Genomic DNA, 57,671 nt, shown 5'->3' with positions numbered 1-57,671 from the left:
ATCCTCCGGGCAACGTCACTCCCAATGGCTTTGGTGATACCTCCACCAGCTTCATTCCGCCTTTGTCGGCGATTGAACGTATCGAAGTAATCCGCGGGCCCATGTCAACGCTATACGGTTCCGATGCCATTGGTGGCGTGGTGAATATCATTACCAAGAAGGTGTCCGATGAGTGGATTGGCTCGGTCACGCTCGAGCACACCTTCCAGCAACACCGGGAATACGGCGATAACGGTAAAGCCAGTTTCTACACCAGTGGACCGCTGATCGACAATATGCTCGGGCTTGCAGTACGCGGCAACGTGTTTGATCGATCGGCGGCGGATCTGAGTTTCGACGACGGTAGCGAGGCGCCCAAGCGGGGTGTTGCACCGGTGGATGGTCGTAACCATAACCTTGGTGCAAGGTTGACGCTGGTGCCGGTTCAGGGCCATGAGTTCTATCTGGATGCCGAACAGGGGCGCCAGGTGTACAACAATGACAGTTGCCAACTGGGTACCCTGGATGGGCAGAATCGGGCCTGCAACGCTGACACCAACACCGCCAATGGCTATCGGGACGAGCTACGGTTCAACCGTGACCAGATTGCCCTGGGCCATGCCAGCCAGCTGGGCTTTGGCACCTGGAGCAGTGATCTGACGTACAACGTGACCGAAACCAAAGGCCGGACCATTCCGGGTACCATCGGCACGCCTTACGATGCGCCCTATCAGAATCTGATTGGTGGCCAGGATCGCAAGCTGGAATCGGAAGATACCGTGTTTGATACCCGGTTGGTTGCGCCCGTCACCGCCAACCACATCGTGACGCTGGGGGCACAGTACCGTGATACCCGACTGGAAGACAGCGTTGCCAACACCACCTTCAAACAGGAATCCTGGGCGGTGTTTGCCGAGGATGAATGGTATCTGAGAGACGATCTGGCCCTGACGCTGGGAGGGCGTTACGAAGATCATGACGCTTTCTCCGGCCATTTTACGCCCCGGGCTTATCTGGTGTGGAACACGTCACCCAGCTGGACCCTCAAGGGTGGTGTCAGTCAGGGTTATAAAACCCCTGACATCAATGATTTGCACAATGGCATCAACGGTGTCACCAGCCAGGGTGAGGTGCTGACCATAGGCACACCGGACCTGGAACCGGAAAAAAGCACCAACTACGAGGTAGGCGCCTACTTTGACAACCTGCAAGGTTTCAAAGCCAACGCCACGGTATTCTTCACCCAGTTCAAGGACAAGATCGACAGCGGAGCGCCGGTGACCATCAGTGGTGACCCTAGGATTCCGGACGGCACCTACGACCAGCTGGATAACATCGGCAAGGCTGAGACCCGGGGTATCGAGCTGGCGTCCAGCTGGCGCTTTGCTCCGGACTGGAGTATTCGCGGCAACTATACCTATACCGACACTGAGCAGAAGAGTGGTGACAACAAAGGGGCACCTTTGACCAACACGCCGGAGCATGTGGTGCATGCGCGCCTGAACTGGCAGGCGTCTCCGCAGCTGGATCTATGGTTGTCCGGCGAATACCGGGGTGAGCGTACCCGCTACCTGAAGAACCGTGAGAATTTCACCGCAGAAGAAGCAGCGGTGTTTGACCAGGTGGGTGACCTGAGCGCCTATGCGCTCTTCCACCTGGGTGGCGCTTATCAGGCCAGCGAGCGGGTAAAACTCACCGCCACCGTTTACAACCTGTTCGACAAGGAGTTCCTGTCTGGCAGTGAGTACTCGTATGTGGATAACAATGGCAACCAGGTGGATGCCTGGGCTTCGGATTATGTGTATATCTTCCGTGGCATGGCCAGCGGCGGAACGGTCGAAGAAGGTCGCCGTTTGTGGCTCTCCGCAACCGTCGATTTCTGAGTTATCCACAGTTATCCACAACCCCAGGCCGCCGGCATTTGCCCGGCGGCCTGACGAATTCCCTTACGAAAACAAACAGTTTAGTTGTAAAACAACGTCAAAGCGTCGGGTAAACTCCGCCTACGTCTATTGGTGCCGCCAGTTTGGCGGTTTCATGCCATTCGAGTTAAAGGAGATAACCTGTGCGTAACCTGCTGTGCGTTACTGCGGTCGTTTTTGCCCTGTTTACGGCACCATTGCCGGCCGTGGCGTCTGAGCGCATCTATATCTATACCGAGAACTTCCCTCCCTACAACATGAGTGCCACGGGGCGTGCCTTCGAGCATAACGAAGATGGCATTGATGGTCTGTGCACAGAAATGGTCAAGGCCATTCTCGAGCACTCCGGGCTGGATTACGTGATCAAGCTGCGCAACTGGGATTTTGGCTATAACCGTGCGCTGAACAAGAAGAATCATGGCATCTACTGCACCACCTACACGGAAAACCGGGCTTCCCAGTTCAAATGGGTAGGGCCACTGACCACCAACCTGTGGACCATTTTTGCACCCCCCGGTACGGACTTGCAGATTGACAGCCTGGAAGATACCCGAGGCATGCTGTACGCCGGATACCGTGGTGATGTGATGACCGAGTACCTGCTGGAGCGGGATTTCCGGGTATCGGCCATGGACAGCGATGACCTTAACCCCAAACGTCTGGAACTGGGCCAGGTTGACCTGTGGATAGCGGACCGGCTGGCAGGACCTTACTTCGCCTCCCAACAGGACGTTGAAGGCCTGGAACCGGTGTTTTCGTTCAATAACACCGAACTGTACCTGGCGATGAACCTCGAGACTTCAGAGGAAGTGATTCGCAAGCTACGCCAGGGACTGGAGACCATTCGCAACAACGGGATGTACGAGGCCATAGAGACCAAGTGGGGCCTCTGACACCCTCGGCGAATCTATCGAGACAGGGGGGAGCCACACGCTCCCCTTTTTGCGGATATAGCCTCAACCGGTTCTTCGCAAATCCGGAGTCGCCAGTGGCTTGAGGGCCCGGGTGTTGGTGCGATTACCCAGAAATTCCGGTCTGGGCTTGTTGCCACAGAAGGGCTGTTGCAATTGGTTTTCCACACTGTTGTATACGAAGAACAGATTACTGCGCGGCCAAGGCGACATATTGGCGTTGGATGCGTGCAAGGTGTTGCACTCAAAAATGATCAACGAGCCGGCGGGACCCGTGGGTGCCTGGATACCGTATTGGTCCGCCATTTCCTGCAGATCCTGGTGATTGGGCACGCCCAGTTCCTGCCTCTTCAGCGACGACTGGTAGTTGTCTTCCGGGGTTCGGCCGACACAGGGCACAAAGGTTTTGTGGGAACCCGGGATCAGCATCAGCGGGCCGTTGAACGGTGTATTGTCGGTCAGGGCGATGGAGAAGCTGACCGCCCGCATGCGAGGCATGCCATCTTCGGCGTGCCAGGTTTCGAAGTCGGAATGCCAGTCGAACCCCTTGCCGTGAAAACCGGGTTTGAAGTTGATCCGGGACTGGTGGATATACGCCTCGCTACCCAATAATTGATGCACCATATCGAGAATGCGAGGGTCCCGTGTCAGCCGGTCAAAACGGTCTGACAGTTCGTGAATACCAAAGACCGATCGAATTTCCTGTTTTCCCGGTTCGGTAATGGTGCCCTCGGAACGGAGAATGCTGTCGTCGTTTTCATAGGCGCGCAGATCGTCACGGAAACGTTTGACCGTGTCTGCATCGAGAAAGTTGTTGAACACCAGGAACCCGTCCCGTTCATAACGCGCCAGTTCGGTCTCACTCAGCGGACCTTCAGTACGGGCGTTTCCGGAGCTGTGGATAACCGGGTCTCTCCGGTCAAAAGCCGGAACAGGGCGTTCCAGGCGGGTGGGATAAAAGTCGTCAGCACGAGTCTCCATATTCGAACCTCCTTCTTTTATGCACAGTACCGATATGGTCAGGCCTTGCCCGGCTGTGGGAAAGCCTGAAAATACTATATTCCTCAGAAAGTTATTGGATTGATGCAAAGACTTGCACCAGAGAGGGTAAGGGCAGGAACCGGGATTTCAAGGCCCCGGTTCCGGAATAAAAAAGTCCCGGCAGGCCCGGGACGGTAAGTTACCGGGTAATCACCCGGTAAAGGCCATATTGTCCGGCTCCACCTGCATCAGGTTGCGAGTCGGGCTGAGCATGCTGGTGGCGTGGGCCTGGGCCCGTGGCAGCAGACGCTCGTAGTAGAACTCGGCGGTTGCCAACTTGGTCTGGTAGAAGGCGTCGGATTCGTCGCCGCCATTTTCCAGCTTGTCGGCGGCCACCGCAGACTGGCGCAACCACATGTAGGCCATGGTCACGTAACCGCTGTACATCAGGAAGTCGTGGGCCGCAGCACTGACCACGTCGCGGTCTTTGCGGGCCGCCAGCATCACCCGGACAGTCAGCAGGTTCCACTGGGCCGTCAGTTTCAGCAGCTCGATGGCCATCGGGCGCAGCTGCTTGTTGGTCAGGTGCTTGCGGGCGAAGTTTGCAATCTTCAGGGTGAATTCCCTGACTGCGCCGCCCTGGGTCATCAGCAACACCTTCCGGCCCAGCAGGTCCAGTGCCTGGATGCCGGTTGTTCCCTCGTAAAGCGTGGCAATGCGGGTATCACGAACGATCTGTTCCATGCCGTGCTCGCGGATGTATCCGTGGCCACCGAACACCTGCACACCCAGATTGGCGGCTTCGTTGCCCAGCTCGGTCAGGAAACCTTTCAGGATCGGGGTCAGGAAACCCAGTTTGTCGTCGTATTTTTCGGCCTTTTCGGCGTCGCCCACGGTGTGTGCCTCAACCATGTGGTCGGCCAGCCTGGCAGAGTAATACAGCATGGCGCGTCCACCTTCGGCGATGGCTTTCTGTGTCAGCAGCATGCGCCTTACATCCGCGTGGTGAATCAGGCTGTCGGCCACCTGGTCTGGTTCTTTCTTGCCAGACAGCGCGCGCATGGAACGGCGCTCTTTGGCGTAGTCCAGCGCCCACTGGTACGAAAGTTCAGCCGGGCCAACGCCCTGAATGGCGGTACCGATACGGGCCGTGTTCATAAAGGTGAACATGCACTCCAGGCCCTCATTTTCCGGGCCGATCAGGTAGCCGGTGGCGCCGTCGAAGTTCATCACGCAGGTGGCCGAGGCCTTGATGCCCATTTTCTTTTCCAGGCTGCCGCAGTTCACGCCATTGCGTTCGCCCACGCTGCCATCCGCAGCCGGCAGGAACTTGGGCACGATAAACAGGCTGATGCCCCGGGTACCCTTGGGCGCATCCGGCAGGCGCGCCAACACAATGTGGACAATATTCTCGGTCAGATCGTGCTCACCGGAGGAGATGAAAATCTTGGTACCGGTCAGCTTGTAGCTGCCGTCCGCCTGTGGTTCGGCCTTGGTCTTCACCTGGCCCAGATCGGTACCGCACTGGGGCTCGGTCAGGCACATGGTGCCGCCCCAGCGGCCCTCGGTCAGAGGCACCAGGTAGGTTTGCTTTTGGTCTTCGGAGCCGTGCAGGAAAATGGTGTTCATGGCGCCGAGCGACAGCCCCGGATACATGGAGAACGACCAGTTGGCGGTACCCATCATTTCCTGTTTGAACAGGCCCATGGACGCCGGCAGGCCCTGGCCGCCATATTCTTCCGGGGCTGACAACCCCTGCCAGCCGCCCATCACGTACTGGTTGTAGGCATCTTTGTAGCCTTTGGGCGTGGTGACTTCGCCGTTTTCCAGGCGGCAGCCTTCTTCATCACCGCTCTGGTAGATTGGGCTCAGCACTTCCTCACAGAAGCGCCCGCACTCGGTCAGAATGGCGTCTACAATATCCGGTGTTGCGTTCTCTCCAGAGGCCAGGGTCTGGTAGTGGCCCGGGTAGTCGAATACGTCGTTGAGCAGAAATTTCATGTCACGCAATGGCGCTTTGTACACTGGCATAACCCTTCCTCACAGTCTGTTATCGCAATCCGGTCGGGCCCGAGGCCCGTTATGACTGCTGTTTTACGGCATTCACTTGCGGCTGCCATTGACGGAAAGCGCTTGTCTGCATGTCAGAATGGACAATTGGCTCAAATGACGCATTTCATATCTGCCTGATCGGATCTTGCTCCTGGCCCGTAAATCACAACTCGACGACGCCTTAGCCAAGGCCATCTAGCGGAGTGTAAAAGTCATGCAAAACAGGGAAATTCGACTTAAAGCCGGTGGTGTCTGGTCAGTTGCTCTTATACTGTTGATGGTATCTGTGCTGGCAGGCTGTGCTGGCCCTTCACTGGACGATTATCGCGACGCACAACCGGAGCTGATCCCCCGGGAATTTTTCCAGGGCGAACTTTCTGCCCGTGGAGTAGTCAAGAACTTCTCCGGTAAGGTCATTCGTAGCTTTGACGCCGATATTGTGGCCACCTGGAGCGATGAGGGCGTTGGCACCCTGGATGAAGTATTCCGGTTCGACGACGGAGAGGTTCAAACCCGGGTCTGGACACTGACCCCGGCCGGCGACAGCTACCATGCCGAGGCTGGCGACGTAGTCAAACCCGGCACCATGCGCTGGCAGGGCAACGCCATCCATATGAATTATGTACTAAGGGTGTCATACGGCGATGGCACCATAGACGTCCGGATGGACGACTGGATGTACCTGATCACACCAGACACCCTGATCAACCAGACCACTATGAGCAAATGGGGCGTCGAGGTTGGTGAGGTGGTACTGGTTATCCAGAAACTGGGGTACGGGGACGACTCGTAACATTTATATCTGAAAGGTTAGCAAAACCCATGTGGAAACAATGGCTGATCGCTGTGGTTCTGGTTGCGGTGGTAGCTGCAGGGGCTGGTATTTACCTGAACCTGGAGTCAGGAGACAGTGGCCAGAGCGGTGGCGAGGCTCAGGCCAGTGCCGTCAATGTGGTAACACCGGAACGGCAACGGGTTCGTGACACCGTTGGCGCCGTGGCAAATCTGCGAGCCCTGAACTCGGTAGAGTTGACCACTGAGGTGAGCGGTCGAGTGATGGAACTGAATCTGCAGCCAGGCGCTGCGGTAGCCCAAGGGGCTGTTCTGCTCCGGTTGGATGATCGCCAGGCCCGGGCTGACCTTGCCGTTATTGAGGCACAGTTGGCTGATGCCCGGCGCCAGTATGAACGGGCCCAGAGGCTGCGAGCCAATAACAGTATCTCTCAGTCCCAGGTCGATGAACTCAGAACCGCCGTCGACGTTGCCATTGCTCAGCGAGAGGCTGCGAGGGTCCGGTTACAGAACCATCGGATCGAAGCGCCGTTCGCCGGTGTGGTCGGGCTTTCGGATATCAGCGTTGGGGCATTTCTCCAGGCAGGCACCACCATCACCACCCTGGATACCAATGACAAGATGGAACTGAACTTCGCTGTTCCCGAGCGATTCATTGGTCAGGTCAGGATTGGGCAACGAGTTCGGGCTACCTCCCCTGCGTTTCCGGGCGAAGTTTTTGAGGGGGAGCTGATAGAACTGGCTACCCGGATCAATGAGCTGAGCCGGACACTGTCTGTTCGGGCATTGATCGACAACTCTGAGGGCCGCCTGCGACCCGGCCAATTTATGTCCGCGTCTCTGACGTTGCAGGAACGAGAAGGCCTGGTCATACCGGAACAGGCGGTCATGATCCGGGGTGATCAGAAATATGTATTTGTGGCAGAAGATGGTGTTGCCCGCCGGGTGTCGGTGCGCACGGGCTCGCGAATGCCTGGCCTGGTTGAGGTGGTGGAAGGCCTGGAGGTCGAGGACCAGGTGGTGGTCACCGGCCAGGATCGCCTGAGTACCGGTGACCGGCTCAGGCTGCTGGAGTCTGATCTGGCAATACCGGATAACCGGTTTATTTCCAGCCGGGAGTCCTGATCTATGGTCCTCTCCGATATTTCCATCAAGCGCCCGGTATTCGCTACGGTTCTCAGCCTGCTGATTGTGGTGTTCGGGGTGGCGGCACTGATGGAACTGCCCGTTCGGGAGTATCCTGACATTGACCCACCCATTGTGTCGGTGTCCACCGACTACACTGGTGCTGCGGCTGAAGTGGTCGATACCCAGATCACCCAGGTGATTGAAGGTGCGATCAGTGGCATTGAGGGTATTCGTTCCATCGAGTCATCCACTGAGCAAGGTGAATCCCGAACGTCCATCGAATTCAACACTTCTCGCGATATCGATGTTGCAGCGAACGATGTCCGCGATGCAGTTGCCCGTGTGGCCAACCAGTTACCCGATGAAGCAGATGCCCCCAGGGTTCGTAAGGCGGACTCCGATGCCCGGCCGATGATGTGGGTAACGCTGCTCAGTGATGTATGGGACAGCGCAGAACTCAGCGATTTCGCCGATCGGGTGCTGGTCGACCGGTTGTCGGTGCTCGATGGTGTAGCCGATGTTCGAATTGGTGGCGAGCGCCGATACGCCATTCGGGTGTGGCTCGACCGGGAGCGCCTGGCAGCAAGAAACATCACGGTGGCGGAGGTAGAGCGCGCACTCCGGGACAACAACGTTGAATTACCGGCGGGGCAGGTGGATTCGTCTACCCGCAACTTCACCGTAAGGGCGGAAGGTCGCTTGTCCAGTGTTGAAGAGTTCCGCAACCTGGTGGTGCGCCGTGACGGCAATGATTTGCTGCGGTTGGGCGAAGTCGCCAATATCCAGATGGGTGTGGAATCTGACATCAGTCGGTTGCGGGCCAACGGGAAAACCGCCATTGGCCTGGGCATTATCCGGCAATCCAAAGCCAATACCGTGGCGGTATCGGATGCGGTGCGTGCCGAACTTGAGCGGATTCGGGACACGCTGCCACCGGAAGTCTCACTTGCGGAAAGCTACGACGAATCCATCTTTATCCGTGCCTCCATCAAAGAGGTGTTGATCACTCTGGGCATCGCCGTGTCTCTGGTGATTCTGGTGATTTTCCTGTTCCTGAGATCCTGGCGGGCCACGTTGATACCGGCCGTGACCATACCGGTGGCGGTGATCGGGGCGTTTATCGGCCTGGGTTTCCTGGGGTTTTCCATCAACGTGCTTACGTTGCTGGCGATTATCCTTGCCATCGGCCTGGTGGTGGATGATGCCATCGTGATGCTGGAAAACATCCAGCGGCGCATTGATGAAGGAGAACCACCGCTGTTGGCGGCCTATCGCGGTGCCAAGCAGGTGGCTTTCGCGATCATTGCCACCACACTGACACTGATTGCTGTGTTCGTGCCCATTTCGTTTATGGGCGGCAACGTTGGCCGGCTGTTCGCCGAGTTTGGCTTCACCCTGGCGGCTGCCGTGATCTTTTCAAGCCTGGTTGCGCTGACGCTGGCCCCGATGCTGTGCTCGAAATGGCTCCAGCACAGCCCGGAATCCGAAGAAGGCCACCGCCTGTGGGCATTCAGCGAGAAAGTGCTCAATGGCCTGACCAATGGCTATAAAAAACTGCTGACATTCTCCCTGAATCAGCCGGGTTTGTTGTTGGGCCTGGGTGTGGCTGGCCTGATCATAGCCACCGTCATTTTCCCGCGCCTGCCGCAGGAGCTTGCGCCTACGGAAGACCGGGGGGTAATCATCATGCCCACCAGCGCCCCGAGGGGGTCGACCGTTGAATACACCGACCACTTTGTCCGCCAGGCGGAGACGCAATTACTGCCGTACCTGGACGAAGGGATTGCGGCCCGCTTCCTGTCGATTGTCGGTTTCCGGGAGGAAGAAGATAACGCCTTTATGATCATGGGCCTGACCCATTGGGATAACCGCGACATCAAACAGCAGCAGGTAACCAGTGACATCCGGCAGAAGCTGGCGGATATTTCCGGTGTACGGATTAACGTGATCAACCCGCCGGGCCTTGGCCAGCGAGGCTTCAATCAGCCTGTTGAATTTGTGGTGGCCGGGCCGGATTACGAATCGGTACAGGCCTGGAGTGAAGAGATCGTCGAACGGGCGAAAGAGAACCCGAACCTGATCAATGTGGATACGGATTTTGAGCTGACCCGGCCGGAGCTGCGGTTGAATATTGATCGGGACAGGGCGGCGGACCTGGACATTACCGTTCAGGATGTTGGTCTGACCCTGCAAACCATGCTGGCTTCCCGCAACGTGACCACCTATGTGGACCGGGGCCGGGAGTACGACGTGATTATCCAGGCTGACGATGCCGATCGTGCCACACCGGGTGATCTTGAGCAGATCTTTCTGCGGCCGCGAGAGGGCGGCGAACTGATTCCAATCAAGGCTCTGGTATCGGTGGAAGAAATCGGCGCCAATCCGGATCTGCGGCGTATTGATAGACTTCCGGCGGTGGTTATCAGTGCTTCCCTGGCGGATGGTTACGATCTGGGCTCGGCGCTGACCTACTTGAATAATCTGGCTGTGGATAACCTGCCGCCGGAGGCCCGGCTCAGCTACAAGGGCCTGTCCCGGGAGTTTCAGGATTCGTCCGCCGCCATCTATCTGACCTTCGGCCTGGCGTTTATCATCGTGTTCCTGGTGCTGGCGGCCCAGTTCGAGAGCTGGATTCACCCGTTGATCATCATGTTGTCCGTGCCGCTGGCCGTGACCGGGGCGCTCATTGCGTTGGCCTGGTCTGGGATCAGTCTGAACATTTACAGCCAGATCGGCATTATCATGTTGCTTGGGTTGATGGCCAAGAACGGCATATTGATTGTGGAGTTTGCCAACCAGTTGCGGGACAAGGGTTACGAGGTGCGAGACGCGATTCTTGAGGGTGCCACCCTGCGTTTCCGTCCTGTTTTGATGACCACTATTTCCACAGTGTTCGGCGCCGTACCACTGGTCATTGCTACCGGCGCCGGTGCGGAAAGCCGGGCGGCCATCGGTATGGTGATTCTCGGTGGGCTGGTGTTCGCCACGACGCTGACGCTGTTCATCATTCCGGTGTTGTACAACCTCCTGGCGCGATTCGCCAAGTCGTCCAACGCGGTGGAAAAGGAGCTGGAGCGCCTGGCGTCCGGTTCGGCTGGCGGCTCCAGCCCCAAAGGCTCACCCGCAAGCAAGGCTGATGACTTCTGATCAGAGCGCTGGTGGTTACAGCACTGTCGGGAATACCAGATGTCCGTCCAGAACCTCGTCCGGGTGGATATCAATACAGAAAATGTGTTGGCCCGTCGAACCGGCAAGGCCTGTGGATAACGTGACGGTTCGCCGTGCATCCGGAAGCGCAACGTAAGGGCGGCAACTGTTGATTTGTTGCGGCCTTTCCAGGGCATTCCGGAAGTATTCCCGGTGGCTCCAGCGGGCACCCGCCGAGTAGTAAAGCGGGTTGAAGCGGTCGCCACTGACCATATCCACCTGCGCCAGCCGGCCCTGCTGGACGCCATGGCTATCCAGAATGAAACAGCGTTTGACGCCTTCCATGAGCAGCAGGTTTCTGCACACGCGTTCAAAGGGCTCGCCCCGGGCGATTTGATGGCAGACATCCATGATTTCAAAGCGGAGCAGTTTCAGGTAAGTTTCCTGGCTGTGATAATCCCTCAGGCTCCACTGCTGGGACCGGGACATCACCTGCTGCAGGGCGTTTTCGGCATTGATCGTGCACTCCCGGGTACTGTGTTTGGGCCGGGCAAACAGAAATCCCTGCAAAAGATCCGCTTCGGTATCCAGCGCAATCCGTGCCTGGTTCTCGCTCTCGATACCCTCCAACAATACCAGGCTGCCGCTTTCTCGGATCATTCTGACCAGGCTGTGCAGCAATACCCGGGCACGCTGGTGTGTTTCCGCATTGGCTAGCAGGCTGCGATCAATTTTCACGATCAGTGGATTGATTCGCCACAGTCGCTCAAAGTTGGAATCGCCCATGCCGAAGTCGTCGATGGCAATCTGAAAACCGAAATCTTTGGCTTCCTGGATGAATTCCAGCAGAGCATTGGTGTCTCGTGTGGCGGTTTCCACAAGCTCCAGAACAATCCTCTCCGGTGGAACCCCGGCACTGTGGCAATGGTCCGCAAGCTGGCCAAGATAACCCGCGTGGTGCAGCAAGGTGTCCGGATTGATGTTGATAAACAGCCAGACCGGTTCCTGTTTAAGACCGAAGTTGGTCAGATGCAGGTTGAGCAGGTGCTGGTCGACACCGGTGGTGACGCCCAAGATTGATGCTTGCTCAAATAACTCGGGTGGGGCAATTGGCCGGTTATCCCGATGAACCCGCACCAGCGCCTCGTAACCAACCAGTTTCTGGTGGGTCGGGCTGAGAATGGGTTGATACACAGACTGGAAATCATGATGCTTTATAAATCTGGCACATTTACCAGGTACATTGCCTCGGTGGTCTGCAAGGCTTAACACACTTTTCATGGTCAGGAGCCCTATACTGCTATGGCGTAGCCGTCCTGGCCGCTGATGGAGTTACCGGGAAAAACTGAAGCCAATTCCGTGCCATCGGTATCTGGTTCTAAAAAAGCGAGGCAGGCCTGGGGTTGAACGGCACGATGGCACCCAAGGCCCAGACGGTTTGCACCAGAACGGTGCCCAGACATCACCAAACGGCGTTTAACCGCACCAGGAAACAACAGCCTATGAGTCAACACAGTCAGTTCCGGTTATTGGGCCAACGGCGGTTTTTGCCGTTCTACCTGACCCAGTTCTCCGGCGCCTTCAACGATAACCTCTATAAGAACGCTCTGTTGCTGCTGATCACCTTCCAGGCCGGTGGCCTGATGGGGTTGTCGGTGAATGTGGTGGTCAACATTGCCGCGTTCCTGTTCATCCTGCCGTTCTTCCTGTTTTCCGGTATCGCCGGCCAGATGGCCGACCGCTATGAGAAGGCGGTGATTATCCGCAATGTCAAAGCGGCAGAAATCGGCATCATGCTGGTGGCGGCCACGGGTCTCTGGTTTGGCTGGTACGAGTTGCTACTGGTGTTGTTGTTCCTGATGGGGGTGCAGTCCACCTTCTTCGGTCCGGTCAAGTATTCGATTCTGCCCAGGGTGCTGACCGACGACGAGCTGGTCGGCGGCAATGGCCTGGTCAGCATGGGCACCTTTGTCGCGATCTTGCTGGGTACCATTGCCGCGGGCTTGATCATGGGGGCGGAACAGGCCGCCAGGGTGACCGCGGTTGGTGTGGTGGTGATGGCGGTGCTGGGCTATCTGGCCGCCCGGCAAGTACCCAATACCCGGGATGAATCCCCGGGGGTACGGGTGCGGTTCCGGCCGTTGCTGGAAACCTGGCGGCTGATGTCGGTGGCGGCGGAACGGCGCCAGGTACTCTGGGCGATTCTGGCCATCTCCTGGTTCTGGTTTCTGGGCGCCGCCTACCTGACCCAGTTTCCCAACTTCGCCAAAACCTGGCTGGCCGGGGATGAAACCGTGGTCACCCTGTTGCTGGCGATGTTTATCGTGGGTATCTCCATTGGCTCCATGCTGTGTGAGCGGCTGACCAAGCATCGGATCACCCTGTCGCCGGTACCCTGGGGGGCGCTGGGCCTGACACTGCTGGGGATCGATCTGTTTTTCGCAGTACCGGCAGATCCCAGCCCGTCTACCTGGCTGAGTCTGATCACCGAGCCTGTGTATATCCGGGTATTGCTGGATCTGGTGGGGATTGGCATCTGTGGCGGGCTGTTTATCGTGCCCCTGTACGCCTTTATCCAGCACGAAACCCCGGATCACAAGCGGGCGCGCATCATCGCTGCCCTGAACGTGATCAACTCCCTGTTCATGGTGTGCAGTGCCCTGGCAGGCATCGTGGTTCTGGGTGTGTTTGAGCTGGGAATCCCCGGGTTTTTCCTGATGTTGTCACTGACTAACGGGTTGGTGTGGGTGAGTGTGTTGGGGCTGAGGCGCCGGGCCGAAAAATCTGTGGATAATTAATTGGAAAACCTACGGATAAGCCCGGAATAAAACTTTTTATTGCTATAAAAAACAGATAGTTGCCATCATTTTTAAGCGTTGAAAAAGTGATCAGAGATGTGGATAACTTTCTTGAAAACTTTTCTGAGAAGCTGCTGACAACTGACTGAAAAGCAAAAAGTTTCGGTTTTTACCTAGCCTAAGCCCCCGGTTTATCCACTGGATTTCCTGGCACCCGCCGCCGGAATGCTTTTCGCTGGGGTGATATCTGGTTAAAATTTGCACATTCGGACTGCAATTTCGCCGGCGAGGCGTTATACTCGCCGCCCTGTTTTCATACCCTTTTTTAAAGCCCGATTTCCGAGGTGTAGTGTGGAGTTTCCGACCCGTTTCGATGTCATTGTCATTGGTGGTGGCCATGCCGGTACTGAAGCCGCCCTGGCAGCCGCGCGCATGGGTTCGCAAACCCTGCTGCTGACCCACAACATTGAGACTCTGGGGCAGATGTCCTGTAACCCCGCCATCGGGGGGATCGGCAAGAGCCACCTGGTGAAGGAAATCGACGCTCTGGGCGGCGCCATGGCCCGGGCTACCGATCAGGCGGGTATCCAGTTCCGGGTACTGAACAGCCGTAAGGGCCCGGCGGTGCGTGCCACCCGCGCCCAGGCTGACCGGATTCTGTACAAGGCGGCGATTCGCCATACCCTGGAAAACCAGCCCAACCTGACCCTGTTCCAGCAGGCCGCCGATGACCTGATTGTGGAAAACGACCAGGTGGTGGGCGTGGTTACCCAGACCGGTATTCGCTTCAACGCCAAAACCGTCGTGCTGACCACCGGTACCTTCCTCGGCGGCGTTATCCACATCGGTATGCAGCACCACGCCGGTGGCCGCGCCGGCGATGCGCCGGCCAATGCCCTGGCCAAGCGCCTGCGGGAGTTGCCGTTCAACGTTGGCCGCCTGAAAACCGGTACCCCGCCGCGCATCGATGCCCGTACCGTGGATTTTTCAGTGATGCAGCAGCAGTGGGGCGACGACCCGACACCGGTGATGTCTTTCATCGGCAGCCGTGACGAGCACCCGGAGCAGATCTGTTGCTACGTCACCCGCACCACCGAAGAAACCCACGACATTATCCGCAGTGGTTTTGACCGCTCGCCCATGTTCGCCGGTAATATCGAGGGCGTGGGCCCGCGCTACTGCCCGTCCATTGAAGACAAGGTCAACCGCTTCGCTGACAAGGATTCGCACCAGATTTTTGTCGAGCCAGAAGGGCTGACCACCAACGAGCTTTACCCGAACGGCATTTCCACCAGCCTGCCGTTTGATATCCAGCTCAAGGCCGTGCGTTCCATTCCCGGCTTCGAGAACGCCCACATCCTGCGCCCGGGTTACGCCATCGAATACGATTACCTGAACCCCCAGGACCTGCGCCATACCCTGGAAACCAAGTTCATCGAGGGCCTGTACTTTGCCGGCCAGATCAACGGCACCACCGGCTATGAAGAAGCCGGCGCCCAGGGCTTGCTGGCGGGCATCAACGCCGCCTTGCGAGCTCAGGAGAAAGCCGAATGGTATCCGCGCCGGGACGAAGCCTACCTCGGCGTACTGGTGGACGACCTGATCACCATGGGGACCAGCGAGCCCTACCGCATGTTCACCAGCCGTGCCGAATACCGGCTGATCCTGCGGGAAGACAACGCCGACCTGCGCCTGACTGAAACCGGCCGCAAGCTGGGGCTGGTGGACGACGAACGCTGGCAGAAGTTCAGTGACAAGTGCGAAGGCATCGCCAAAGAGCGCAGCCGCCTGGAAAGCACCCGTATTCATCCCAACACCGAGGCCGGCGAACGTGCCAATGGCTACCTGAAACAGCCGATGACCCGGGACCAGTCCCTGGCCGAACTGCTGCGCCGCCCGGAAATCGCCTATCAGCACATTGCCGAGATCGGTGCCGATCAGGCAGACGATCCGAACGTGGCTGAGCAGGTGGAAATCGAGATCAAGTACGAAGGTTACATCTCCCGCCAGGCCGATGAAATCGAGCGCCTGCGCCGGAATGAGAACACCGCACTGCCGGTGGATCTGGACTATGAGGTGATTGGGGGCTTGTCGAACGAGATCAAGCAGAAGCTGCAAACCGTCAGACCGGAAACCGTCGCCCAGGCCTCACGCATCCAGGGTGTCACGCCGGCCGCGGTGAGCCAGATTCTGGTGCACCTGAAAAAGCGGGACCTGCTGAGAAAGCAGAGCGCCTGAGATGACTTATCCACAATGGCCAGGCCAGCTGAGCGACGGCCTGGCGGCGATGAATCTGTCCCTCAGCGAAAGCCAGCAGCAACAGTTGCTGGCTTTTCTCGCATTGCTGAATAAATGGAACAAGGCCTACAACCTGACCGCCGTGCGGGATGAGCAGGTGATGGTGTCACGGCAGTTGCTCGACAGCCTGAGTATCCTGCCCTGGATAACCACCGATCATCTGCTGGATGTTGGCGCCGGGGGTGGCCTACCCGGTATCCCTCTGGCCATTGTGTTCCCGGAAAAACGCTTTACCCTGCTTGACAGCAATGGCAAGAAAACCCGGTTTCTGAACCAGTGTGTTCTGGAACTGGGGCTAAGCAATGTTGAGGTTATTCATGGCCGGGCGGAAGACTGCCAGCCTGACCAGCCATTCACCCAGATCAGCAGCCGGGCCTTTACCGCCCTGGAGAACCTGGTGACCTGGTGCGGCCAGTTGCTCTCCAGTGAGGGCGAGTTCCTTGCCATGAAAGGCCAGTATCCGGATGATGAAGTAGCTGCCCTTCCGGCCGGCTGGCAGGTAGAATCCAGCCATTCCCTGAAGGTGCCCGGTGCAGATGGCGAGAGGCACTTGCTGATCGTCACCCGGGCTGAGTAAACCCGCTAACCCCAAGAGCAGGAGGCAAAGCATGGCGCGCGTGATTGCTGTGACCAATCAGAAAGGCGGTGTGGGCAAAACCACCACCTGCGTCAATCTTGCCGCGTCTCTTGCCGCCACCAAACGCCGGGTGCTGCTGGTGGATATGGACCCCCAGGGCAACGCCACCATGGGCAGCGGTGTCGACAAGAATAGCCTGCAGTTGTCTGGTTACGACGTGCTCACCAAACGTGCCAGCGCTGCCGAAGTGATTGTCAGGGCTGAGGCCTCCGGTTTTGACATACTGCCCGCCAACGGCGACCTGACCGCGGCGGAAGTGGAACTAATGAACGAAATCGGTCGGGAGCACCGGCTGCGCCTGACCCTTAACACCGTTCGCGAGAATTACGATTACATCCTCATTGATTGCCCGCCGTCCCTGAACCTGCTGACCGTCAATGCCCTGTCGGCGTCGGATTCAGTGCTCATCCCCATGCAATGCGAATACTACGCACTGGAAGGCCTGGCTGCGTTGATGAACACCGTGGAGCAGATAAAGGAAACGGTGAACCCGAATCTTGAGGTCGAAGGCATCCTGCGCACCATGTACGACCCGCGCAACAGCCTGACCCTGGATGTCTCCGGTCAGCTTAACGAGTATTTTGGTGACAAGGTCTACCGGGCGGTTATCCCACGCAACGTGCGCCTGGCCGAAGCACCGAGTTACGGTATGCCGGCGCTGGCCTACGACCGGGCCTCCAAAGGCGCCATTGCCTATCTGGCCCTGGCCGGAGAAATGGTGCGCCGGCACGGATCGAAAAAGACATCCGCCGCGGTTGCGGTGTAACATAGATCGCCGTCAGGCGACCATGCATCCACCATTTCAACAGGAAGAATGACAACCACCATGGCGGCGAAGAAACGAGGTTTGGGCGAACGCGGTTTGGGGGCACTGCTTCAGGGTTCCAAAGTAAACCTGAACCAGGAACCCGGTAATCACGATGGAGAACTGCGGGACATTCCCGTGGATCTGATCCAGCGCGGGCGTTATCAGCCCCGCCGTGACATGGACCCGGCCGCCCTGCAGGAACTGGCCGACTCCATTCGCCAACAGGGCGTGATGCAGCCGGTGGTGGTTCGCCCCATCGCGGAAGGCCGTTATGAACTGATTGCCGGTGAACGCCGCTGGCGCGCTACCCAGATAGCCGAACTGGACCGTATTCCCGCCATTATCCGCGATGTGCCCGATGAGGCCGCCATTGCCATGGCGCTGATCGAGAACATCCAGCGGGAAAACCTCAATCCGATCGAAGAAGCCTTCGCCCTGCAACGCCTGCAGGAAGAATTCGGCCTGACCCAGGCCCAGGTGGCAGAAGCGGTGGGTAAATCCCGCACCACCATCACCAACCTGTTGCGCCTGATTGGCCTGACCGAAGATGTCCGGACCATGCTGGAACACGGTGACCTGGAAATGGGCCATGGCCGCGCCATGCTCACCCTGCCGCCAGAGCAGCAGATGCAGGTGGCCCGCCAGGTGGTGGCCAAGTCGCTGTCGGTACGCCAGACCGAAGCCCTGGTGCGCCGGATTCAACAGGAAAAACCGCAGGCTGAAAACACCCCAAGCAAAAGCCTGGACCCGAATATTCGCGCCCTGCAGGATGATCTTTCAGACCGCCTTGGTGCCCGGGTAGCGATCAACCATGGCAAACGGGGTAAAGGCAAAGTGGTGATCGAATACAGTTCACTGGATGAGTTGGATGGTATTCTGGGCCATATCCGCTAAGTCAGCCGGATAATCGGGAAAAATCATCCTAAAGTCCCGCTTTTCGCATTAAACACCACATGTGGTTGCTCCGGAGGTTGCATAACACAACTTGTGTTATCTGCTATCAAATCTTGAATCGATCTGGTTAAAACTTGGCCAATTTTTCGGCCGAGTTGTGTTGAACAGCTATCGGTTAACACATATAATTCCGCGCGCTTGGAATGACAGCTGGTGACATGACACGTTCGAAGAAAGCCATCATGCGTTTGCCGCTCCTGAAGTGGCTGGTTATCGAGATGGCGGCTCTGGTCACTATCAGTCTGTTGTGGTTGTTTGAAAGTCGTTTGGCCGGGTATTCCGCATTTATCGGCGGTCTTATTTTTGTCATACCAAACGCGTATTTTGCTCACCGGATGTACCGGTACCAAGGCGCCCGACACGCGCGCCTGATGGTGGGCAACATGTTCAGGGCAGAAGGCATCAAGCTCGCCCTTACCGCAGTGGGTTTTGCGGCAGTTTTCATCTTGATGGAGCCAGTACATGTACCGGCTCTGTTATTCACTTTTGCTGTAATGGTTGTTCTCAGTGGCGTGCTGCGCTTCCTGATTCAACCGCAAAGACAGCTATAGACTGGACGTGAGAGCAGTATGGCAGCTGATACCCCAGTAGAATATATACAACACCACCTTCAGAACCTCACTTACGGCAAGCTCCCCGCCGGTTATGAGAGGGTCGATCCCTACACCAACGATGTCACCGTGTTGCAGGAGGCTTCCTGGACGTTCGCGCGTACCTCGGCCGAAGCAACCGACATGGGCTTCATGGCGTTCCACGTGGACACCCTGGGCTGGTCCATCTTTATGGGCATCCTGTTCCTGACCATCTTCCGTATGGTTGCCAAGCGGGCCACCAGCGGCGTGCCCTCCGGGCTGCAGAATGTGGTCGAAATGACCGTCGAATTTGTTCAGACCATCGTTCGTGATGGCTTCCACGGCAAGAACCCGGTCATCGCACCGCTGGCCCTGACCATGTTTGTCTGGATCTTCCTGATGAACAGCCTGAAGCTGATTCCGGTCGACTTTATCCCCCAGATTGCCCATCTGCTGGGTCTTGAATACTTCAAGATTGTACCGACCACCGATCCCAATGGTACCTTCGGTATCTCCATCGGTGTGTTCCTTCTGATCATCTTCTACAGCATCAAGGTAAAAGGTGCTGGCGGCTTCGCCAAGGAACTGTCCTTCACACCGTTCAACCATTGGGCGCTGGTACCGTTCAACCTGGTACTGGAAATCCTGGGCCTGCTGACCAAGCCGCTGAGCCTTGCGCTGCGTCTGTTTGGTAACATGTACGCCGGTGAGGTAGTGTTCATTCTTATCGCGATTCTGCCGTTCTGGGTGCAGTGGACGCTGAACGTGCCCTGGGCGATTTTCCACATCCTGGTGGTAACGCTGCAGGCCTTTATCTTCACAACGCTGGCGGTGGTTTATCTGAGTCAGGCACACGAAGATCATTAACGGACAGTACAGAAGAAGTTTCGTAAAACCTGGATTGTGAAATCCCAAATTAACCTTTAATAAACTGAAAGCTAAGGAGTTTTAAATGGAAATCGTATTCATCGCAGCTGCTATCATCCTGGGTTCTGGCGCTCTGGCCACCGGTATTGGCTTCGCTCTGCTGGGCGGCAAACTGCTCGAGTCTTCTGCTCGTCAGCCTGAAATGGCTCCGCAGCTGCAAACCAAGACCTTCATCATGGCTGGTCTGCTTGACGCTGTTCCGATGATCGGTGTTGGTATCGCGATGTACCTGATCTTCGTTGTAGCTGGTTAATTACACCCGAGAAGCCAGGGCGCTGCTCACTTGAGTTGAGGACGCGCCCGGTTTTCCGGAAACCAGGACGCAACGAATAGCAAGAGGTATATTGCCGTGAATATAAACCTTACGTTGATAGGGCAAGCGATTGCCTTCGCTATTTTCGTCTGGTTCTGCGTCAAATATGTGTGGCCGCCCATCACGGCTGCCATGGAAGCGCGCCAGAAGAAAATTGCCGACGGCCTTTCTGCCGCAGATCGGGCTTCCCTCGATCTGGAACTCGCGCAGGAAAAAGCCTCCAAAGAATTGCAAAAAGCAAAACAGGAAGCTGCAGCCCTGATTGACCAGGCCAACAAGCGTGCCGCCCAGATTGTGGAAGCGTCTAAAGACGATGCCCGCAAAGAAGGCGAAAAGCTTATTGAGCAGGCCAGGGCCGAAATTCAACAGGAGCGTGTTCAGGCTCGCGACGCACTGCGCAAAGAAGTAGCGGTTCTTGCCGTTGCCGGTGCCGAGAAGATCCTGGAAACCTCTGTAGATGCCAAAGCTCACAGCGAGATGCTGGACAAGCTGGCCGCAGAACTCTAAACGAGGGTCATCATGGCACAACTGACTACGTTAGCCCGACCCTACGCGAAAGCCGTATTCGATGCCGCTAAAGAACAGAATGCCGTTGATCAGTGGGATCAGGCACTGGCTTTTGCAGGTCTGGTCGCGGCTGACCAAGAGGTAGCGAACATCCTGGCCAATCCCGGCCTGTCTGAGCAACGCAAGGCGGAACTCTTCGCCGATTGTTTCGAAGAGCCCCTGCCTGAAGCACTCAGAAATTTCCTGTTGATTCTTGCTGAAAACAAGCGTCTGGCGCTGTTGCCGGAAGTTGCTACGCTGTTCAGTCTGTATCGCGCGGATCTCGAGCGCACCGTCAAACTGGCGGTGAACACAGCGTTCGAACTGTCTGCCGACGAACAGCAGAAGTTGATCAAAGCACTGTCCGAAAAGCTGGAGCGCAAGGTTGAGCTTGAAACCGCGGTGGATCAGTCCCTGATCGGCGGCGTGGTAGTACGCACAGGCGACCTGGTTATCGACGCTTCAGTCCGTGGCAAGCTGGCCAGAATGGCCAAGGCTCTGGGCTCCTGATTTCAGCACAAGGTTTGAGGACAAAGGCATGCAGCAACTGAATCCATCCGAGATCAGTGACATCATCAAGAAGAGAATCGAGAAACTCGACATCTCTTCCGAAGCAAAGAACGAAGGTACGATCCTGTCAGTATCTGACGGCATCGTATTGATCCACGGTCTGGCCGACGTTATGTACGGCGAGATGATTGAATTTGCCAACGGCACCTACGGCATGGCTCTGAACCTGGAGCGTGATTCTGTTGGTGCGGTGGTACTGGGCGACTTCGAAGGTCTGGCCGAAGGTCAGAAAGTTCGTTGTACCGGCCGTATCCTGGAAGTGCCGGTTGGTAACGAACTGCTGGGCCGTGTGGTTGACTCCCTGGGTAACCCGATCGACGGTAAGGGCGAGCTGGGTAACAGCCTGACCTCTCCGGTTGAGAAGGTTGCACCTGGCGTTATCGCCCGTCAGTCCGTTGATGAGCCGGTACAGACTGGCTTGAAAGCCATCGACACCATGGTTCCCATCGGTCGTGGCCAGCGTGAGCTGATCATCGGTGACCGTCAGATCGGTAAGACCGCTGTAGCGATTGACGCGATCATCAACCAGAAGAACACCGGCATCAAGTGTATCTACGTTGCCGTCGGCCAGAAGCAGTCTTCCATTGCCGCGGTTGTGCGCAAGCTGGAAGAGCACGGCGCCATGGACCACACCATCGTGGTTGCCGCCGGTGCCGCTGATCCTGCCGCCATGCAGTTCCTGGCTCCGTACTCCGGTACGTCCATGGGTGAATTCTTCCGTGACCGCGGTGAAGACGCTCTGATCGTATACGACGACCTGTCCAAGCAGGCTGTTGCTTACCGTCAGATCTCCCTGCTGCTGCGTCGTCCGCCAGGACGTGAAGCATTCCCGGGTGACGTTTTCTATCTGCACTCCCGTCTGCTGGAGCGCGCTTCCCGCGTTAACGCTGACTACGTTGAGCAGTTCACCAACGGTGAAGTGAAAGGCAAGACCGGTTCTCTGACCGCGCTGCCGATCATCGAAACCCAGGCTGGTGACGTTTCTGCGTTCGTACCGACCAACGTGATCTCCATCACCGATGGTCAGATCTTCCTGGAAACCAACCTGTTCAACTCCGGTATCCGTCCGGCCATGAACGCCGGTATCTCCGTATCCCGGGTAGGTGGTGCAGCCCAGACCAAGATCATGAAGAAGCTCGGCGGTAACATCCGTCTGGCCCTGGCCCAGTATCGGGAACTGGCGGCATTCGCCCAGTTCGCTTCCGATCTTGACGAAGCAACCCGTCGTCAGCTGGAGCACGGTCAGCGCGTTACCGAGCTGATGAAGCAGAACCAGTACAGCCCGATGACCGTTGCGGAAATGGGTACCGTACTGTTCGCAGCAAACGAAGGCTTCCTGGACGATGTTGATGTAAACAAGGTTGTGAAGTTTGAAGCACAGCTGCTGGACTGGATGCGTTCCGAGCAGAAAGAGCTTCTCGACAAGATCGGCCCCGAGGGCAACTTCAACGACGACATCACCGCTGGCCTGAAAGCTGCTCTGGAGAAATTCAAGACCACTCAGAGCTGGTAAATCCACTGGGCCCGCCATCGTGCGGGCCTGCTGGTCCCTTTGAGTGTCTAACTTGAAAAGGCAGTGACTTATGGCCGTCGGAAAAGAAATACGTAACCAGATCGGAAGCATCAAGAGCACGCAGAAGATCACCTCCGCCATGGAAATGGTGGCGGCGAGTAAAATGCGTAAAGCTCAGGACCGTATGCAGGCAACTCGCCCATACGCCGAAAAGATGCTGCAGGTAATCGGACACATTGCCAAGTCCAACAAGGATTACCGTCATCCGTTCATGCAGGAGCGTGAGGTCAAGCGGGTAGGCTACATTGTAGTTTCCTCCGACCGTGGCCTTTGTGGTGGTTTGAACACCAACCTGTTCAAACTGCTCGTTCGCGAAATGCGTGAATGGAAACAAAAGGGTGTTGAGACCGACATCTGCGCCATTGGGCAAAAAGGCGCGTCTTTCTTCCGTAACTACGGTGGCAACGTTGTAGCGGCGGTTACCCATATGGGTGACAACCCGTCTGCAAGTGAGCTGATTGGTAGCGTCAAGGTGATGCTCGATGGTTTCGAGCAGGGCAAGATTGATCGCCTGTACCTTGTGAGCAACGAGTTTGTGAATACCATGACTCAGAGCCCGCATTCGCTGCAGCTGCTGCCATTGCCGGAAGGTGATGACGAGGATGTAGGTCACCAGTGGGATTATCTCTATGAGCCGGATTCACGTCCGATTCTTGACGGGCTACTGCCACGTTATATCGAATCCCAGGTGTATCAGGGTGTGGTAGAGAATCTGGCCTGTGAACAGGCTGCCCGGATGATTGCCATGAAGAGCGCGACAGACAACGCCGGTGGCATCATCGATGAGCTTCAGCTGGCCTATAACAAGGCCCGCCAGGCAGCCATCACCCAAGAGATTTCGGAGATTGTGAGCGGCGCGGCATCTGTTTGATAACGCTCACAAACCTACTGGTTTTATTGACTACTAGATAACGAGGAACCGAGCATGAGTAGCGGACACATCGTTCAGATCATTGGCGCGGTTATCGACGTGGAATTCCCACGTGACTCCGTGCCAAGCGTTTATGACGCACTGCTGCTTGAAGGTGGCGAAACAACTCTGGAAGTCCAGCAGCAGCTGGGTGACGGCATTGTTCGTACCATCGCAATGGGCAGCACCGAAGGCCTCAAGCGTGGCCTGAAAGCTGAGAATACCGGCAAGCCGATTTCAGTACCCGTGGGCACCCAGACTCTGGGCCGTATCATGGACGTACTGGGCCGTCCGATCGACGAGCAGGGCGACATCGGTGAAGAAGAGCGTTGGGCTATCCACCGCAAAGCACCGGGCTACGCCGACCAGGCAGCGTCTGCTGACCTGCTGGAAACCGGCATCAAGGTTATCGACCTGATCTGCCCATTCGCCAAGGGTGGTAAGGTTGGCCTGTTCGGTGGTGCCGGTGTAGGCAAAACCGTAAACATGATGGAACTGATCAACAACATCGCGAAAGAGCACTCCGGTCTCTCCGTATTCGCCGGCGTTGGTGAGCGGACTCGTGAAGGTAACGACTTCTACTACGAAATGAAGGAGTCTAACGTTCTCGATAAGGTTGCCATGGTTTACGGCCAGATGAACGAGCCCCCAGGAAACCGTCTGCGTGTGGCCCTGACCGGTCTCACCATGGCCGAGAAGTTCCGTGACGAAGGCCGTGACGTTCTGTTGTTCGTTGACAACATCTACCGTTACACACTGGCCGGTACTGAAGTATCTGCACTGCTGGGCCGTATGCCTTCAGCGGTAGGTTACCAGCCGACTCTGGCGGAAGAGATGGGTCAGCTGCAGGAGCGGATCACCTCTACCAAGAACGGTTCTATCACCTCTATCCAGGCGGTCTACGTACCGGCGGATGACTTGACTGACCCGTCTCCGGCCACCACCTTCTCGCACCTTGACGCGACCGTGGTACTGAGCCGTGACATCGCCTCCAAGGGTATCTACCCGGCGATCGATCCGCTTGACTCCACCTCCCGTCAGCTGGACCCGCTGGTGATCGGCGAGCAGCACTACAACGTTGCCCGTGGTGTTCAGAACGTTCTGCAGCGTTACAAGGAACTGAAAGACATCATCGCGATCCTGGGTATGGACGAGCTGTCTGAAGAAGACAAGCTGACTGTAGCCCGTGCCCGTAAAATCGAGCGCTTCCTGTCTCAGCCGTTCCACGTAGCGGAAGTATTTACCGGTTCCCCGGGTAAGTACGTGTCTCTGAAGGAAACCATCGCCAGCTTCGAAGGCATCCTGAACGGTGACTACGACGACATGCCGGAGCAGGCCTTCTACATGTGCGGTGGCATCGAAGAGGCAATCGAGAAGGCTAAGGCAATGAAAGCGAAAGAAGGCAAGTAAATTACCTTCTTCCCTTTCTGACCCAAGAGGCGTAAGAAATGGCTATGACCGTACATTGTGACGTCGTAAGTGCCGAAGAAAAAATCTACTCGGGCCTGGTGGAGATGCTGATCGCCACCGGTACCGAGGGTGAGCTAGGCATCCAGCTTGGCCATGCTCCGCTGCTGACCGAGCTCAAGCCCGGCTCAGTGCGGATCATCAAGCAGGGTGGCGCCGAGGAGATTCTGTACGTATCCGGTGGTTATCTGGAGGTGCAGCCGAACCTGGTGACCCTGATGGCTGATACCGCAGTTCGTGCCAAGGATGTGGACGAAGCGGCAGCCCTGGAAGCCCAGAAGCAAGCCGAGAAGGCACTGGCGAACAAGACAGGCGAGTTTGAGTACTCCCGTGCCGCCGCCGAGCTGGCAGAAGCCGCCGCTCAGCTGCGCACCATCCAGAAACTGCGCAAGCACCTGCGCTAAGCAGGGTTTGTGTCAGGGCCCGGACTGGCCTGACCGTGAACCGCATCCGCAGGTGGATGACCAGCCACACCCGCAAGGGGAAGGCCGGTTATTCACCGGGACGCGGTTTTTTATTTTGAGATTCACCACCAGATTGGAGCGTACCGCCCCATGAGCCCATTACACGTTGTGATCCTGGCGGCAGGCCAGGGCTCCCGAATGAAATCGGCGCTACCCAAGGTATTACACCCGGTGGCCGGCAAGGCCATGCTGCATCACGTGATTGATACCGCAAAGCAGCTGGGGGCGGAGAAAATTCACACGGTAATCGGCCACGGTGCAGACCAGGTGCGGGCATCGCTGGACGAACCCTCGGTGAACTGGGTGATGCAGACCGAACAACTGGGCACCGGCCATGCCGTGGCCCAGGCCCTGCCGGATCTGCCGGACGACGCCCGGGTACTGGTGCTCTACGGCGATGTGCCGTTGACCCGCAAAGACACCCTCGAAGCCATGGTCTGTGACCTGGACGATGGCAATCTCGCCATGCTGACCGTGGACATGGACAACCCTCACGGCTATGGCCGGATCGTTCGTAACGCTGAGGGCCAGGTGCAAGCGATTGTGGAGCAGAAAGACGCCACCGCCGAGCAGCAAGATATCCACGAGGTGAACACCGGTATCCTGGCCGTTTCTGCCCGGCACCTGAAAAGCTGGTTACCCACACTATCCAACAGCAATGCCCAGGGTGAATACTACCTGACCGACATCATTGCTATGGCCGTTACCCATGGCTTATCGGTTACGGTGTCCCAGCCCCTGAACCCGTTTGAAGTGCAGGGCGTGAATAACCGCCTGCAGCTGGCGGAACTGGAGCGATGGTACCAGCGCCAGCAGGCGGAACGCCTGATGACCGAGGGCGCCACCCTGGCAGACCCGGCCCGGGTGGATGTGCGCGGTGAGCTGACCATCGGCAACGATCTGTGGATTGATGTGAACGCGGTGTTCGAAGGCAAAGTCAGCCTTGGCAGCAATGTGGTGATCGGCCCGAACTGTGTGATCAAGGATTCCACCATCGCCGATGGTGCTGAAATCAAGGCCAACAGCGTGCTTGAAGGTGCGATTGTAGGCGCCAATGCCCAGATTGGCCCGTTCGCCCGCCTGCGCCCGGGTACCGAACTGGCCGCCAACACCAAGGTGGGCAACTTTGTCGAAACCAAGAAAGCTGTAGTGGGTGAGGGCAGTAAGATCAACCATCTGAGCTACGTGGGCGACGCCTCTCTAGGTCGTAATGTGAATGTGGGTGCAGGCACCATCACCTGCAATTATGATGGAGTGAACAAGTTCAAAACCGAGATTGGCGACGGTGTGTTCGTGGGCTCCAATACCTCGCTGGTTGCACCGGTGACGGTGGCGGCCGAGGCCACCATTGGTGCGGGGTCTACCATCACCCGCAACGTCGCGGAAAGCGAACTGGCCGTGGCCCGGGGCAAGCAACGGAATATCGCGGGCTGGGAACGGCCGAAAAAAGCGTAACAACCGAATAACTGACAGGTGATAACAGCATGTGTGGGATTGTAGGAGCGGTTTCCGAACGGGATGTCCAGGGTATTCTGCTGGAGGGGCTCCGCCGCCTTGAATACCGGGGTTACGACTCCGCTGGCATGGCCGTGATCAACGGCAAGCCGGAAGTGCAGCGTGCCCGGGAAGTCGGTAAGGTTGCTGCCCTGGCTGATGCTATCAGCGCCAACCCCCTGGCTGGGCATCTCGGTATCGCCCATACCCGCTGGGCCACCCACGGTGAGCCATCCCAGGTGAACGCCCATCCGCACATGTCTGGCGACCGCCTGGCCATTGTCCACAATGGCATCATTGAGAACTATCAGGAACTCCGCGAAGAGTTGAAAGCCGAAGGCTTTGAGTTCACCTCGCAGACCGACACCGAAGTGGTTGCCCACCTGATTGGCAAGAACTACAAGGCCGGCGGCAGGCTCTACGATGCCGTGAAAGCCGCTATCAGCCGCCTGCGCGGTGCCTTTGCCCTGGCGGTTGTTCATGCCGACGAGCCGGACCACCTGGTGGTGTGCCGTGAAGGCAGCCCGCTGGTGGTGGGCGTGGGTATCGGCGAGAACTTCATCGCCTCTGACCAGTTGGCGCTGCTGCCGGTCACCGACCGGTTCATGTTCCTCGAAGAAGGCGACATCGCTGATATCCGCAAGGACAAGATCGAGATCCACGATCGCGAGGGCCAGGCGGTTGAGCGCGCCATCAGCCGTTTCGAGCACGGTGCCGATTCCGCCGACAAGGGCGAGTACCGCCATTACATGCTCAAGGAAATCTACGAGCAGCCAAAAGTGATCAAGGCCACCATGGAAGGCCGGATTACCGCTACCCGGGTGCTGGAACAAGCCCTGGGTACCGATGCCGAAAACCTCCTGGAGAACGTGCGCCACGTACAGATCATCGCCTGTGGTACCTCCTACCACGCCGGCATGGTGGCCCGTTACTGGATTGAAGACCTGGCCGGTGTGCCCTGTTCCGTGGAAGTAGCCTCCGAGTTCCGCTACCGCAAGCATGTGATCCAGCCGGATACCCTGTTCCTGTGCATTTCCCAGTCCGGCGAAACCGCCGATACCCTGGCGGCTTTGCGCCAGGCCAAGAAAGCAGGTTTTCGCGCGGCATTGGCGATCTGCAACGTACCGGGCAGTTCGCTGGTGCGGGAATCCGACCTGGTGATCATGACCCAGGCCGGCCCTGAAATCGGTGTGGCCTCCACCAAGGCGTTCACCACCCAGCTGACCGCCCTGCTGATCTTCACCCTAGCCCTGGCCCGCCACAACGGCCTGAATGCCGAGCGGGAAGCCGACATCGTGAAGGCCATTCACCTGTTGCCGGGCCAGGTCAACGATGTGCTGGCCCTGGATGGCGAAATCGAGGAGATGTCCAAAGCCTTCATGGACAAGAACCACAGCCTGTTCCTGGGCCGGGGTTCCCAGTACCCGGTCGCCATGGAAGGGGCTCTCAAGCTCAAGGAAATTTCCTACATCCACGCCGAAGCCTACCCGGCCGGCGAGCTGAAGCACGGCCCCCTGGCTCTGGTAGACAGCGAAATGCCCGTGGTGACCGTGGCCCCCAACAACGACCTGGTGGAAAAGCTGAAATCCAACCTGGAAGAAGTGCGGGCCCGCGGTGGCGAACTGTTTGTGTTCGCCGACAAGGCTGCAGACGTGAAGCCGGAAGAGGGCCTGCACGTGATGCAGATTCCCTCGGTGCACGAAATCACCGCGCCCATCGTCTACACCGTGCCACTACAGTTGCTCTCCTATCACGTGGCGGTACTCAAGGGCACCGACGTGGATCAGCCGAGAAACCTGGCGAAGAGCGTGACGGTCGAGTAGCCCCGACCGCCTGGACGGCTGGGCACCGAGAATCAGAACGTGTAGGAAACGGAAGCCTCCACCGTGCGCTCCTCACCAAACCAGCAGTTGTTGGCGTCGAAGCAGCTGAAGTAGCGCTCGTCGGTAAGGTTGTTCACGGACAGGCCCAGTTCGGCACCGCGGAGGCTGTGAGAGACGCGTCCCAGGTTGTAGCGCAGTGCGATATCGACCAGTGTGGCGTCCGGCACGTTCCCCTCGTTCGTCGCTGCGTTGTATTCCGCCTCGCCGATGTAGCGGGCGCCAATGCCTGCCACCAGGCCATCCAGTGGGCCGTTATAGAAGCCATAGTCCGCCCAGACCGACAGCAACTGGTCGGGCACCCACACGGGCGTCTGGCCTTTCAGGCCGGTGTTGTCCTTGGTCACCTCCACACTCTGCAGCGTGTAGCTGGCGGTCACCAGCAGACTGTCGATGGGCTGGGCCTGAGCCTCCAGCTCGATGCCCTGGGAGCGCACTTCCCCCGCCTGGACCTGGTCCAGAGGTCCGCCATTGGGGTCGCGGGTGGGCACGTTGTCCTTGGTGATCTGGTAGAACGCCAGGTTGAGTGAAGTGCGTTGATCCTGGGACTGGTATTTTACCCCCAGCTCCCACTGGTCCCCCTTGGAAGGGTCGAATTCGTTGCCGTTGCGATCACTACCGCTTTGCGGCTCGAAACTCTCGGCGTAGTTGAGGTAGGGCGAGAGACCGTTGGCGCCGCGATACATCACGCCGGCACGTGTAGAGACGTTGTCCTGGTCCAGTTTGCTGTTCACAGGCGCGCCGTATTTGCGGCCGGACTCTTCTCCGGTGAAGTCGTCCCAGCGCACGCCGCCGATCACCACGAAGCGGCCCAGCTCAATCTGGTCCTGCAGGTACACGCCAAGCTGCTTCTTGCGGATGTTGAAGTCCGAGGACAGAGCCGTGTTCTCGATGTTTATGGTGCTTCTGGATATCTGATAGTAGTCCGGATCGAACAGATCGATAGCCGGTGCGGCAGTGTCTTCATAGATAACGTCGGAATCGAGACTCAGGTAGTCCACTCCAACCAGAATGTTGTGCCGGGCCCGGCCGGTCTGGAAGCGCCCCGAGAACTGGTTGTCCACCGTAAACCCGGTGGTTGCCTCGTCGGTCAGGTAGGCCTGGCGTTGCAGGGTGCGTCCGTCCTGGCTGAACGGGTCGTTGGGGAATCGGTAGGTGTAGGTATTGGTCTGGAATGCCTCGGCATCGGTATATCGGAAGTTCTGCAGGAAGTTCCAGTTGTCATTGATGTTGTGGTTGACCTTGTAGCCGACCAGCAACACCTCTTTATCAAACTCGTTCCAGTTGGCGTCGCCGGAGAAGGCATCCTGCGGGAGGTCTCCATTCGGGTTGGGCAAGAACAGGCCGGAAGCGGGCAGGGTGGTGTAAATGCCCATAGCCGGATCTTTCTGGTAGTAGAGGTTGAAGTTCACCAGGGTGTTGTCACTGACCTGCCAATCCACGGAAGGCGCGATCATGTGGCGCTCTTCCTCTGAGGTTGCGGCCTGGCCATCCCGGGTGCGGGTCAGGCCAACAAGGCTGTAGGACAGGTTGGAATCGCCCAGTTGACCGCGGCTTTCAATGGACGCCTCGGCCAGATTGCGGGAACCGCTGGCAACCTCAATTTTGTTGAAGTGCTCTGAGGACGGCTGTTTGCCGATCAGATTCACCATACCACCGGGCGGCATGGACCCATACAGAGTGGAGGTGGGGCCACGAAACACCTCAACCTGCTCCACGGCTTTCAGATCAATCTGGGGCTGCAGATTCCAGTCGTTGTACAGCAGCTGCAGGCCATCGTAATAGTTCTGGTAATTGATGAAGCCGCGGATGCTGAACAGGTCCAGCCGGCCGACTGCGCCTCCGCGAAGTTCGGTGTTCACGCCCGGTGCATAGCGCAGTGCAGTGGCCACGGAATCGGCATCGCGCATTTCCAGGGCCTGTTGATCCAGTACTGAGATACTCTGGGGAGTGTCGCCCGGCGCCAGTGCCGTCTTGGTGGCAGTGTTCCTGTAGGTTTCGCCGTAAACCGTCATGGTGTCCAGCTCCATGGGTTCATCGGTATGAGCGACGGCCAACGGGCTGCCAGAGAGACTAACGGCAATAGCAAGTAATGACGGTTTGATCACGTGTGAGGGCATGTCGGGTCCTGTTTAACGTGGGAACGATTAAGTGCGAATCATTCCCATTATATTTATCTGGCTGAACAGGACTTAACCGATTGGTGCATGCCGGGCAATGAATGGCTCGTTGAGGGTGACCGGAATCCAGTATTCCATGGCCACCTCGGGCGCGTTGGCGTCAAAGTCAGGCGGGTACACTTCCAGGTCGTAACCGTAGACGGCATTGCAACCTGCGTGCGGAAGCCAGGCCGTGAAGAACCACTTCAGGATTTCCGAGAGGGACTGGATTGGTCCCTGGAAGGAGATCACCACGTAGTTCTGGGCGGGTACTTTAAGGGTCTCGATCTCGGTGTCGGCGTCTTGGATCTCTGTCTGAACGCCAGCCAGATAGCGGAATTCGGACTCCGGCCCCCGGGAGAGATCGAGAACACCGAACCTTGGCTGTTCAGGCGGCAGCCTCTCACTCTCTATGAGTGATGCCCAGAGGGCGGGAACCTTGGTGCCGAAATCAGGGTTGGATGAGAACAGCCCCCGGATCCTGTCGGAGCGGCCTGATACGCTAAACGCCGGTTTCGAATCCAGCCGTATGGCGGGCACCCGTGCCCTCCACGCGGCGTCTGGAAGCTTAGCCGGGTCAAGGCACAGTGGCGTGGTGAGCAGGCAGGGCAGGCCGCGCCGGCGATATTGAGCCGGCGGGCAGCCAAAATGCTGTTTGAAGCTGCGGGTAAAGCTGATGTCAGAACTGAAACCGCAGGCCAGGCCGATATCGATAATCCGCTGTTCGGTGAAAAGCAGCATTTCCGCCGCCAGGCTCAGCCGCAGCTCCCGGACGTATCGACCTACGGACTGTCCGGTCTGTTCCGAGAACACGCGGTTGAACTGCCAGCGGGACCAACCGCCTATCCTGGCAAGGCTGGCCACGGCCAGAGGCTTGTCCAGGTTCAGGTGAATGTGTCTGAGAACCTGCTCGATCCGGCCAAGCTGGCCATACCGGCTTGAAATCGTCATCACAGGTCCCCGCCGGGCAGTGCCGGTTACCAGCGATAGCTGAGGCTGGCTACTACGCTCCGCTCGGCGCCGTAATAGCACCAGTAGTCACAGCTGGCCACGTATTCACGGTCGGCCAGGTTGCTGACGTTCAACTGGGCTTGCCACTGGGGCGCGAAGGCATACTGGGCCATCAGGTCGAACACGGTGTAGGAGGGCACTTCCGTGTTGCCGTCTTTGGTTTCGCCCACAAACCGGGCGCCGGCGCCGACCTTCAGGCCCGGGGCCAGGTCGGTGAAGCTGTAGTCCAGCCACGCCGAGGCCTGGTGGCGTGGAATCAAGGGGGCCTGGCGTTCGCTACCGGCCGTGGCCTGGTCGCGAACCTTGGCGCTGTTGTAGGTGTAGGCGGCGGTCAGCTCGAGCTGCTCGGTGAGGTAGCTGACGCTCTCCAGCTCGAAGCCTTCAGTGGTACGCTCGCGGTCCTGGATCTGGAAGCCACCCTGGCTGGTGCCCAGGGAGTTCTTCTCTTCAATGCGGTACACCGCTGCGGTCACGTACCCGTCCAGATTGCGGGGGGCAATTTTCACGCCCAGCTCAATTTGCTCGCCGGTGCGCGGCTCATACAGGTCGCCGTTGCCGTCGGTACCGGCAATGGGTTGGAAGGATTCGGTATAGGATATATAGGGACTGACGCCGTTTTCGGCCAGGTACATCACACCGCCGGAAAGCGACAGCTGGTCATCGTCTGCCTTCTGGCGGGTATTGGCATCGCGGTTGATGTTGTCCACCTTCGCCTGGTCATAGCGTGCGCCGGCCAGGAATACCCAGCGGTCATCCAGACGCAGCTGGTGCTGGAGGTAGTAGCCGGTCTGCCGCTTGTCGATCTCGGTAACGATCAGGTCGGCGGCCGTGACTGGTGTGAAGTTACCGTACTGCGGATTGAAAAGGTCAATGGGGCCGCCAAATATTGAGAACCCACCCGCACCATTCTGTTGTCCCTTGTTATTCAGATCCTGGTAATCGACACCTGCCAGGAACGTATGCTCGGTACGATCGGTGTACCAGTTGCCGACCACACGGTTATCCACCGTCCAGCTGTCGATCTTGCCGTCACGATAGGTGAGGTAACGCTGGCCTTCCCGCGGACCTGTCTGGAAAAAGATGTAGCTGCTGCGCAACAGCAGATCCAGCTCGCTGTAGCGGAAATCCTGTTCGAACCGCCAGGTATCGTTGATCTGGTGGCTGAGGGCATAGCCCAGAGAGGTCTGGGTGCGTTCGTTGGTGTCGTAACCAGGTTCACTGTAATTGGTGGAGGGATCCACCTTGCCAAACGGTTTGTCCTGCACGGTGCCGTAGGCCAGCTTGAACGGGTTGGTCGGGATGGCGTCGTCTTTCTGAAAGCTGGCCAGAACGGTCAAGCTGGTGTCTTCGGTGATGTCCCAGGCCAGACTGGGCGCGATGTAGTAGCGTTCGTTTTCGGTGAAGTCCAGGTCGCCTTCGCCGTCGCGATAAAGGCCCACCAACCGGTAGCGGACGTTATCGGTTCCGGCGACCGGGCCGGAGGTGTCAACACCAAGCTGGCGGTGCTTGTCGGTACCTGCCTGCACCAGCACCTCGCCCTGCGTGTTATCGGTTGGGCGCTTGCTGATGGCGTTGATCACACCGCCCGGAGGCGCTTCACCGTAAAGGATGGAGGCCGGTCCCTTCAGCAGTTCGACCCGCTCCAGGCCGTAGGTTTCAGGCAGCCACTGGTAGAAGCCCTCGCGATAGATTCGCAGGCCGTCCTGGTACGTGGCCTGGTCAAAGCCGCGGATTTTCAGCCAGTCGGTGTCGTTGTCATCACCGTAGTGACCCGACACCACACCGGCGCGGTACTGGAAGGCCTCATCAAGGGACTGAACATTACGCTCCCTGAGTTCCTCTTCCTCCACTACCGACGCTGGTCGTGGGGTTTCCACCAGCGGTGTCTCCACCTTGAGTGCTGTGGCCGAGACCACCAGGGCCTCCAGGCTGGCGGGTTCGGCATCCTGTGCCAGAAGCGGGGCCGAGGTGGTTGCCATACCAACGGCCAGGGTCAGTCGTATGGCTTGCGTCAACGGCTTGGTCAGGAAAACGGCGGGCATAAGGCACCTTTGTAACGGCTGTAAGTAACAAGAATGGGGTGAAACATCACCGAAATTCGCCGAATATTATTCCTTAAATAATCTTAATGCAAACCAATATCATTCACGTTTATTGTCGGTTGCCGGGGATGATGGGTTAAATTTTCATGAAACCACCTTATCTGACCGAAAATCGGTTAAAATGCCGTCGCCCGTCCAGGGATAATTAAGTAGTATTACGAAAATTATTGTGAAGCCCGAGCGTATACTCTCTCCTTTTTATTATTAAGACCAAAAGCGGTCTTACGTTTGTACCTTTGGACCATACCCCGGTACGCAAATATCAAGGAAGATTCTGATCCTCCGGCGCACTATTCCAATAACCCGCTTTCTCAGAAGACCATCGCAATGCCCAACACCGTCCTGTCTGGCTTTACCCATAATTTTCTTGGCAAAGCGCCTGTCTGGTACAAACAGGTAATTCTGTTGTTTCTGATTGCCAATCCCATCGTGATGTACGTGTTCGGGCCGGGTGTGACTGGCTGGTTGCTGATTGGTGAGTTCATCTTCACCCTGGCCATGGCGCTGAAGTGTTATCCGCTGTTGCCGGGCGGTTTGCTGGCGGTGGAGGCGTTGCTGATCGGGCTGACCACGGCAGACGCCGTGTATCACGAGGTTCTGGTGAACTTCCCGGTGATTCTGCTGCTGATGTTCATGGTGGCGGGCATCTACTTCATGAAAGACTTGCTGCTGGTGACCTTCACCCAGATTTTGGTGGGGGTTCGCTCCAAGTCGGCTTTGTCGTTGTTATTCTGCAGTGCGGCCGCGCTGCTCTCAGCGTTTCTGGATGCGTTAACGGTGACCGCCGTGATTATCAGCGTGGCGGTGGGCTTTTTCTCGGTTTACCACAAAGTGGCTTCTGGCAAAGGTTATCAACAGAAAGATCACAACGCCGGCAGCGATGAAGAAGTGATCGAGCTGCACCGGGAAGACCTGGAAAACTTCCGGGCGTTTCTGCGCAGCCTGTTGATGCACGGGGCCATCGGTACCGCTCTTGGTGGGGTCGCCACCATGGTGGGTGAACCCCAGAACCTGCTGATCGCCAAAGTGGTCGGTTGGGATTTCGTGGGCTTTTTCCTGCACATGGCGCCGGTGAGTATCCCGGTGCTGTTCGCCGGCCTGGCGACCTGCTGGGCGCTGGAGAAACTACGCTGGTTCGGCTACGGCGGCCGACTGCCCAAGCCGGTTCGCCAGGTGCTGGAAGAGTTCGCCAAGAACGAGCGTGCCCGCCGCACCAAAGCCGACCAGGCATCCCTGTGGATTCAGGCCATCGCTGCCGCCATCCTGGTGATCGGCCTGGCGTTTCACATTGCTGAAGTTGGCCTGATTGGCCTGCTGGTGATTATCCTGATTACCTCGTTTACCGGCGTCACAGACGAACACCAGATTGGCAAAGCCTTCCAGGAATCCCTGCCGTTCACCTCTCTGCTGGTGGTGTTCTTCGCCGTGGTGGCGGTGATTCATGAGCAGCATCTGTTCAAACCGATCATCGATTACGTACTCAGCCTGCCGGAGCACCAGCAGCCGGGCATGTTCTTTATTGCCAACGGCCTGTTGTCGATGATCAGTGATAACGTGTTTGTGGCGACGGTGTACATCAGCGAGGTCAAGCAGGCGCTGGATGCCGGCGCCATCAGCTATGAGCACTTCCAGACCCTGGCGGTGTCCATCAACACCGGCACCAATCTGCCCAGCGTGGCCACTCCTAACGGTCAGGCGGCGTTTCTGTTCCTGCTGACTTCCGCCATCGCGCCACTGGTGCGGCTGTCGTATGGGAAAATGGTGATCATGGCGTTTCCGTACACCCTGGTAATGGGTGGTGTGGGGCTGTACATGGTGACCCATTCGTTCTGAATCAACATTTTTTGACGTTCGCCGCTACAGTGATTGGTGTATCTGTTACTCTCTAAAGAAACAGATAACGATAAGCGGTATACATGCGCAGTTGCCAACGTTACTCCACTGATCTGCCTCGTGGCGCCTGGGCGCTGACGGGGCTTTTTGTTGTTCTGGTCGGACTTTTCTATACCGCTCTGGTTCATGCTGACGACCAGGATCCGTATAGCATGAAGGCCGTGCGAGTTGCCTATGTGGAGTTTCCGCCCATCACCTACCGCACAGCTGAGGGTGAACCAGCGGGTGAGTTTGTGGAGATTACCAAGAAGGTTGCCGCTGAGGCCGGCTACGAGCTGGAATTCATCTATCTGCCTGTGGCACGTACCTACCTCTACCTGAAAGACGGCACCGTTGACCTCTGGTTGGGACTATCTGCCACGCCAGTATTGAAAGAGGCGGTTCTGGAAAGCTGGATCAGCCCGATTCCCGTGGAGTTGAGTGCCTGGTATCGCCAAGACACAGAACCGCTTGAACACATGGACCAGTTGCATGGCAGCATGGTGATATTGATCGGTGGCTACACCTATGGAGGCCTTAGGTACTGGTTAGAAGACCAGCCAGACATTCGCATCACCGAGGCGCCTAACCATCGTTCGGCGGTGGACATGCTGAAACGAAAGCGGGGTGATTACCTGCTCGATTACCGGCCGCCGGTGAGAGAAATGCTGACCCACCCCTCAGATGCCATCATCCGGGAATCGGAAGTACGAAGCCGCAACAGCGCCTGGATGTTCTCGCTGGCCAGCTCCCGGGCCGCCATTCTTCGAGAGGCGTTTGATGATGCCTATCTGCGGTTGGCTGAGCGTGGTGAAGTACCGCCGGTGCGCCGGTTCGAGAAAACCTTTGTATTGCCGGGGTTTCCTGACGAGTATCGTTGAGTGATCTAGACGGGACACTAGCTGATGGCCAGCACCCGTATTGCGTTTGCAGCTGCGGCCGTCCGGTTTTCCACGCCCATTTTCCGAAAAACCTGTTCCAGGTGTTTGTTCACCGTGCGTGGGCTCATGTCCAGAATCTGACCGATTTCCCGATTGGTTTTGCCGTTGGCAATCCACAACAGCACATCGGATTCTCTGAGTGTGAGTTCAAAGGCCTCTCGTAGTGCCGTCGCCGAACTGTGCGGGTTCTGAGGTGTTTTAATCCTCAACAGGTATTCTCTCTCATCAATCAGCGCCAGGAACTCGATGGAACGCGGAGTATCTGCAAGCCGGATGGGGAGGGCATGCCCCGGTTCCGGTTGGCGAGTAAGCCAGACTTCAATCTGTTTTCGCAGGGACTCCTGTTCCGGGTCTTCGTTACCCGGCAGTATTCGGTAAACCTGTGGCGTTCCCCAGAGCAATTCACCGCTGGCATTGACGGAAAACAGATTCTGGCCGGCCCGGTCCAGTGCTGAGCGAGCACTTCGTGTCATGCGTGCGTTCGCCAGATGCACTTGCATACGGGCCAGCAATTCGGTGGTATTGATGGGTTTGGTAATGTAGTCGACGCCGCCGGAACCAAGCCCCATCACTACGTGTTCGGTATCGCTGAGACCGGTCATGAACACGATCGGAATGTCGGCGAACGCCGGATTTTCCTTCAGCCTGCGACAGGTCTCAAAGCCGTCCATGTGGGGCATCAGGGCGTCCATAAGAACGATGTCTGGCACGATGTTCTGACTGATAGTAAGTGCCTGCCCACCTTCCAACGCTACAAGAACCGTCATGCCTGCTTCCTCCAGGGCGTCACTGATCATCCGGATCGAATCGACGGCATCATCCACGACCATGACCACGGTTTTTTTCTGTTCAGGCAGACTCATGTTCGGGTACCTCAAGTAACGCAAAAATTTTCTCAAACTGAAATTCGTTGGTGAGTTTTGTCAGTTCGGTTGTGAAGTTGTTGTCAGCTTTGCCGCTGTGTTTAAGCTCGCTCAAAGCCTCAAGCAGCCCCTTGCGGTGACCGATTCGGGCCAGCGACATCAGAACCTGGCATTCCTCGAATCCTGGTAACGTCAGTTCAGCTTGCGCCGGAGGCTCAAGTGCAGCGAGCGGGTCCGGGCTGGGTTTGAAGCGCCATGCTATGTTTAGCACTTCGCCGATAGTATCCAGCAGCAGATTCAGGCGAACTGGCTTGATGATGTAGCCATCATGCAGGTGGGGCGAACCCGGTGAGTGCTGGCCTTCGTTGGCGTCGGCGGAGATCATGATGACTGGCATGTGGTGTTGGGCATCTCTGAGTTGTTGAAGGATCTCCCAACCGTTAAGCCCAGGCATGGATACATCAAGCAGGATCAGATCCGGCCGGTCGCTGCTGACCTGTTGTGAGACCAGCAGAGAATTCCCCATGTCGCCAACGTCAAACCCAAGAGGCGACAGCATGGCTCGAATGACCTGGCGGTGCGACAGATCATCATCCACGATGAGCACTTTACGCCGGGTGCCGTGGTAGCCGTAGATCCGCCGGGCAGGTGCGGTTATGGAGCGGGGGGTAACCTCATGCAGGCTGGATAGCATCAGGCTGACCTTGAAGGTGCTGCCTTTTCCGGGGGTGCTGGTAACCGATATGTCTCCCCCCATGATTTCGGTCAGCAATCGGGTAATGGTCAGCCCCAGCCCTGTTCCTATCCGGCTCTGCCCCGCGGAACGAACCCGTTCGAACGGACGGAAGATCCGTTCGATGTCGGCTTCGGCAATGCCTTCACCGGTATCCTGCACGGTGAATTCTGCCACCTGGCTCCGATAGCGGAGTGTCAGGCACACCCGGCCGTGATCCGTGTATTTGATGGCATTCGACAGCAGATTGATCAGGATCTGTCGGAGACGTTTCTCATCGGCGGTTACCCGCTCGGGAAGTGGCAACGGGCAATGGTATTCAAAGGCCAGTCCTTTTTCCTCGGCCTGCAAACGGAACATCGTGACCAACTGCTCCATCAGAACTTCAATCCGCACCTGGTCTCGGTGCAAGTCCAGGCGGCCCGCCTCGATTTTGGAGATATCCAGCAGACCCTCGATCAGATCGGCAAGGTGTTCGCCGTTACGATGAATCACACCCAGTGCCTCCTTGCGGTGGGCGGGGATGTCGTCGTCGTTCGCCATCAGTTGGGCATAACCCAGAATGGCATTGAGTGGAGAGCGCAACTCATGGCTGATGCCCGTGAGGTAACGGCTTTTCGCCAGGTTGGCCGCATCGGCCTGTTCCTTGGCCTGCTGCAGAGCCTGATCGGTTCTCTCGTGCGCGACAATTTCTTCGGTCAGCAATCGGGTTTGGCGCCGGGATTCCTCCTCTGCGACCACCCGGCTTTCGTGGGCCAGAACGAACAGCCAACAAATCACTCCGGTCACGATGACCAGAATGAAAAAGACCTTCCAGAGGGTTACCGACAGCAGGATGCCTTCCGCGCTCGTCGCGACTGGGGTCTTGAAATAGATCAGAGATAGCAGCAGGCCCGACAAGCCGTTGATCAATAACAACAAACTCAGAAAATGACCGAGGCGTGATCGCAGGCGAACCAGCAGGTAATCGGGAACGAATTTGCCCAGAAACAGCTGAAGCTGTTCCTTATAGCCCCCACCGGGTTTGCAGACATCGTCGCATCGAGCGTCGAGTGAGCAACACAGGGAACAGATGGTGCCCGCATAAGCGGGGCAGTGGGTCACGTCTTCCGGCTCAAAGGCGTGCTCGCAGATGCTGCACTGCACCAGCTGGTGATCGGTAGCGATCGGTGTGAATGGGCGCGCGGTATAGAAACGGCCGCCGGTGCGCCAGGCAATAACCGGGGCCATGACCAGGGCGACCGCCAGGGCGATGAAATGCGAGAGTGCCTGGGCATAGGGGCCAATCGTGCCGGAGTGGCAGACAACACCTACCAGGGAGGCGGTGATCATCGCCCCGACACCCACCGGATTGATGTCGTAAAGGTGTGCCCGTTTGAACTCGATGTGGGCGGGGCTCAGCCCAAGCGGTTTGTTGATCACCAGATCGGCCACCAGAGCACCGACCCAGGCAATGGCGACGATGCCGTAGAACCCAAGTGTTTCCTCCAGAGCCCGATACACCCCCAGTTCCATCACCAGCAGCGCGATAGCCACATTGAACACGAGCCAGACCACGCGGCCGGGGTGGCTGTGGGTGAGCCGGGAGAAGAAATTCGACCAGGCAATGGAGCCGGCGTAGGCGTTGGTTACGTTGATCTTGATCTGACACAGAATGACGAAGATACCCGCGAACGCCAGGGAGATTTCCGGGGAATGGGTCACGTAACTGAACGCGACCAGGTACATGTGGGTAGGATCGGCGGCTTCGCTGGCGGGAATGCCCTGATTCAGTGCCAACACGGCCAAAAAAGAGCCTGCCAGGATTTTTATCATCCCGATCACAATCCAGCCAGGGCCACCGGCCATCACCGCTAGCCACCAGCGGCGTTTATCCTTTGGCGTCTGGGGCTCGGGAATAAAACGCAGGTAATCAACCTGCTCGCCAATCTGGGCAATCAGCGAGAAAACCACGGCGGCGGCAGCGCCAAACATGAGCACATTGAAACCCTGACCTTCCGATACACCGACACCGCCAAACTGGGTCCAGTCACTGACCGATGACGCATCGGCATAAATGATGAAAACAAAGGGCAACAGTTGCAGCACGATAAAGGCGGGCTGAGTCCAGACCTGGAAGCGGCTGATGGTAGTTATGCCATGGGTAACCAAGGGAATGATCACCACCGAACAGATCAGGTAGCCCAGCACCAGAGGAATGCCGAATAGCATTTCCAGGGCCATGGCCATAATGGCCGCTTCGATGGCAAAAAAGATGAAGGTGAAGCTGGCGTAGATCAACGAGGTAATGGTGGAGCCAATGTAGCCGAAACCGGCGCCACGGGTGAGCAGATCTATGTCGACGCCATATCGCGCCGCGTAGTAGCTGATAGGTATGGCGGTCAGAAAGATCACCAGGCTGACCGCCAGAATAGCCGCTACGGCATTGTCGAAGCCGTAGTGCAGGGTAATGGCACCGCCGATCGCTTCCATGGCCAGAAAGGATATGGCACCCAGGGCGGTATGACTGACCCTGGCAGCCGACCAACGGCGGGCGCTCTTGGCGGTGAAGCGAAGCGCGTAATCCTCCAGGGTCTGGTTGGCAACCCACTGGTTGTAACGACGCCGGACCCGAAAAATATTCTGTCTTGCGGCCATAGTGCCTTGCCTTCTGGTACAGAGCGCGACTTTTTGGTGCAACTACCGGGTTGGCAGCACCGTCTTTGACAGCTGGAACAAGATCCATGCCATGTGATGGTGCGGATAAGGAATCGCGCCTGACATTATTGCTTTCGTCTTCGCGTTTTAGCCTGCTGAGCCCGTGACAGGAATGCGTCAAATGACGTAGGCCGCTGGGGTGATTGCCGAATGGGCTCTGTGTCAGTGCCTGAGCAGAATGTTTGTCGTGGGCGCTGTGCTTCGTTCGTTGAAGTGCGGTACCGGCATACCAACACTGCGAGGAATAACCATGGGCACGACAGATTCAACCGCCAACGGGCGGTCATTCGGCAAGGGAACCGGGCTTCGCAAGAAGCTCATGACGCTGGCAGCATCCATGATGCTGGCCACATCGGCACAGGCGGCCACACCCCCCACCTCCGAGGTGAATACCACTGGGCTTGCGGTGACAGACGACACCGTCAAGGTTGGCATACTGCACTCCATCACCGGCACCATGGCGATCAGTGAAATCGGTTCAGTACAGGCCGAGAAACTGGCCATTGAACAGATCAACGCCTCCGGCGGTGTGCTGGGCCGGCAGATCGAGTTCGTGCAGGAAGACGGCGCCAGTGACTGGCCCACCTTCGCGGAGAAATCCCGCAAGCTGCTGCGCCAGGACAATGTCGCGGCCATTTTTGGTGCCTGGACCTCCGCTTCCCGGAAAGCCATCCTGCCGGTAATCGAACAGTTCAATGGCATGCTGTACTACCCCACGTTCTACGAGGGCCTGGAGCAATCACCGAACGTGATCTACACCGGGCAGGAAGCCACTCAGCAAATCCTGGCCAGTATCGATTGGGCGGTTGAAGAGAAGGGCGCCAAAACCTTCTACCTGCTGGGTTCGGACTACATCTGGCCCCGCACCTCCAACAAGATCGCTCGCAAACACATCGACAAGCTGGGATTGAAGGTAGTCGGCGAGGAGTATTACCCGCTGGGCCATACCCAGTTCAACTCGGTCATCAACAAGATCAAGTTGCGTAAGCCCGATGTTATTTTTGCGTCGGTTGTGGGCGGCTCCAACGTTGCCTTCTACAAACAGATGAAAGCCGCTGGTATTGATTTCACCAAGGAAAGCCCGCTGTTGCTGACCATCTCTGTCACTGAAGACGAAATCCGGGGCATCGGTGGTGAAAACGTGGAGGGCATCTATGCCTCCATGAAGTACTTCCAGAGCCTGGATAACCCCAACAACCAGGAATTTGTGGCCGCGTTCAAAGAAGCCTGGGGTGATGACATGGTCATCGGTGATGTTACCCAGGCTGCCTACCTTGGCCCCTGGCTGTGGAAGATGGCTGTCGAGAAGGCCGGCTCTTTCGATGTCGACAAAGTGCGTGAAGCCTCACCGGGCATTGAGTTCACCAAAGCCCCGGAAGGTTATGTCCGCATCCACGAAAACCATCACCTCTGGTCCAAGACCCGTATTGGCAACGCCCAGCGCAATGGCCAGTACAAAGTGGTCTACGAAACAGAAGACCTGATGGAGCCAGATCCTTTCCCGGAAGGTTACCAGTAAGCACGGCTGGCCGGTGCCAAGGGGCGCCGGCCGCCGGTTTTCCGAACGGTTGGGTGCGTTATCTCTAGGGAGTAAGGGTCATGTTTGATGGCTACACCACCAGTGAATTGATGTCGATATTTGCCATGCAGGGGTTTGCCGGGCTGTCCCTGTTTTCAGTGTTTGTGCTGATGGCACTCGGCCTGGCGATCATTTTTGGTCAGATGGGGGTGATCAATATGGCTCACGGGGAATTCATGATCCTCGGTGCCTATACCACCTACCTGACCTCCAGTGCTTTTCAGAGTTATCTGCCCGGTTTGTTCGGGGGCTATTTCTTCGTCGCCATGCTCTTTGCCTTTCTGGTGTGCGCGGCGCTGGGGGCCTTTGTCGAATGGGCCATGGTCAGGCATCTGTACAGGCGGCCGCTGGATACGTTGTTGGCGACCTGGGGCCTGAGCCTGATTCTCCAGCAAGCCTACCGCACGATTTTCGGCGCCCGGGAAGTAGGGGTCACCCTGCCGGATTGGATGATGGGATCAATCCAGGTCACCGACATGGTGGATCTGCCCATTAACGGGCTGTTTGTGATGATCATCGCGCTGTCCATCGCCATAGCCGTTTACTTCCTGATGTACCGATCCGGTTGGGGCAAAAAGGTAAGGGCCGTGGTCCAGAACCGGCCCATGGCCGAAGCCGTGGGCATCAACAGTGCCGGTGTCGACAGGGCCACGTTTGCCCTGGGCTGCGGGATTGCGGGTATTGCCGGCGCGGCCTTCACCATGATCGGCTCGACTGGCCCATCGTCCGGCCAGGCCTACATCGTGGACACCTTCCTGGTGGTGGTCTTTGGCGGTGCACAGAGCCTGATTGGCACCATTGTGTCTGCGTTTGGCATCTCTCAGGCCCAGTCCACCCTCGAGTTCTTCCTGAGTGGTTCGATGGCCAAGGTACTCACGCTTCTGGTGGTTGTCGGCATTCTCATGCTGCGCCCGGAAGGACTTATGGCCCTGAAGATTCGTCGCTAGGAGACCGTCATGAAAGACTCACCCGTTGTGAAATGGTTTGCCTCCCGAGAGGGGCTGTACTATCTGGCGTTGGCGCTGTTACTGGTGGTTGTTTTGCCGGTCATGCTCGATGCCTTCCGATTGAATATGGTCGGCAAGTACCTGACCTACGCCTTTGTGGCCATTGGCCTGGTGATGTGTTGGGGTAAAGCAGGCATTCTCAGCCTGGGACAGGGCGTTTTTTTCGGGCTTGGCGGCTACTGCATGGCGATGTACCTCAAGCTTGAGGCCTCAACGCCGGAAGCGACGGCCATACAGTCAACGCCCGGCATCCCAGACTTCATGGACTGGAACCAGATCACCGCTTTGCCCTGGTTCTGGGAGCCGTTCAACAGCTTCGCCTTCACCCTGATTGCCGTGATCGGGGTTCCGGTTCTGCTGGCTCTCATTATCGGCGTTGCCATGTTCACCCGGCGTGTGGGTGGCGTCTACTTTGCCATCATCACCCAGGCCATCGCCGCCATCCTGACCATCCTGATCATTGGTCAGCAGGGTTACACCGGCGGCATCAACGGCATCACCGACCTTAGAACCCTGATGGGTTGGGACATCCGTACCGATGAAGCGAAAACGGCCCTCTACTTCGTAACGGTTGCGCTGTTGTTCGTCTGCCTGTTCGCTGCCCGCCTGATCCAGAAGCGCAAACTCGGGCGCATCCTGGTGGCGATGAATACCCAGGAAAATCGCGTCAGATTTTCCGGCTACGACGTGGCCGCCTTCAAAATCTTCGTGTTTTGCCTGGCTGCGGCTTTTGCGGGCATCGGCGGCGCGCTGTTTACCTTGAGTGTCGGCTTCATGTCGCCCTCGTTCATCGGCATCGTGGCTTCGATCGAGATGGTGATCTTCTGTGCCCTGGGTGGCCGTCTTTCCATCCTTGGAGCCGTCTACGGTGCGCTACTGGTCAACGCCGCCAAGAGTGGGTTTTCCGAATCCTTTCCAGAACTGTGGCCCTTTGCCATGGGTGCGCTGTTTATTGGCGTTGTTCTGGCCTTCCCCAATGGTCTTGCAGGCCTGTACCAGACTTACGTGATGCCTCTGGAGGAGCGTTTGTTCAGACGCAAGCCAAAGACCGATGGTAGCCAGAAAGCCAAGGCAACAGCGCCGGCCCAAACCCCTGGGGAACGGGGCAAGGAATACGACACGCTCATTGACCAGTACAGCCCGGAGAAATCCTGATGAAAGCAGCCAAAAGCAAAAGTAAGGACTTTTTGTTGGCGGTAGAGGGACTGACCGTATCGTTCGACGGCTTTAAAGCGGTAGACGACCTGTCCTTCTACCTGGACCCAAACGAAATCCGGGTGATCATCGGCCCCAATGGTGCGGGTAAAACCACGGTGCTGGACCTGATCTGCGGGAAAACCCGGGCCACGTCAGGCTCCATTCGCTTCCAGGGGCGGGAGCTGACAAAGATGAAAGAGCACCAGATTGTGCATTCTGGGGTTGGGCGTAAATTCCAGACCCCCTCGGTGTTTGAAGACCTCACCGTGTTCGAGAATCTCGAAGTGTCTTACCCCCAGGGCCACTCGGTGATGGGCGCCCTGGCGTTCAAGCGGGACCTTGCGGTGGTGGAGGAAATTGAATCGGTTGCCCGAACCATTTTTCTTGAAGACATGCTTGAGCAGCCGGCGTCTTTGCTTAGTCATGGTCAGAAGCAGTGGCTTGAAATCGGCATGCTGCTGATTCAGAAGCCGAAGCTGATCATGTTGGATGAACCCGTAGCGGGCATGTCGGTGGTGGAGCGCAAGAAAACTGCCGAGTTACTGAAAGTGATTACCCGTGAACACACGGTGCTGGTGATCGAACACGACATGCAGTTCGTGGGTGACATTGCTGACCGGGTAACAGTGATGCACCAGGGCAAGGTGTTGTCAGAGGGGTCCATCGAACACGTGAAATCGGACCCGAAAGTCATCGAAGTCTACCTGGGGCATTGATCATGCTGAGCGTCAAACAACATTCGGTGGCCTATGGCCAGAGCAACATCATCGAGAACCTGGACCTTGAGATTGGTAGGAATGAGATCGTTGCCGTGGTTGGCCGCAATGGTATGGGCAAGACCACGTTGATGAAGTCCCTGGTGGGTATGACGCCGACCAGAGGTGGGCAGCTCCTGCTGGATGGTGCGGATCTTTCCAACCTTAAGAGTTTCCAGCGGGTGAGGGCAGGGATCGGCTTTGTGCCCCAGGGCCGGATGATTTTTCCGACCCTGACCGTGAAGGAGAACATTGAGACCGGCCTGGCTGCGGTCGGGGAGAAGAAGATTCCTGAGGACCTTTATGAGCTGTTTCCGGTGCTGAAGGAAATGCTGCATCGCCGGGGCGGCAACCTGTCTGGTGGACAGCAGCAACAGCTGGCGATCGCCCGGGCGCTGGCTACCCGGCCCAAGGTGTTGCTGCTGGATGAACCGACTGAGGGTATTCAGCCCAACATCATCAAGGACATTGCCAAGACCCTTCGCCGTATTCGCGATGAGCGGGGGTTGTCGATTGTGGTGTCGGAGCAGGTGTTGAGTTTTGTGATGGATGCGGCGGATCGGATTCTGGTGATCGAGAAGGGCGCCATTGTTCATGAGGAGCTTCGGGAGGAGGCGGATCAGGACAAGATTGCCAGTTATCTGGCTGTTTAATTCATTTTGGGGAGGTCGAGTCGGTGGAGAGGTCCTTTCGGGACACGCCGTGAATACGTCCGTGTAGGCTCGGATGCGCCATCCCTGGCGCATACGGTCCCGAAAGGACCTCCCCACCGCCTCTCCCCGAACCTTTTTGGTAAACGTTCAGCATTGATGGGTGATTAATATGAGACACGGTGATATTTCCAGCAGTAACGATACCGTCGGTGTAGCGGTGGTGAACTACAAGATGCCTCGGCTGCACAGCAAGGCCGAGGTGTTGGATAACGCGCGTAAGATTGCGGACATGATCAAGGGTATGAAGGTGGGGCTGCCGGGTATGGATCTGGTGGTGTTTCCGGAGTACAGCACCATGGGGATCATGTACGACAATGACGAGATGATGGACACCGCTGCAGCCATCCCGGGTGACGAGACGGCGATTTTCTCGGCGGCGTGTCGTGAGGCCAATACCTGGGGGGTGTTTTCCCTGACCGGGGAGCGGCATGAGGATCACCCAAACAAGGCGCCCTACAACACGCTGGTGTTGATCAACAATGAAGGCGAGATTGTTCAGAAGTACCGCAAGTGCATTCCCTGGTGTCCGATTGAGGGCTGGTATCCCGGCGACACCACCTATGTGACCGAGGGCCCTAAGGGGATGAAGATCAGTCTGATCATCTGTGACGATGGCAATTATCCGGAGATCTGGCGGGATTGCGCCATGAAGGGTGCGGAGCTGATTGTGCGCTGCCAGGGCTATATGTACCCGGCCAAGGAGCAGCAGATCATGATGGCCAAGAGCATGGCCTGGGCCAATAACTGCTATGTGGCAGTGGCCAACGCCAGTGGTTTTGATGGCGTTTACTCCTACTTCGGGCACTCCGCGATCATCGGCTTTGATGGTCGCACTCTGGGTGAGTGCGGTGAGGAGGATATGGGGGTGCAGTACGCCCAGCTCTCGGTCAGTCAGATTCGTGATGCCCGCCAGAATGATCAGTCCCAGAACCATTTGTTTAAGCTGCTGCATCGGGGTTACACCGGCGTGCATGCCTCCGGCGATGGCGACAAGGGCATTGCGGATTGTCCGTTTGAGTTCTACCGCACCTGGGTGATGGATGCGCAGAAGGCGCAGGAGAATGTCGAAGCCATGACCCGCAAAACCGTGGGCACGGCTGAGTGCCCGGTGGGCGAGCTGCCGTTTGACGGCAAGGAAAAATCCGCTGGGGCTTAAGCCCGGGAGGCACAGATGCCGTTTATCAACGAACGGCTGGAAGCCAACCGGGAGAACAATGACAAGAACCGGGCCGCCTCAGGCCCGGTTCGTGCTTCCCGGTTTCGCTTCGAGCCTGAGGCTGTGATGGCCCGTTTGCGAGCAAACATTGTGGGCCAGGATGAGGCGCTCACGGCGATGGAGTCGATGCTGGTGCGGGTGAAAGCCGACATAGGTGAGGACAACCGGCCGCTGGCGGTGCACCTGTTTCTTGGCCCGACCGGTGTGGGCAAAACCGAAACGGTAAGGCTGATTGCCGAGGCCATTCATGGCCACCGCGATGGCCTGTGCCGCATCGATATGAATACCCTGGCACAGGAACATTATTCGGCGGCGCTCACCGGCGCACCGCCGGGTTACGTGGGCAGCAAGGAAGGCCATAGCCTGTTCGATCTGGACAAGGTTCAGGGCTCATTCAGCAAGCCCGGCATCGTGTTGTTCGACGAGATTGAAAAGGCCAGCAAGGAAGTAGTCCGTACCCTGTTGAACGTGCTGGATACTGGCCGGTTGGTATTCCCCTCCGGCAATCGAGAAATCGACTTCCGCAATACCCTGATCTTCATGACCAGTAACGCCGGCGCATTGGATGCGGAGGCTCACCATCACCGCTATCAGCGAGGCTGGCGCCGGTGGCTGGGGCTGTCACCCGGCTCTGGCGAAACCATTCGGGATGCCGCGCTTCGGCGCCATTTTGATCCGGAGTTTCTCAACCGGATTGACCAGATCCTGAACTACAACACCCTCACCGACAACTGGCTGGACGCGCTGCTGGATATCGAGTTGGCGGGGCTGAACAAGCGCCTGGCCCGCAAAAAAGCAGAACTGACTCTGTCCGAGAATCTGCGCCGGGAGCTCTGCCGAGGCTACGACAGCCGTTATGGCGCACGGGAGATGTTACGGGCATTTCGCCAGCGCCTGGAGCCGGCGGTTGCGCGGGCGTTGCTGGCCCATCCGGAGAGCCAGCGCTTTGAAGCCGATGTGATTAAACACGCGGTCAGCGTTCGCCAATACGTCGAATGACGTAGGCGCCGGGGGTATTTGGCGAATACCCCCGAAATGCCGTGCAGCCGATAGTAGAGGCGTTATTCAAACAGACAAGCCAATGTACAGGAGCGCCCGCTATGGCTGAAACCATCATCAAGATCGATCTGAATAAATCGGCCTACGAGAACGACAAAGTCCACAACCGCTGGCACCCGGATATTCCGTTGGTGGCCACCGTCAAACCCGGTGACGATTTTATCGTGGAGTGTTACGACTGGACCGGCGGCCAGATCAAGAACAACGACAGTGCCGACGACGTGCGTGATGTCGACCTCAGCCAGGTGCATTTCCTGTCCGGCCCCATTGGCGTCGAAGGCGCAGAGCCGGGTGACCTGCTGGAAGTCGACATTCTGGACATAGGTACGTTTGAGGAGAGCCAGTGGGGCTTCAACGGTTTCTTCTCCAAGCAGAACGGCGGTGGCTTTCTGACGGAACATTTTCCCGAAGCCCAGAAATCGATCTGGGACTTCAACGGTATGTTCACCAAGTCCCGGCATATTCCTAACGTGGAGTTTGCCGGGTTGATCCACCCCGGACTGATTGGTTGCCTGCCTTCCAAGGAACTTCTGGATACATGGAACAAGCGGGAAGCGGGCCTGGTAGCAACGGACCCTGACCGTGTGCCGGAGTTGGCTACTCTGCCTAACGGTGAAACGGCCCACATGGGCCAGATGAGAGGGGACGCAGCCAAGGCGGCTGGCGCTGAGGCCGCGCGAACCGTGCCACCCAGGGAGCATGGCGGCAACTGCGACATCAAGGATCTTTCCCGTGGCTCCAAAGTGTATTTTCCGGTCTACGTAGATGGCGCAGGACTGTCTGTAGGCGATCTGCACTTCAGCCAGGGTGATGGTGAAATTACGTTCTGTGGGGCCATCGAAATGGCTGGCTGGATTCACTTGCGGGTGAACCTGATCAAAGACGGCGTGCGTAAATACGGCATCAAGAACCCGGTGTTCAAGCCCAGCCCCATCAAGCCCCGCTACGACGATTATGTGATCTTTGAAGGCATCTCGGTGGATGAAGAGGGCGGCCAGCACTATCTGGACGTGCATGTGGCCTATCGCCAGGCCTGCCTGAATGCCATCGAATACATGACCAAGTTCGGCTACAGCAGGGCACAGGCTTACGCGATCCTTGGGTGTGCGCCGGTGGAGGGGCATATCAGCGGCGTGGTGGATATTCCCAATGCCTGTGCAACGCTCTGGCTGCCAACCGGCATCTTTGATTTCGACATCAACCCGTCAGCTGATGGCCCACAGAAGAAAGTCAGTGGCGGTATGGACGTGCCCCTTTCGAAAGACAAGGAGTAAGCACCATGCCTGTGTATGACTACAAATGTCGGGAACACGGGTTGTTCCACCAGCTGGCCACCATGGAAGACTGCGCCAAGCCGGCGGAGTGCCCGACCTGCCAGGCGCTGTCACCCCGTGTCATAGTGCTGCCTCCGGAGATTGCCGCCATGGACCCGGCCAAACGATCGGCTCAGGACCGGAACGAGCGCTCAAAACACGAGCCAGTGTTCTCGACTGCCGATCGCAGGGCACACGACAAGGAACACAGCCGAAGTTGTGGTTGCGGCTCACCGAAGCCGGGCAAATCCATGCTGTTCTATACCGCGGACGGTAAGAAAATGTTTCCCTCGATGCGCCCGTGGATGATCAGCCACTGACAGCCGATTCGACGTTTCACGTGTTTGGCCCCGATACGGGGCCTTTTTTCGATCCACAATTCACGGCCTCTCAAGCACCAGATCCCGATACCACGCTGTTGCCCGTTCACCGGTATTATCCGCATCCGACATGATGGCCACGCCAACAATACGCGGGGGATTCTCCCCGAACGCTTCCCGGTAATCTGCCACAATATCCCGTTCCACCGTGACCCACTCACCGGTTTGCTCCGGGCCGGAATTGACCGCCACCATCATGGTCTGGTCGGTGAAGGCGTTGGCGACAATGGATTGCTCCGGCAACCGGTTGGCCCAGATGTAGTTCAGGGCATTACCCGGCAGGGACTCGCCAAACATCACCTCCACGGTTTTGCGCTTGGCCCGTTCAAAGAATCCTGCCTTGTCGGGCTGGAATTCAAAGGCCACGTAGATTCGCGCCGGGTAGTCGTCGCCGGACTTTTTCCGGGCATCGCCCCGGTCGAACACATTGGACACCTTCCATTGCCAACGCAGAATCAGCGATTCGCCGGGTTCTAACGACAATCGGGCAATCAGGCCGGAGGCGCTGTTATCAGCGGTCGCCTTGACCACCTGAACACCGTCGTCCGTGACCAGCTCATAGCGCGTGTGCCGGTCGATCCTGGGGAATTCCAGTGGCTCCCAACCATCCGACAACGAACTCATCGTGGAAAACGGCTGAAGCAACGGCTCCTGTGCCATCAGTGCCGGGCTGGCCAACAGCAGGGCAAGCATCAATGCCGGGCCTGCCTGTGACGATTGCTTCATAGACTTGTCCTTTTGTTTTCGGGCCACTGCAGTGGCAGACAGCGGGCCTGCAATAAAGTGCCTTGTCAGTGGCTATTAGTCCGTATATAGTGACCAAATCCTTGGTTGACTACCATATGTTGTGATCATTCTCTGATCACTTCAGGCATAAAGGTAGTCGGGAATCCGGTGAGAATCCGGAACTGACGCGCAGCGGTATTGGGGAACGAGCGTGGCATCAAGACACTGGCAAGCGCCGGGAAGTCGCCACGCAAGGCCGAACCAACAGGTTCACGCCCCTGAGTCCGAAGACCTGCCAGGGAAACAGTACTGCACCTTCGCGACTCAAGGTGAGCAGATCGGTTATCCCTGCCCTGAAACAAGGCACGGTGTGCTCCTGCATTCGCGAAGGCTAAATGGAATCTGACGCGACTTCAGGAGAACACGATGTCTGCCACCGCTCTGGCCGAAGCCCCGGCCGCCGATACCCAATCCCTTCAAGTTATTAAACGCAACGGCACCCTGGTTGGATTCAATCCCGCCAAAATCAGTGTGGCGGTGACCAAAGCGTTCCTGGCCGTGGAAGGCGATAAAGCCGCCGGCTCTGCCCGCATCAACGACGCCGTGCATCGGGTAACCGAACAGGTGGTGCAGGCCATCAGCCGGCGCCTGAAAGCCGGCGGTAAAGTGCATATTGAAGACATTCAGGACCAGGTGGAACTGGCCCTGATGCGGGCCGAAGAGCAAAAGGTGGCCCGGGCTTACGTGCTCTACCGGGAAGAACACGCCCGCAAGCGCGCCATCGAAGAGCCCATGGAAGCGCACCCGCACCTGACCGTGAAAAAAGCCGACGGCAACGTGGCGCCGCTGGACTTGGGCCTTATGAAACTGCAGGTAGAACAGGCTGCCACCGGCCTGGAGGGCATTGATGGCGAATCCCTGGTCGACGAAGCCCTGCGCAACCTGTACGACGGTATTGAGGAAACCGAAGTGCTCTCCGCCCTGATCATGACGGCCCGTGGCCGTATCGAGCAAGAGCCGGACTACAGCGCTGTCACCGCCCGCCTATTGCTGGAACAGCTTCGCCTGGAAGCCGCCGAGGCCCTGGACCTGCCCCGCAACCAGCCGCTGGCAGAGGTTTATCCACAGGCCCTGAGCGCGTTCATCCACGCCGGTATCCGCTACGAATTGCTGGACGAAGCCCTGGCCGCCTTTGACTTGGAACGCCTGGGTGCGGCGATCATCCCCGAGCGTGACCACCAGTTCGGTTTCCTGGGCCTGCAAACCCTGTACGACCGCTACTTCCTGCACTGGAACAAAGCCCGCCTGGAACTGCCCCAGGTGTTCTTCATGCGTGTCGCCATGGGCCTGGCCCTGCGGGAAGACGACCCCAACGCCCGCGCCATCGAATTCTATAACCTGCTGTCCAGCTTTGATTACATGGCCAGCACGCCCACCCTGTTCAACAGCGGCACCCGCCATTCCCAGTTGTCCTCCTGCTACCTGACCACCGTGCAGGACGACCTGGAAGGTATCTACGGCGCCATCAAGGATAACGCGCTGCTCTCCAAATGGGCCGGCGGCTTGGGCAACGACTGGACTCCGGTGCGGGCACTGGGCTCCCACATCAAAGGTACCAACGGCCAGAGCCAGGGCGTGGTGCCGTTTTTGAAAGTGGTCAACGACACCGCCGTGGCGGTCAACCAGGGCGGCAAGCGCAAGGGCGCCGTGTGTGCCTACCTGGAAAGCTGGCACCTGGACATCGAGGAATTCCTGGAGCTGCGCAAAAACACCGGTGACGAACGCCGCCGCACCCACGACATGAACACCGCCAACTGGGTGCCGGATTTGCTGATCGAACGCATGCGTGAAGACCGGGACTGGACCCTGTTCTCCCCCAGCGATGCCCCAGACCTGCACGATCTTTACGGCAACGCCTTCCGGGAACGCTACGAGCATTACGAAGCGCTGGCGGAGCAGGGCAAGATCAAACTGTTCAAGAAAATCCCTGCCAAACAACTGTGGCGCAAAATGCTCACCGTGCTGTTTGAAACCGGCCACCCCTGGGTTACCTTCAAAGACCCCTGCAACCTGCGTTCCCCGCAGCAGCACCAGGGCGTAGTGCACAGCTCCAACCTGTGCACCGAAATCACCCTGAACACCAGCGCCGACGAAATCGCCGTATGCAACCTCGGCTCGGTCAACCTGGCTGCCCACATCGCCAACGGCGAGCTGGACGTACAGCGCCTGGAACGCACCGTGACCACCGCCGTACGCATGCTCGATAACGTTATCGACATCAACTTCTACGCCGTGCCCCAGGCGAAGAACTCCAACCTCAAACACCGCCCCGTGGGCCTGGGCCTGATGGGCTTCCAGGACGCGCTCTACCAGTTGGGGCTGCCCTACACCAGCCCGGAAGCGGTGGAGTTTGCCGACGTGGCCATGGAGCAATTGAGCTACTTCGCCCTTCGCGCCTCCGCCACCCTGGCCGGTGAACGGGGAGCCTACGAAACCTACGAAGGTTCCCTGTGGGATCAGGGCATCCTGCCCATCGATTCCATCAACCTGCTGAAAGACAGCCGCCGGGAAGGGGACCTGTCACTCAACACCAACAGCCGCCTGGACTGGACCCCGGTGCGTGAGCTGATCGCCAAAAACGGTATGCGCAACAGCAACGTTATGGCCATCGCCCCCACCGCCACCATCTCCAACATCGTTGGGGTTTCCCAGTCCATCGAACCGGCGTACCAGAACCTGTTCGTGAAATCGAACCTCTCCGGCGAATTCACCGTGGTCAATCCCTCCCTGGTGCGCGACCTCAAAGCCGAAGGCCTTTGGGACAACGTGATGGTGAACGACCTCAAATACTTCGATGGCAGCGTGCAACAGATCGACCGCATCCCGCCGGTGCTGAAAGCCCGCTACGCCACCGCCTTCGAAATCGACCCAAGATGGCTGGTAGAAGCCGCGGCAAGGCGCCAGAAATGGCTCGACCAGGCCCAAAGCCTGAACCTGTACATGGCCGAACCTAGCGGCAAAAAGCTGGACGCCCTGTACCAGCTGGCCTGGGAACGCGGTTTGAAAACCACCTACTACCTGCGCTCCCTGGGCGCTACCGGCGCCGAAAAAGCCGCCCCGGTGGCAGCGCCGCAACCCCAGGTGTGCAGCATTGATGAGCCGGATTGCGAAGCCTGTCAGTAACCACTTACTTAACTTTGGAGGCCTAACCATGCTGGATTGGGACGACGAACCAAAAACTGAAAACAAGCCGACGGCCAGCGCCGGCCCGGCGCCGGTGAATGTAGACGACAAACGCGTCATCAACGGCGAAACCGACATCAACCAGTTGGCGCCGTTCAAGTACCCCTGGGCCTGGGAGTACTTCATGAACGCCAACAAAAACCACTGGACCCCGCTGGACGTCAACATGGCCCAGGATGTCCACGACTACCACCACCGCCTGAGCCCGGCGGAAAAGCACGTGTATGAAAACGTACTGGCCTATCTCACCACCTCCGACATCCTCGCCATGCGCAACATCGGCCTGGCCGTGATGGAGAAAATGAGCGCGCCGGAACTGCAGATCTACCAGGCCCGCCAGGTGTACGAAGAAGCACTGCACACCTGGACCTACCAGCACTGCATTGAAACCCTCAACCTGGACCAGAGCGAAATCTACAACCGCTACCGGGTGGTGCCGGAAATCAACGGCAAGATCCAGGTAGCCAACCGACGGCTGGACGCCGCCATGCGCTCCGACATGAACCTGCGCAACAAAGACGACCTGCAGGAATTCATCATGTCGTACCTGTTCTTCGCCGCCGTGTTTGAGGGCTGCTGGTTCTACAACGGCTTCAGCCCCATCTTCGCTCTGCAGCGCCGGGGCCTGATGCGCGGCACCGGGGAGCAACTGCAGTACATCCTGCGGGACGAAGCCATGCACTTCTCCTTCGGCCTGAAAGTGGTCAATCAGATTCTTGAGGAAGAAAACATCACCTTCGACCCCAAAGCCGTGCGCGACATGTGGGACGAATCCGAAGCGGCCGAGATGGCCTACGCCAACTACATCCTGCGTGACCCCATCCTCGGCTACTCGGCGGAATACCACAGCGAGCAATTCCGCTTCGTGGCCAACCGCCGCGCCAGGACTGTTGGCCTGGAAGAGCCTTTCCCGGGTGCCAAGAACGTGTCGCCCTGGCTGGACGAGCAGGCCACCATGCGTAAAGAGAAGAACTTCTTTGAAACCCGGGTGATTGAATACCAGACCGGGGCGCAGTTGGAGTGGTGAGTTTCTGCTAGGCTAGTGCCATACGCACGGGCCTGGCCGGCTCGCCTGGAGGCAACCATGATGACCAATCCTCGCACGCCCATCTTCTGGCGCGATGCCCGCATGCCCCATGTGGAATTGCGCAAAGTCGCGGATGGGCGCGAGGTTTGTTATGCCTTGCACACCCACCGGCACTGGTCGATCGGCGCCATTACCGGCGGTGAAAGTACGTTTCTGTACCGCAGCGACCAATACCATGTAACCGCCGGCACATTGGTATTGATGAACCCGGAATGGCCCCACGCCTGCAACCCCATTGATAACCAGCCCTGGGCGTACCTGATGCTGTATGTGGATACCGACTGGCTGACCCGGCTGAGATTTGAAGCTGGCCTGCTGCCAACCGATGACTGGCAGCACCTGGAAACGGCAGTGATCACCGACCCCGGCCAGTACCAAGACTACTGCGCCATGGCAGAGTGCCTGCTGGACCCCAGGCGGGACCTGCTGGAAAAGCAAAGCCGCGTAGCCGAGTACCTGCTGGACCTGATGCAGAGCCTGGCGAAACAACCGGCTCAGGGCATTCAGCGCCCCTGCGGTGCCCTGGCCGCGGTTGCCGACCATCTGGACAACCACTGCACAGAAGAGGTGTCGCTGGATGACCTTTGCCGGCTCAGTGGCTACAGCCCGGGGCACCTGGTTCGGGTGTTTCGGCAGACCTATGGCTTAACGCCCCACGCCTACCTGATCAATCGTCGCATTCAACACGGCCAGTCGGAACTGAAACGCGGCGTCAGCATTGCCGAGGCGGCCCTCAATGCCGGCTTTGCCGACCAGGCGCATTTCCAGAGAACCTTCAAGCGCGTGGTGGCGGCCACCCCCAACCAGTATCGCCAGCCGTCAGTCCAGCAGCAGGAACACGCAGCTTCCGACAAGTAACAACGCCAGAACCCGGTTGAACGCGCGCAGGATTCGCGGCTGCTGTACCAGCCGGCGAAGCCCGGCCCCGACATACACCCAACTGGCCAGCGACAGCCAGCAGATGGGCAGATACAGCCCCGCAAACAGCCAGAGCAGGGTGGTTTCTCCTCCCTCGGTGAAGGCGCTGATACCCGCCACCGATGCAAGCCAGGCCTTTGGATTTAACCACTGCATCAGGGCGCCGGTCACAAAACCGGGGGCAGGGCGCGCCTCGTCCTCGCTGAGGCGGCCATCCGCGGTAGCCAGTTGGTAGCTCAGATACAGCAGGAAGGCCACCCCGGCCCAGCTCAACCAGCGTTCAAACCGGGGCGCATGTTCCAACAGCGAATGCAGGCCAAGGCCAATCGCGATGAACAGCGCGATAAAACCGAGAGTGGCCCCGGTAACAAACATCAGGCCCTGAGACACCGGATAGCGCGTGCCACTGCTCAGACAGACAAGATTGACCGGCCCCGGCGAAACAGACGCCACCAGGGCGAAGGCCGACATGGGCAAAATAATGGACAGGCTCATAACGTGAGTACTCTGAGAAAGACGGGAGGCACCCAGTGTGAACGGTGCCTTACAACCGGTATTGAACAAAATTGCGGTGGCTTGCAGCCCGGGGTTTGATCTATGTTTGAAGTACCCCACACCCACCTTGACCGGAAGAGGCCAAGCCCATGAAAGTGGCTGTTTTCAGCACCAAACCCTACGACGAGCAATTCCTTGGGCAGGCCAGCCGGGACAGCCAAGAGCATGAACTGGTGTTTCTGGAACCCCGGTTGAATACAACCACCGCGGCACTCGCCAAAGGCTTTGATGCGGTGTGTGTCTTCGTGAACGATCAGGTAGACGGCGCCGTACTGGGCCAGTTGGCCGAAGGCGGCACCCGTGCGGTTGCCCTGCGCTGTGCGGGCTTCAATAACGTAGACCTGAAAGCCGCCGAGCGCCTGGGAATCGACGTGGTGCGAGTACCCGCTTACTCACCCTATGCCGTGGCCGAACACACCGTC

General features: G+C 57.9%; 46 protein-coding genes and 1 riboswitch (2 of these 47 running past the window's edge). Of the genes, 36 read left to right on the top strand and 10 right to left on the bottom strand.

Annotated features, from left to right (window positions below; genetic code table 11):
* Both QUE75_RS19645 and QUE75_RS19640 read left to right on the top strand, forming a co-directional pair.
* Positions 1–1,862 carry the 3' portion of a TonB-dependent receptor domain-containing protein gene (locus QUE75_RS19645; protein WP_286252742.1) on the top strand. It extends 331 nt beyond the left edge of the window, so the window shows 1,862 of its 2,193 coding nt (coding positions 332–2,193); its start codon lies off the left edge, out of view; it ends in the stop codon at positions 1,860–1,862.
* A 182-nt stretch (positions 1,863–2,044) separates the two neighbouring features.
* Positions 2,045–2,794 (top strand): substrate-binding periplasmic protein, encoded by a 750-nt coding sequence (locus QUE75_RS19640; protein WP_228263898.1) that lies wholly within the window; start codon positions 2,045–2,047, stop codon positions 2,792–2,794.
* A 63-nt stretch (positions 2,795–2,857) separates the two neighbouring features.
* On the opposite strand, the gene thpD is transcribed toward QUE75_RS19640, so the two are convergent.
* Both thpD and QUE75_RS19630 read right to left on the bottom strand, forming a co-directional pair.
* Positions 2,858–3,793, bottom strand: coding sequence for an ectoine hydroxylase (thpD, locus tag QUE75_RS19635; protein WP_106694595.1), 936 nt, complete (start codon positions 3,791–3,793; stop codon positions 2,858–2,860).
* Between the two features lie 210 nt (positions 3,794–4,003).
* Positions 4,004–5,824, bottom strand: coding sequence for an acyl-CoA dehydrogenase C-terminal domain-containing protein (locus QUE75_RS19630; protein ID WP_286252737.1), 1,821 nt, complete (start codon positions 5,822–5,824; stop codon positions 4,004–4,006).
* Between the two features lie 298 nt (positions 5,825–6,122).
* Between QUE75_RS19630 and QUE75_RS19625 the strand changes: the two genes are divergently transcribed.
* From QUE75_RS19625 to QUE75_RS19615, 3 genes are read left to right on the top strand one after another with little or no spacing between them, the layout of a single operon-like run.
* The gene (locus tag QUE75_RS19625; protein WP_286255737.1) at positions 6,123–6,638 is read left to right on the top strand and encodes a DUF3833 domain-containing protein; all 516 of its coding nucleotides are present in this window, start codon (positions 6,123–6,125) and stop codon (positions 6,636–6,638) included.
* Between the two features lie 29 nt (positions 6,639–6,667).
* Positions 6,668–7,762: an efflux RND transporter periplasmic adaptor subunit gene (locus QUE75_RS19620; protein WP_061333183.1), complete on the top strand. Its 1,095-nt coding sequence runs from the start codon at positions 6,668–6,670 to the stop codon at positions 7,760–7,762.
* A 3-nt stretch (positions 7,763–7,765) separates the two neighbouring features.
* Positions 7,766–10,912 carry an efflux RND transporter permease subunit gene (locus QUE75_RS19615; protein ID WP_286252733.1) on the top strand — a complete coding sequence of 1,049 codons (3,147 nt, stop codon included), beginning with the start codon at positions 7,766–7,768 and terminating at the stop codon, positions 10,910–10,912.
* A gap of 15 nt (positions 10,913–10,927) precedes the next feature.
* On the opposite strand, the gene QUE75_RS19610 is transcribed toward QUE75_RS19615, so the two are convergent.
* A complete protein-coding gene (locus QUE75_RS19610; RefSeq protein WP_286252731.1) occupies positions 10,928–12,106 on the bottom strand; it encodes an EAL domain-containing protein in 1,179 nt (392 codons plus the stop codon).
* Between the two features lie 308 nt (positions 12,107–12,414).
* On the opposite strand from QUE75_RS19610, the gene QUE75_RS19605 reads away from it, so the two are divergent.
* The 16 genes from QUE75_RS19605 (at position 12,415) to glmS (ending at position 29,066) form a co-directional block, all read left to right on the top strand.
* Positions 12,415–13,710, top strand: a complete 1,296-nt coding sequence (locus QUE75_RS19605; RefSeq protein ID WP_286252729.1) for an MFS transporter — start codon at positions 12,415–12,417, stop codon at positions 13,708–13,710.
* A gap of 351 nt (positions 13,711–14,061) precedes the next feature.
* Positions 14,062–15,948, top strand: coding sequence for a tRNA uridine-5-carboxymethylaminomethyl(34) synthesis enzyme MnmG (gene mnmG, locus QUE75_RS19600; protein ID WP_286252726.1), 1,887 nt, complete (start codon positions 14,062–14,064; stop codon positions 15,946–15,948).
* Position 15,949: 1 nt separating this feature from the next.
* Positions 15,950–16,585 carry a 16S rRNA (guanine(527)-N(7))-methyltransferase RsmG gene (gene rsmG / locus QUE75_RS19595; protein WP_286252723.1) on the top strand — a complete coding sequence of 212 codons (636 nt, stop codon included), beginning with the start codon at positions 15,950–15,952 and terminating at the stop codon, positions 16,583–16,585.
* Positions 16,586–16,616: 31 nt separating this feature from the next.
* Complete coding sequence (locus QUE75_RS19590; RefSeq protein WP_058090909.1) at positions 16,617–17,411, top strand: ParA family protein; 795 nt, start codon at positions 16,617–16,619, stop codon at positions 17,409–17,411.
* Positions 17,412–17,471: 60 nt separating this feature from the next.
* Positions 17,472–18,347, top strand: coding sequence for a ParB/RepB/Spo0J family partition protein (locus QUE75_RS19585; RefSeq protein ID WP_286255736.1), 876 nt, complete (start codon positions 17,472–17,474; stop codon positions 18,345–18,347).
* A gap of 218 nt (positions 18,348–18,565) precedes the next feature.
* Entirely contained in the window at positions 18,566–18,958 is a 393-nt protein-coding gene (locus QUE75_RS19580) for an ATP synthase subunit I (protein ID WP_061333189.1), read from the top strand.
* Positions 18,959–18,976: 18 nt separating this feature from the next.
* A complete protein-coding gene (atpB, locus tag QUE75_RS19575) occupies positions 18,977–19,846 on the top strand; it encodes a F0F1 ATP synthase subunit A (protein ID WP_286252721.1) in 870 nt (289 codons plus the stop codon).
* An 85-nt stretch (positions 19,847–19,931) separates the two neighbouring features.
* Positions 19,932–20,159 carry a F0F1 ATP synthase subunit C gene (gene atpE / locus QUE75_RS19570; RefSeq protein WP_058090906.1) on the top strand — a complete coding sequence of 76 codons (228 nt, stop codon included), beginning with the start codon at positions 19,932–19,934 and terminating at the stop codon, positions 20,157–20,159.
* A 96-nt stretch (positions 20,160–20,255) separates the two neighbouring features.
* Positions 20,256–20,726, top strand: a complete 471-nt coding sequence (locus QUE75_RS19565; protein ID WP_058090905.1) for a F0F1 ATP synthase subunit B — start codon at positions 20,256–20,258, stop codon at positions 20,724–20,726.
* Positions 20,727–20,738: 12 nt separating this feature from the next.
* Positions 20,739–21,275, top strand: a complete 537-nt coding sequence (locus QUE75_RS19560) for a F0F1 ATP synthase subunit delta (protein WP_058090904.1) — start codon at positions 20,739–20,741, stop codon at positions 21,273–21,275.
* A gap of 28 nt (positions 21,276–21,303) precedes the next feature.
* Entirely contained in the window at positions 21,304–22,848 is a 1,545-nt protein-coding gene (atpA, locus tag QUE75_RS19555; RefSeq protein ID WP_058090903.1) for a F0F1 ATP synthase subunit alpha, read from the top strand.
* Positions 22,849–22,918: 70 nt separating this feature from the next.
* Positions 22,919–23,779 carry a F0F1 ATP synthase subunit gamma gene (gene atpG, locus QUE75_RS19550; RefSeq protein WP_061333191.1) on the top strand — a complete coding sequence of 287 codons (861 nt, stop codon included), beginning with the start codon at positions 22,919–22,921 and terminating at the stop codon, positions 23,777–23,779.
* A gap of 54 nt (positions 23,780–23,833) precedes the next feature.
* Positions 23,834–25,228, top strand: coding sequence for a F0F1 ATP synthase subunit beta (gene atpD / locus QUE75_RS19545; RefSeq protein WP_058090901.1), 1,395 nt, complete (start codon positions 23,834–23,836; stop codon positions 25,226–25,228).
* Between the two features lie 38 nt (positions 25,229–25,266).
* Positions 25,267–25,689: a F0F1 ATP synthase subunit epsilon gene (locus tag QUE75_RS19540; RefSeq protein WP_061333192.1), complete on the top strand. Its 423-nt coding sequence runs from the start codon at positions 25,267–25,269 to the stop codon at positions 25,687–25,689.
* A gap of 150 nt (positions 25,690–25,839) precedes the next feature.
* A complete protein-coding gene (glmU, locus tag QUE75_RS19535; protein ID WP_286252713.1) occupies positions 25,840–27,204 on the top strand; it encodes a bifunctional UDP-N-acetylglucosamine diphosphorylase/glucosamine-1-phosphate N-acetyltransferase GlmU in 1,365 nt (454 codons plus the stop codon).
* 29 nt (positions 27,205–27,233) lie between these two features.
* On the top strand, positions 27,234–29,066 hold the full coding sequence (gene glmS, locus QUE75_RS19530; protein ID WP_286252712.1) for a glutamine--fructose-6-phosphate transaminase (isomerizing): 1,833 nt from the start codon (positions 27,234–27,236) through the stop codon (positions 29,064–29,066).
* 32 nt (positions 29,067–29,098) lie between these two features.
* On the opposite strand, the gene QUE75_RS19525 is transcribed toward glmS, so the two are convergent.
* The 3 genes from QUE75_RS19525 to QUE75_RS19515 all read right to left on the bottom strand — a co-directional run bounded on the left by QUE75_RS19525 (position 29,099) and on the right by QUE75_RS19515 (position 34,335).
* Positions 29,099–31,243 (bottom strand): TonB-dependent siderophore receptor, encoded by a 2,145-nt coding sequence (locus QUE75_RS19525; protein WP_286252709.1) that lies wholly within the window; start codon positions 31,241–31,243, stop codon positions 29,099–29,101.
* A 72-nt stretch (positions 31,244–31,315) separates the two neighbouring features.
* Positions 31,316–32,233 (bottom strand): AraC family transcriptional regulator, encoded by a 918-nt coding sequence (locus QUE75_RS19520; RefSeq protein WP_286252707.1) that lies wholly within the window; start codon positions 32,231–32,233, stop codon positions 31,316–31,318.
* Between the two features lie 26 nt (positions 32,234–32,259).
* A complete protein-coding gene (locus QUE75_RS19515; protein WP_286252705.1) occupies positions 32,260–34,335 on the bottom strand; it encodes a TonB-dependent siderophore receptor in 2,076 nt (691 codons plus the stop codon).
* A 387-nt stretch (positions 34,336–34,722) separates the two neighbouring features.
* Here QUE75_RS19515 and nhaB point away from each other — a divergent pair, with 387 nt between their 5' ends.
* Both nhaB and QUE75_RS19505 read left to right on the top strand, forming a co-directional pair.
* Positions 34,723–36,228 (top strand): sodium/proton antiporter NhaB, encoded by a 1,506-nt coding sequence (gene nhaB, locus QUE75_RS19510; RefSeq protein ID WP_106694612.1) that lies wholly within the window; start codon positions 34,723–34,725, stop codon positions 36,226–36,228.
* A gap of 83 nt (positions 36,229–36,311) precedes the next feature.
* The gene (locus QUE75_RS19505) at positions 36,312–37,148 is read left to right on the top strand and encodes a substrate-binding periplasmic protein (protein WP_286252703.1); all 837 of its coding nucleotides are present in this window, start codon (positions 36,312–36,314) and stop codon (positions 37,146–37,148) included.
* A 17-nt stretch (positions 37,149–37,165) separates the two neighbouring features.
* On the opposite strand, the gene QUE75_RS19500 is transcribed toward QUE75_RS19505, so the two are convergent.
* Entirely contained in the window at positions 37,166–38,071 is a 906-nt protein-coding gene (locus tag QUE75_RS19500; protein WP_061333198.1) for a response regulator, read from the bottom strand.
* Entirely contained in the window at positions 38,058–41,441 is a 3,384-nt protein-coding gene (locus tag QUE75_RS19495; protein ID WP_286252700.1) for a hybrid sensor histidine kinase/response regulator, read from the bottom strand. Before QUE75_RS19495 ends, QUE75_RS19500 begins: the two co-directional genes overlap by 14 nt.
* 310 nt (positions 41,442–41,751) lie before the next feature.
* Between QUE75_RS19495 and urtA the strand changes: the two genes are divergently transcribed.
* The 9 genes from urtA to QUE75_RS19450 all read left to right on the top strand — a co-directional run bounded on the left by urtA (position 41,752) and on the right by QUE75_RS19450 (position 50,660).
* Positions 41,752–43,020, top strand: coding sequence for an urea ABC transporter substrate-binding protein (gene urtA, locus QUE75_RS19490; RefSeq protein ID WP_106694616.1), 1,269 nt, complete (start codon positions 41,752–41,754; stop codon positions 43,018–43,020).
* Positions 43,021–43,100: 80 nt separating this feature from the next.
* Positions 43,101–44,027 carry an urea ABC transporter permease subunit UrtB gene (gene urtB / locus QUE75_RS19485; RefSeq protein ID WP_061333201.1) on the top strand — a complete coding sequence of 309 codons (927 nt, stop codon included), beginning with the start codon at positions 43,101–43,103 and terminating at the stop codon, positions 44,025–44,027.
* A 9-nt stretch (positions 44,028–44,036) separates the two neighbouring features.
* Positions 44,037–45,242 carry an urea ABC transporter permease subunit UrtC gene (gene urtC, locus QUE75_RS19480; protein WP_286252695.1) on the top strand — a complete coding sequence of 402 codons (1,206 nt, stop codon included), beginning with the start codon at positions 44,037–44,039 and terminating at the stop codon, positions 45,240–45,242.
* Positions 45,242–46,000: an urea ABC transporter ATP-binding protein UrtD gene (urtD, locus tag QUE75_RS19475; protein ID WP_061333203.1), complete on the top strand. Its 759-nt coding sequence runs from the start codon at positions 45,242–45,244 to the stop codon at positions 45,998–46,000. The genes urtC and urtD overlap by 1 nt, the downstream gene beginning before the upstream one ends.
* Positions 46,001–46,002: 2 nt before the next feature.
* Positions 46,003–46,692 (top strand): urea ABC transporter ATP-binding subunit UrtE, encoded by a 690-nt coding sequence (gene urtE, locus QUE75_RS19470; protein ID WP_286252692.1) that lies wholly within the window; start codon positions 46,003–46,005, stop codon positions 46,690–46,692.
* Positions 46,693–46,861: 169 nt separating this feature from the next.
* Positions 46,862–47,908, top strand: coding sequence for an aliphatic amidase (locus QUE75_RS19465; protein WP_061333205.1), 1,047 nt, complete (start codon positions 46,862–46,864; stop codon positions 47,906–47,908).
* Between the two features lie 15 nt (positions 47,909–47,923).
* Entirely contained in the window at positions 47,924–48,967 is a 1,044-nt protein-coding gene (locus QUE75_RS19460; RefSeq protein ID WP_286252690.1) for an AAA family ATPase, read from the top strand.
* 101 nt (positions 48,968–49,068) lie between these two features.
* Complete coding sequence (gene fmdA / locus QUE75_RS19455) at positions 49,069–50,301, top strand: formamidase (protein WP_061333207.1); 1,233 nt, start codon at positions 49,069–49,071, stop codon at positions 50,299–50,301.
* Between the two features lie 5 nt (positions 50,302–50,306).
* Complete coding sequence (locus QUE75_RS19450) at positions 50,307–50,660, top strand: FmdB family zinc ribbon protein (protein WP_061333208.1); 354 nt, start codon at positions 50,307–50,309, stop codon at positions 50,658–50,660.
* A 60-nt stretch (positions 50,661–50,720) separates the two neighbouring features.
* On the opposite strand, the gene QUE75_RS19445 is transcribed toward QUE75_RS19450, so the two are convergent.
* The gene (locus QUE75_RS19445; protein ID WP_286255735.1) at positions 50,721–51,413 is read right to left on the bottom strand and encodes a DUF3047 domain-containing protein; all 693 of its coding nucleotides are present in this window, start codon (positions 51,411–51,413) and stop codon (positions 50,721–50,723) included.
* Positions 51,414–51,562: 149 nt separating this feature from the next.
* Positions 51,563–51,760, top strand: a riboswitch (cobalamin riboswitch).
* 112 nt (positions 51,761–51,872) lie between these two features.
* Here QUE75_RS19445 and QUE75_RS19440 point away from each other — a divergent pair.
* The 3 genes from QUE75_RS19440 to QUE75_RS19430 are packed head-to-tail and all read left to right on the top strand — an operon-like array spanning position 51,873 to position 56,634.
* The gene (locus QUE75_RS19440) at positions 51,873–54,629 is read left to right on the top strand and encodes a ribonucleoside-diphosphate reductase subunit alpha (protein ID WP_061333210.1); all 2,757 of its coding nucleotides are present in this window, start codon (positions 51,873–51,875) and stop codon (positions 54,627–54,629) included.
* 28 nt (positions 54,630–54,657) lie between these two features.
* Complete coding sequence (locus QUE75_RS19435; protein WP_106694623.1) at positions 54,658–55,716, top strand: ribonucleotide-diphosphate reductase subunit beta; 1,059 nt, start codon at positions 54,658–54,660, stop codon at positions 55,714–55,716.
* Positions 55,717–55,773: 57 nt separating this feature from the next.
* The gene (locus QUE75_RS19430) at positions 55,774–56,634 is read left to right on the top strand and encodes an AraC family transcriptional regulator (RefSeq protein WP_396631676.1); all 861 of its coding nucleotides are present in this window, start codon (positions 55,774–55,776) and stop codon (positions 56,632–56,634) included.
* Here QUE75_RS19430 and QUE75_RS19425 read toward each other — a convergent pair.
* Positions 56,596–57,189, bottom strand: a complete 594-nt coding sequence (locus QUE75_RS19425) for a LysE family translocator (RefSeq protein WP_138436226.1) — start codon at positions 57,187–57,189, stop codon at positions 56,596–56,598. The genes QUE75_RS19430 and QUE75_RS19425 overlap by 39 nt on opposite strands.
* A 149-nt stretch (positions 57,190–57,338) precedes the next feature.
* Between QUE75_RS19425 and QUE75_RS19420 the strand changes: the two genes are divergently transcribed.
* On the top strand, positions 57,339–57,671 hold the 5' portion of the coding sequence (locus QUE75_RS19420) for a 2-hydroxyacid dehydrogenase (RefSeq protein ID WP_286252682.1). The gene runs 672 nt beyond the window's last position; 333 of the gene's 1,005 nt are visible here — the first part of the coding sequence; the start codon lies at positions 57,339–57,341; its stop codon lies beyond the right edge, outside the window.

Source organism: Marinobacter shengliensis, from assembly GCF_030297115.1.
Classification (GTDB): Bacteria; Pseudomonadota; Gammaproteobacteria; order Pseudomonadales; family Oleiphilaceae; genus Marinobacter; species Marinobacter shengliensis.
This window is presented reverse-complemented; position numbering and strand designations above follow the sequence as displayed.

Coding starts and splice junctions, on each gene's coding strand:
- glmS (WP_286252712.1), top strand. CDS start 27,234: ATGTGTGGGATTGTAGGAGCGGTTTCCGAACGGGATGTCCAGGGTATT.
- atpA (WP_058090903.1), top strand. CDS start 21,304: ATGCAGCAACTGAATCCATCCGAGATCAGTGACATCATCAAGAAGAGA.
- atpE (WP_058090906.1), top strand. CDS start 19,932: ATGGAAATCGTATTCATCGCAGCTGCTATCATCCTGGGTTCTGGCGCT.
- QUE75_RS19430 (WP_396631676.1), top strand. CDS start 55,774: ATGATGACCAATCCTCGCACGCCCATCTTCTGGCGCGATGCCCGCATG.
- QUE75_RS19540 (WP_061333192.1), top strand. CDS start 25,267: ATGGCTATGACCGTACATTGTGACGTCGTAAGTGCCGAAGAAAAAATC.
- QUE75_RS19580 (WP_061333189.1), top strand. CDS start 18,566: ATGACACGTTCGAAGAAAGCCATCATGCGTTTGCCGCTCCTGAAGTGG.
- nhaB (WP_106694612.1), top strand. CDS start 34,723: ATGCCCAACACCGTCCTGTCTGGCTTTACCCATAATTTTCTTGGCAAA.
- QUE75_RS19445 (WP_286255735.1), bottom strand. CDS start 51,413: ATGCTTGCCCTGCTGTTGGCCAGCCCGGCACTGATGGCACAGGAGCCG.
- QUE75_RS19620 (WP_061333183.1), top strand. CDS start 6,668: ATGTGGAAACAATGGCTGATCGCTGTGGTTCTGGTTGCGGTGGTAGCT.
- QUE75_RS19625 (WP_286255737.1), top strand. CDS start 6,123: ATGGTATCTGTGCTGGCAGGCTGTGCTGGCCCTTCACTGGACGATTAT.
- QUE75_RS19460 (WP_286252690.1), top strand. CDS start 47,924: ATGCCGTTTATCAACGAACGGCTGGAAGCCAACCGGGAGAACAATGAC.
- atpB (WP_286252721.1), top strand. CDS start 18,977: ATGGCAGCTGATACCCCAGTAGAATATATACAACACCACCTTCAGAAC.
- atpG (WP_061333191.1), top strand. CDS start 22,919: ATGGCCGTCGGAAAAGAAATACGTAACCAGATCGGAAGCATCAAGAGC.
- QUE75_RS19465 (WP_061333205.1), top strand. CDS start 46,862: ATGAGACACGGTGATATTTCCAGCAGTAACGATACCGTCGGTGTAGCG.
- urtD (WP_061333203.1), top strand. CDS start 45,242: ATGAAAGCAGCCAAAAGCAAAAGTAAGGACTTTTTGTTGGCGGTAGAG.
- QUE75_RS19515 (WP_286252705.1), bottom strand. CDS start 34,335: ATGCCCGCCGTTTTCCTGACCAAGCCGTTGACGCAAGCCATACGACTG.
- QUE75_RS19505 (WP_286252703.1), top strand. CDS start 36,312: ATGCGCAGTTGCCAACGTTACTCCACTGATCTGCCTCGTGGCGCCTGG.
- rsmG (WP_286252723.1), top strand. CDS start 15,950: ATGACTTATCCACAATGGCCAGGCCAGCTGAGCGACGGCCTGGCGGCG.
- QUE75_RS19585 (WP_286255736.1), top strand. CDS start 17,472: ATGGCGGCGAAGAAACGAGGTTTGGGCGAACGCGGTTTGGGGGCACTG.
- QUE75_RS19615 (WP_286252733.1), top strand. CDS start 7,766: ATGGTCCTCTCCGATATTTCCATCAAGCGCCCGGTATTCGCTACGGTT.
- QUE75_RS19435 (WP_106694623.1), top strand. CDS start 54,658: ATGCTGGATTGGGACGACGAACCAAAAACTGAAAACAAGCCGACGGCC.
- QUE75_RS19450 (WP_061333208.1), top strand. CDS start 50,307: ATGCCTGTGTATGACTACAAATGTCGGGAACACGGGTTGTTCCACCAG.
- urtB (WP_061333201.1), top strand. CDS start 43,101: ATGTTTGATGGCTACACCACCAGTGAATTGATGTCGATATTTGCCATG.
- atpD (WP_058090901.1), top strand. CDS start 23,834: ATGAGTAGCGGACACATCGTTCAGATCATTGGCGCGGTTATCGACGTG.
- QUE75_RS19495 (WP_286252700.1), bottom strand. CDS start 41,441: ATGGCCGCAAGACAGAATATTTTTCGGGTCCGGCGTCGTTACAACCAG.
- urtE (WP_286252692.1), top strand. CDS start 46,003: ATGCTGAGCGTCAAACAACATTCGGTGGCCTATGGCCAGAGCAACATC.
- glmU (WP_286252713.1), top strand. CDS start 25,840: ATGAGCCCATTACACGTTGTGATCCTGGCGGCAGGCCAGGGCTCCCGA.
- QUE75_RS19520 (WP_286252707.1), bottom strand. CDS start 32,233: ATGACGATTTCAAGCCGGTATGGCCAGCTTGGCCGGATCGAGCAGGTT.
- QUE75_RS19630 (WP_286252737.1), bottom strand. CDS start 5,824: ATGCCAGTGTACAAAGCGCCATTGCGTGACATGAAATTTCTGCTCAAC.
- QUE75_RS19440 (WP_061333210.1), top strand. CDS start 51,873: ATGTCTGCCACCGCTCTGGCCGAAGCCCCGGCCGCCGATACCCAATCC.
- thpD (WP_106694595.1), bottom strand. CDS start 3,793: ATGGAGACTCGTGCTGACGACTTTTATCCCACCCGCCTGGAACGCCCT.
- QUE75_RS19425 (WP_138436226.1), bottom strand. CDS start 57,189: ATGAGCCTGTCCATTATTTTGCCCATGTCGGCCTTCGCCCTGGTGGCG.
- urtA (WP_106694616.1), top strand. CDS start 41,752: ATGGGCACGACAGATTCAACCGCCAACGGGCGGTCATTCGGCAAGGGA.
- QUE75_RS19560 (WP_058090904.1), top strand. CDS start 20,739: ATGGCACAACTGACTACGTTAGCCCGACCCTACGCGAAAGCCGTATTC.
- urtC (WP_286252695.1), top strand. CDS start 44,037: ATGAAAGACTCACCCGTTGTGAAATGGTTTGCCTCCCGAGAGGGGCTG.
- QUE75_RS19590 (WP_058090909.1), top strand. CDS start 16,617: ATGGCGCGCGTGATTGCTGTGACCAATCAGAAAGGCGGTGTGGGCAAA.
- QUE75_RS19500 (WP_061333198.1), bottom strand. CDS start 38,071: ATGAGTCTGCCTGAACAGAAAAAAACCGTGGTCATGGTCGTGGATGAT.
- QUE75_RS19525 (WP_286252709.1), bottom strand. CDS start 31,243: ATGCCCTCACACGTGATCAAACCGTCATTACTTGCTATTGCCGTTAGT.
- QUE75_RS19605 (WP_286252729.1), top strand. CDS start 12,415: ATGAGTCAACACAGTCAGTTCCGGTTATTGGGCCAACGGCGGTTTTTG.
- fmdA (WP_061333207.1), top strand. CDS start 49,069: ATGGCTGAAACCATCATCAAGATCGATCTGAATAAATCGGCCTACGAG.